47 protein-coding genes (1 of these 47 running past the window's edge) are annotated in these 57,671 nt (G+C 60.1%); 32 read left to right on the top strand and 15 right to left on the bottom strand.

Features of this window, described 5'->3' with window-relative positions; translation table 11 throughout:
* Together ACTG4B_RS04970 and ACTG4B_RS04965 are read left to right on the top strand one after the other, a co-directional pair.
* A protein-coding gene (locus ACTG4B_RS04970) for a beta-ketoacyl-ACP synthase III (RefSeq protein WP_439154579.1) crosses the window boundary here: on the top strand, positions 1–608 show its 3' portion. It extends 511 nt beyond the left edge of the window; 608 of the gene's 1,119 nt are visible here — the last part of the coding sequence; the start codon falls outside the window, past its left edge; it ends in the stop codon at positions 606–608.
* An 87-nt stretch (positions 609–695) separates the two neighbouring features.
* Positions 696–1,286 (top strand): thymidine kinase, encoded by a 591-nt coding sequence (locus tag ACTG4B_RS04965; protein ID WP_439154578.1) that lies wholly within the window; start codon positions 696–698, stop codon positions 1,284–1,286.
* On the opposite strand, the gene ACTG4B_RS04960 is transcribed toward ACTG4B_RS04965, so the two are convergent.
* The gene (locus tag ACTG4B_RS04960; protein WP_439154577.1) at positions 1,287–3,479 is read right to left on the bottom strand and encodes a primosomal protein N'; all 2,193 of its coding nucleotides are present in this window, start codon (positions 3,477–3,479) and stop codon (positions 1,287–1,289) included. It abuts the gene before it with no gap.
* Between the two features lie 84 nt (positions 3,480–3,563).
* Here ACTG4B_RS04960 and fsa point away from each other — a divergent pair, with 84 nt between their 5' ends.
* The 4 genes from fsa (at position 3,564) to ACTG4B_RS04940 (ending at position 6,768) form a co-directional block, all read left to right on the top strand.
* Entirely contained in the window at positions 3,564–4,217 is a 654-nt protein-coding gene (gene fsa / locus ACTG4B_RS04955) for a fructose-6-phosphate aldolase (protein ID WP_439154576.1), read from the top strand.
* 151 nt (positions 4,218–4,368) lie between these two features.
* Positions 4,369–5,064, top strand: a complete 696-nt coding sequence (locus ACTG4B_RS04950; protein ID WP_439154575.1) for a DUF484 family protein — start codon at positions 4,369–4,371, stop codon at positions 5,062–5,064.
* Positions 5,065–5,069: 5 nt separating this feature from the next.
* Entirely contained in the window at positions 5,070–5,984 is a 915-nt protein-coding gene (locus ACTG4B_RS04945) for a tyrosine recombinase XerC (RefSeq protein WP_439154574.1), read from the top strand.
* A gap of 85 nt (positions 5,985–6,069) precedes the next feature.
* Positions 6,070–6,768, top strand: coding sequence for a CDP-alcohol phosphatidyltransferase family protein (locus tag ACTG4B_RS04940; protein WP_439154573.1), 699 nt, complete (start codon positions 6,070–6,072; stop codon positions 6,766–6,768).
* Between the two features lie 10 nt (positions 6,769–6,778).
* On the opposite strand, the gene ACTG4B_RS04935 is transcribed toward ACTG4B_RS04940, so the two are convergent.
* The 7 genes from ACTG4B_RS04935 to hisS form a co-directional block, all read right to left on the bottom strand.
* The gene (locus ACTG4B_RS04935; RefSeq protein ID WP_439154572.1) at positions 6,779–7,213 is read right to left on the bottom strand and encodes a PaaI family thioesterase; all 435 of its coding nucleotides are present in this window, start codon (positions 7,211–7,213) and stop codon (positions 6,779–6,781) included.
* The gene (ileS, locus tag ACTG4B_RS04930; RefSeq protein WP_439154571.1) at positions 7,210–10,200 is read right to left on the bottom strand and encodes an isoleucine--tRNA ligase; all 2,991 of its coding nucleotides are present in this window, start codon (positions 10,198–10,200) and stop codon (positions 7,210–7,212) included. Before ileS ends, ACTG4B_RS04935 begins: the two co-directional genes overlap by 4 nt.
* A 256-nt stretch (positions 10,201–10,456) precedes the next feature.
* On the bottom strand, positions 10,457–11,380 hold the full coding sequence (locus ACTG4B_RS04925; protein WP_439154570.1) for a prephenate/arogenate dehydrogenase family protein: 924 nt from the start codon (positions 11,378–11,380) through the stop codon (positions 10,457–10,459).
* Complete coding sequence (gene hisC, locus ACTG4B_RS04920) at positions 11,380–12,465, bottom strand: histidinol-phosphate transaminase (RefSeq protein WP_439154569.1); 1,086 nt, start codon at positions 12,463–12,465, stop codon at positions 11,380–11,382. The genes ACTG4B_RS04925 and hisC overlap by 1 nt, the downstream gene beginning before the upstream one ends.
* A gap of 255 nt (positions 12,466–12,720) precedes the next feature.
* Entirely contained in the window at positions 12,721–13,410 is a 690-nt protein-coding gene (gene hisG, locus ACTG4B_RS04915; RefSeq protein ID WP_439154568.1) for an ATP phosphoribosyltransferase, read from the bottom strand.
* Positions 13,404–14,486 (bottom strand): ATP phosphoribosyltransferase regulatory subunit, encoded by a 1,083-nt coding sequence (locus tag ACTG4B_RS04910; protein ID WP_439154567.1) that lies wholly within the window; start codon positions 14,484–14,486, stop codon positions 13,404–13,406. The genes hisG and ACTG4B_RS04910 overlap by 7 nt, the downstream gene beginning before the upstream one ends.
* The gene (gene hisS, locus ACTG4B_RS04905; RefSeq protein ID WP_439154566.1) at positions 14,486–16,039 is read right to left on the bottom strand and encodes a histidine--tRNA ligase; all 1,554 of its coding nucleotides are present in this window, start codon (positions 16,037–16,039) and stop codon (positions 14,486–14,488) included. The genes ACTG4B_RS04910 and hisS overlap by 1 nt, the downstream gene beginning before the upstream one ends.
* A 116-nt stretch (positions 16,040–16,155) precedes the next feature.
* On the opposite strand from hisS, the gene ACTG4B_RS04900 reads away from it, so the two are divergent.
* Positions 16,156–16,359: a SlyX family protein gene (locus ACTG4B_RS04900; protein WP_439154565.1), complete on the top strand. Its 204-nt coding sequence runs from the start codon at positions 16,156–16,158 to the stop codon at positions 16,357–16,359.
* A gap of 18 nt (positions 16,360–16,377) precedes the next feature.
* Here ACTG4B_RS04900 and dnaE read toward each other — a convergent pair whose 3' ends face one another.
* Complete coding sequence (gene dnaE, locus ACTG4B_RS04895; RefSeq protein WP_439154564.1) at positions 16,378–19,878, bottom strand: DNA polymerase III subunit alpha; 3,501 nt, start codon at positions 19,876–19,878, stop codon at positions 16,378–16,380.
* A 126-nt stretch (positions 19,879–20,004) separates the two neighbouring features.
* On the opposite strand from dnaE, the gene ACTG4B_RS04890 reads away from it, so the two are divergent.
* The 13 genes from ACTG4B_RS04890 (at position 20,005) to ACTG4B_RS04830 (ending at position 35,008) form a co-directional block, all read left to right on the top strand.
* Positions 20,005–20,337: an ArsR/SmtB family transcription factor gene (locus ACTG4B_RS04890; protein ID WP_439154563.1), complete on the top strand. Its 333-nt coding sequence runs from the start codon at positions 20,005–20,007 to the stop codon at positions 20,335–20,337.
* On the top strand, positions 20,334–20,810 hold the full coding sequence (locus tag ACTG4B_RS04885) for an SRPBCC domain-containing protein (RefSeq protein ID WP_439154562.1): 477 nt from the start codon (positions 20,334–20,336) through the stop codon (positions 20,808–20,810). Before ACTG4B_RS04890 ends, ACTG4B_RS04885 begins: the two co-directional genes overlap by 4 nt.
* Positions 20,811–20,987: 177 nt before the next feature.
* Entirely contained in the window at positions 20,988–22,343 is a 1,356-nt protein-coding gene (locus ACTG4B_RS04880; protein ID WP_439154561.1) for a xanthine dehydrogenase small subunit, read from the top strand.
* Positions 22,340–24,694, top strand: a complete 2,355-nt coding sequence (gene xdhB / locus ACTG4B_RS04875; RefSeq protein ID WP_439154560.1) for a xanthine dehydrogenase molybdopterin binding subunit — start codon at positions 22,340–22,342, stop codon at positions 24,692–24,694. Before ACTG4B_RS04880 ends, xdhB begins: the two co-directional genes overlap by 4 nt.
* Entirely contained in the window at positions 24,691–25,431 is a 741-nt protein-coding gene (gene xdhC, locus ACTG4B_RS04870; RefSeq protein WP_439154559.1) for a xanthine dehydrogenase accessory protein XdhC, read from the top strand. Before xdhB ends, xdhC begins: the two co-directional genes overlap by 4 nt.
* Positions 25,428–26,978, top strand: a complete 1,551-nt coding sequence (locus ACTG4B_RS04865) for an ABC transporter ATP-binding protein (RefSeq protein ID WP_439154558.1) — start codon at positions 25,428–25,430, stop codon at positions 26,976–26,978. The genes xdhC and ACTG4B_RS04865 overlap by 4 nt, the downstream gene beginning before the upstream one ends.
* Before the next feature lie 45 nt (positions 26,979–27,023).
* Positions 27,024–28,103: an ABC transporter permease gene (locus ACTG4B_RS04860; protein ID WP_439154610.1), complete on the top strand. Its 1,080-nt coding sequence runs from the start codon at positions 27,024–27,026 to the stop codon at positions 28,101–28,103.
* Positions 28,103–29,017 carry an ABC transporter permease gene (locus ACTG4B_RS04855; protein ID WP_439154609.1) on the top strand — a complete coding sequence of 305 codons (915 nt, stop codon included), beginning with the start codon at positions 28,103–28,105 and terminating at the stop codon, positions 29,015–29,017. The genes ACTG4B_RS04860 and ACTG4B_RS04855 overlap by 1 nt, the downstream gene beginning before the upstream one ends.
* A gap of 30 nt (positions 29,018–29,047) precedes the next feature.
* Complete coding sequence (locus ACTG4B_RS04850) at positions 29,048–30,121, top strand: BMP family ABC transporter substrate-binding protein (protein ID WP_439154557.1); 1,074 nt, start codon at positions 29,048–29,050, stop codon at positions 30,119–30,121.
* Between the two features lie 81 nt (positions 30,122–30,202).
* Positions 30,203–30,610, top strand: a complete 408-nt coding sequence (locus ACTG4B_RS04845) for a hypothetical protein (RefSeq protein WP_439154556.1) — start codon at positions 30,203–30,205, stop codon at positions 30,608–30,610.
* Positions 30,611–30,760: 150 nt separating this feature from the next.
* Positions 30,761–32,359: a phosphate ABC transporter substrate-binding/OmpA family protein gene (locus ACTG4B_RS04840; protein WP_439154555.1), complete on the top strand. Its 1,599-nt coding sequence runs from the start codon at positions 30,761–30,763 to the stop codon at positions 32,357–32,359.
* Positions 32,360–32,588: 229 nt separating this feature from the next.
* A complete protein-coding gene (locus ACTG4B_RS04835) occupies positions 32,589–34,046 on the top strand; it encodes a type IV pili methyl-accepting chemotaxis transducer N-terminal domain-containing protein (RefSeq protein ID WP_439154554.1) in 1,458 nt (485 codons plus the stop codon).
* A 110-nt stretch (positions 34,047–34,156) separates the two neighbouring features.
* On the top strand, positions 34,157–35,008 hold the full coding sequence (locus tag ACTG4B_RS04830) for an MBL fold metallo-hydrolase (protein WP_439154553.1): 852 nt from the start codon (positions 34,157–34,159) through the stop codon (positions 35,006–35,008).
* A 56-nt stretch (positions 35,009–35,064) separates the two neighbouring features.
* On the opposite strand, the gene ACTG4B_RS04825 is transcribed toward ACTG4B_RS04830, so the two are convergent.
* Together ACTG4B_RS04825 and ACTG4B_RS04820 are read right to left on the bottom strand one after the other, a co-directional pair.
* The gene (locus tag ACTG4B_RS04825) at positions 35,065–36,630 is read right to left on the bottom strand and encodes an alanine/glycine:cation symporter family protein (RefSeq protein ID WP_439154552.1); all 1,566 of its coding nucleotides are present in this window, start codon (positions 36,628–36,630) and stop codon (positions 35,065–35,067) included.
* On the bottom strand, positions 36,627–37,067 hold the full coding sequence (locus ACTG4B_RS04820) for a universal stress protein (RefSeq protein ID WP_439154551.1): 441 nt from the start codon (positions 37,065–37,067) through the stop codon (positions 36,627–36,629). The genes ACTG4B_RS04825 and ACTG4B_RS04820 overlap by 4 nt, the downstream gene beginning before the upstream one ends.
* A gap of 423 nt (positions 37,068–37,490) precedes the next feature.
* Here ACTG4B_RS04820 and ACTG4B_RS04815 point away from each other — a divergent pair, with 423 nt between their 5' ends.
* The 6 genes from ACTG4B_RS04815 (at position 37,491) to ACTG4B_RS04790 (ending at position 44,281) form a co-directional block, all read left to right on the top strand.
* Positions 37,491–39,362, top strand: a complete 1,872-nt coding sequence (locus ACTG4B_RS04815; RefSeq protein ID WP_439154550.1) for a putative bifunctional diguanylate cyclase/phosphodiesterase — start codon at positions 37,491–37,493, stop codon at positions 39,360–39,362.
* A gap of 13 nt (positions 39,363–39,375) precedes the next feature.
* The gene (gene ettA / locus ACTG4B_RS04810; protein WP_439154549.1) at positions 39,376–41,031 is read left to right on the top strand and encodes an energy-dependent translational throttle protein EttA; all 1,656 of its coding nucleotides are present in this window, start codon (positions 39,376–39,378) and stop codon (positions 41,029–41,031) included.
* A gap of 290 nt (positions 41,032–41,321) precedes the next feature.
* The gene (locus ACTG4B_RS04805) at positions 41,322–41,528 is read left to right on the top strand and encodes a cold-shock protein (protein ID WP_296374375.1); all 207 of its coding nucleotides are present in this window, start codon (positions 41,322–41,324) and stop codon (positions 41,526–41,528) included.
* Between the two features lie 238 nt (positions 41,529–41,766).
* Positions 41,767–41,976, top strand: a complete 210-nt coding sequence (locus ACTG4B_RS04800) for a cold-shock protein (RefSeq protein ID WP_055291916.1) — start codon at positions 41,767–41,769, stop codon at positions 41,974–41,976.
* A gap of 122 nt (positions 41,977–42,098) precedes the next feature.
* Positions 42,099–42,761 carry an SDR family NAD(P)-dependent oxidoreductase gene (locus ACTG4B_RS04795; RefSeq protein WP_439154548.1) on the top strand — a complete coding sequence of 221 codons (663 nt, stop codon included), beginning with the start codon at positions 42,099–42,101 and terminating at the stop codon, positions 42,759–42,761.
* The gene (locus ACTG4B_RS04790; protein ID WP_439154547.1) at positions 42,758–44,281 is read left to right on the top strand and encodes a cryptochrome/photolyase family protein; all 1,524 of its coding nucleotides are present in this window, start codon (positions 42,758–42,760) and stop codon (positions 44,279–44,281) included. Before ACTG4B_RS04795 ends, ACTG4B_RS04790 begins: the two co-directional genes overlap by 4 nt.
* A 32-nt stretch (positions 44,282–44,313) precedes the next feature.
* On the opposite strand, the gene ACTG4B_RS04785 is transcribed toward ACTG4B_RS04790, so the two are convergent.
* Positions 44,314–45,729 (bottom strand): 2-isopropylmalate synthase, encoded by a 1,416-nt coding sequence (locus tag ACTG4B_RS04785; RefSeq protein ID WP_439154546.1) that lies wholly within the window; start codon positions 45,727–45,729, stop codon positions 44,314–44,316.
* A 154-nt stretch (positions 45,730–45,883) separates the two neighbouring features.
* Between ACTG4B_RS04785 and ACTG4B_RS04780 the strand changes: the two genes are divergently transcribed.
* The 3 genes from ACTG4B_RS04780 to gltX are packed head-to-tail and all read left to right on the top strand — an operon-like array spanning position 45,884 to position 50,371.
* Entirely contained in the window at positions 45,884–47,545 is a 1,662-nt protein-coding gene (locus ACTG4B_RS04780; protein WP_439154545.1) for an NAD+ synthase, read from the top strand.
* 5 nt (positions 47,546–47,550) lie between these two features.
* Positions 47,551–49,017 (top strand): MFS transporter, encoded by a 1,467-nt coding sequence (locus ACTG4B_RS04775; RefSeq protein ID WP_439154544.1) that lies wholly within the window; start codon positions 47,551–47,553, stop codon positions 49,015–49,017.
* A gap of 28 nt (positions 49,018–49,045) precedes the next feature.
* Positions 49,046–50,371 carry a glutamate--tRNA ligase gene (gene gltX / locus ACTG4B_RS04770; protein ID WP_439154543.1) on the top strand — a complete coding sequence of 442 codons (1,326 nt, stop codon included), beginning with the start codon at positions 49,046–49,048 and terminating at the stop codon, positions 50,369–50,371.
* On the opposite strand, the gene ACTG4B_RS04765 is transcribed toward gltX, so the two are convergent.
* Genes ACTG4B_RS04765 through ACTG4B_RS04755 form a run of 3 tightly spaced genes read right to left on the bottom strand, consistent with a single transcriptional unit; the run spans position 50,368 to position 54,118 of the window.
* Positions 50,368–50,916 (bottom strand): gamma-glutamylcyclotransferase family protein, encoded by a 549-nt coding sequence (locus ACTG4B_RS04765; RefSeq protein WP_439154542.1) that lies wholly within the window; start codon positions 50,914–50,916, stop codon positions 50,368–50,370. The two genes, gltX and ACTG4B_RS04765, sit on opposite strands and share 4 nt — an antisense overlap.
* Positions 50,913–53,429, bottom strand: coding sequence for an ABC transporter permease (locus ACTG4B_RS04760; RefSeq protein WP_439154541.1), 2,517 nt, complete (start codon positions 53,427–53,429; stop codon positions 50,913–50,915). Before ACTG4B_RS04760 ends, ACTG4B_RS04765 begins: the two co-directional genes overlap by 4 nt.
* Complete coding sequence (locus ACTG4B_RS04755) at positions 53,426–54,118, bottom strand: ABC transporter ATP-binding protein (protein ID WP_439154540.1); 693 nt, start codon at positions 54,116–54,118, stop codon at positions 53,426–53,428. The genes ACTG4B_RS04760 and ACTG4B_RS04755 overlap by 4 nt, the downstream gene beginning before the upstream one ends.
* On the opposite strand from ACTG4B_RS04755, the gene ACTG4B_RS04750 reads away from it, so the two are divergent.
* From ACTG4B_RS04750 to ACTG4B_RS04740, 3 genes are all read left to right on the top strand, one after another.
* Positions 54,117–54,806, top strand: a complete 690-nt coding sequence (locus tag ACTG4B_RS04750) for an arylesterase (RefSeq protein ID WP_439154608.1) — start codon at positions 54,117–54,119, stop codon at positions 54,804–54,806. The two genes, ACTG4B_RS04755 and ACTG4B_RS04750, sit on opposite strands and share 2 nt — an antisense overlap.
* A 239-nt stretch (positions 54,807–55,045) precedes the next feature.
* Positions 55,046–56,605 carry a 2-isopropylmalate synthase gene (locus ACTG4B_RS04745; RefSeq protein ID WP_439154539.1) on the top strand — a complete coding sequence of 520 codons (1,560 nt, stop codon included), beginning with the start codon at positions 55,046–55,048 and terminating at the stop codon, positions 56,603–56,605.
* A gap of 305 nt (positions 56,606–56,910) precedes the next feature.
* A partial coding sequence (locus tag ACTG4B_RS04740) for a rod shape-determining protein (protein WP_439154538.1) occupies positions 56,911–57,671 on the top strand: 761 nt, incomplete at its 3' end.

Genomic DNA, 57,671 nt, shown 5'->3' with positions numbered 1-57,671 from the left:
GCACGGGGTCGATAAGGTCAGCCATCGTCGTCAATCCCGAGATTTGCAGCGCTCATCTGGAATGGCGCGACCGCGACTGCCATTTCATCTTTGGCGACGTGGCGACAGCGACCTATCTGGAACGGGACGAAGGGCTGCAACAGCACCACTTCAAGGTGCTGTCGACCCGCTGCGCCACGCAGTTCAGCAACAATATCCGCAACAACAACGGCTATCTGCGCAGGACGCAAGACGCGATGGATGACCGGCGCGACATGCAATTCGTGCAAAACGGGCGCAAGGTTTTCAAAGAGGTGCTGCCACTTGTCAGCGAGCATATTGCGACCCATCTGGCAGACGCCGGCGTTGACGCCACGGACCTGCGTCGCCTGTGGTTGCATCAGGCCAACAAGTCAATGAACGACTATATCGGCAAGAAAGTCCTGGGGCGCGCGCCGGACCCGATGGAACAGCCCAATATCCTTCAGGATTATGCCAATACGTCCTCGGCCGGGTCCATCATTGCCTTTTCAAAGTATTCCAATGACTTGACCAAAGGTGACAAGGGATTAATCTGTTCGTTTGGTGCTGGTTATTCCGTTGGGTCCATCATAGTGGAACGCGGATAACGACGCACAAAAGGTCATGCGCCTGATACAGGCAGACGATTGGCCACAGGCCTTGCAATCGGTGCCGAGCGGGCGCTAATCAGCCGCATGGCAAAGTTATATTTCAACTACTCTACCATGAACGCGGGCAAATCGACCGTGCTCTTGCAGGCGTCGCACAACTATATCGAACGCGGGATGCAGACCTATCTGATGATCGCGCAGCTTGACCATCGCGCCGGTCATGGCCGGATCGGCAGCCGCATCGGGATCAGCGCAGAGGCTGATACATTTGCGCCGGGCGAAGACCTGTTTGCAAAGATCGAAAAACGCATGTCCCAAGGCCCTTGTGCCTGTGTTTTCGTGGACGAGGCGCAGTTTCTGGAACCCGATCAGGTCTGGCAACTGGCCCGTGCCGTCGATGACCTGAACGTGCCGGTGATGGCATTCGGCCTACGGGTTGATTTCTTGGGGCAGCTTTTTCCCGGCTCTGCCGCACTTCTCGCGCTGGCTGACGAAATGCGCGAGGTGCGCACGATTTGTCACTGCGGCAAGAAGGCGACGATGGTTGTCCGCAAAGACGATGCAGGCCGTGTGCTGACCGCCGGTGACCAGATCGCGATTGGCGGCAACGACCGCTATGTATCACTTTGCCGTCGGCACTGGCGCGCGGAAATGGACGCCGCGCGGCAAGGCTGATCAGTAAAAACTTTGCGGATCGATATCGATCGCCAAGCGCAGATTGGCTGGCAGCCGGAACTGCGCCGTCCATTGTGCCAGCGCGGATTGCAGCGGCGCGGCTTTGTCCGCCTTGACCAGCAATCGCACCCGATGCCGCCCGCGCACCCGCGCAATCGGCGCAGGCGCGGGGCCGAAAACCTGTGCCCCGATCCGTCGCAACGGCGCATCCATCCGCGCCATTTCAGCGCCAAGATCAAACACTTCCTGCACGTTCGGGCTGCTCAGGATGATCCCGGCCATTCGCCCATAGGGTGGCACGCCAGCTGCCTTTCGCTCTGCGGCTTCTGCGGCCCAGAAATTTTCTTCGTCACCCGCCAGAATGGCCCGGATCACAGCGTGTTCGGGCTGATAGGTCTGCAAGAGCGCCTCGCCCGGTGTTTCAGCACGGCCCGCCCGCCCCGCAACCTGTCGCATCAGTTGAAACGTGCGTTCGGCCGCGCGCAGGTCGGACCCCTGCAAACCCAGATCGGCGTCGATCACCCCCACCAGCGTCAGCAGCGGAAAGTTGTGCCCCTTGGCAACCAGTTGCGTGCCGATAATGATATCGGTGCCGCCCTCGGCTATTTCCGCGATATGCGCCTTCATCGCCCGGGCAGAGCCATAAAGATCCGATGACAGCACCGCAATCCGCGCGTCGGGGAACAGGGCCGTGACTTCCTCGCCCATGCGTTCCACTCCGGGGCCGACAGCGCTGAGCCGATCCTCTGCCTCGCAATGGGGGCATTTGGTGGGCATCGGCTTCGTCTCGCCGCACTGGTGGCACATCAGGCGTTTCAGAAACCGGTGTTCGACCATCCGCGCGTCGCAATGGTCACAGCCGATCTGATGCCCGCAGGCCCGGCAAAGCGTAATCGGCGCATAGCCGCGGCGGTTGAGGAAGATCAATGATTGTTCGCCCTTGTCCATCCGATCCGCGATGGCCCGCTGCAGGGTCAGCGACACCCATTTGCCGCCCGGCAAATCCTCGGCCCGCATGTCGATCGCGGCCATACTGGGCATGACCGCCGCACCAAACCGCGACCTCAGTTCCAGCCGTTTGTATTTGCCCGCCTCTACATTCGCCCAGCTTTCCAGCGAAGGCGTCGCCGAGGCCAGCACCACCTGCGCGCCATTGATCGCCGCCCGCAGGACGGCCATATCGCGGGCGTTATACAGCACGCCATCTTCCTGCTTGTAGGACGTGTCGTGTTCTTCATCCACGACGATCAGGCCAAGGTTCTGATAGGGTAGAAACAACGCGGACCGGGCACCAACCACCAATTGCGCATCCCCCTGCCCGACCATGCGCCAGCAGCGGCGGCGTTCGGTCATGGTGACACCTGAATGCCACTCGGCGGGCTTCATGCCAAACCGCGCCTCGACCCGGTCGATGAATTCGCCCGATAGCGCGATTTCCGGCAACAGCACCAACGCCTGACGGCCCATGCGCAGACATTCCGCGACGGCCTCCAGATAAACCTCTGTCTTGCCCGACCCGGTGACACCTTTCAGCAGGGTCGTGCCGTAGGTATCGGACCGGACAGCCGCACGCAGGGCACCGGCCCCGGCGGCCTGATCCGCGCTCAGGTCCTTGCCGCCGTAGTCCGGGTCAAGATGCGGATAGGGCGTGTCACGCGGCGCCTCTTCTTCGCGGACGGCACCTTTTTTGGCAAGACCATCGACGACCGACGGCCCGACATCAGCCATTTCAGCCAGTTCACGCTTGGTAAAGGCCAGCCCGCCATAATCACGCAATACGCCCAGCACCTTTTCGCGAGCGGCGGTCATGCGGTCGGGGTCGCAATCACCCAGCCTGTAAATCTTGCGCATCGATTGCGGATCGCCCAAGCCCGGCGCGCGGGTGGCCAGACGCAGCATCGCGGGCATCGGCGTAAGGGTGTAATCAGCGGCACGGGTCAGAAATTCGCGCATCTCGTCGCGCATCGGGGCGACGTCAAGCACGCGCATGACCGAACGGATCTTGGCCCGGTCATAATCGCCCTTGCCCGGGCCCCAGACAACACCCAGGACCTTGCGTGGGCCCAGCGGCACCTCAACAAAGGCGCCCAGATGACAGCCGCCTTCGGGGGCCTTGTAATCCAGCAGCCGGTCAAGGGGCTGGGTCGTCAGCACGCCAACCAGGTCGCCTTCATGGAAATAGCTTTCAGTCATAGCCGCCTTTTGAGGGTTCACGCCTTGCCCGCCATCAGGTAAACGCTGACGCAACAAACACCAACCCATCCCCGGAGGGAAGTTATGAAGTTTTTCGTAGACACCGCAGAGATCGACCAAATCAAGGAACTCAACGATCTTGGCATGGTGGACGGGGTCACAACCAACCCGTCGCTGATTGCCAAATCGGGGCGCAATATCCTCGAAGTGACCAAAGAAATCTGCGACATGGTCAGCGGCCCCGTGTCGGCCGAAGTGGTCGCGCTGGACGCCGAAACCATGCTGGCCGAGGGCCGCAAGCTGGCCAAAATCGCCGATAACATCGCCGTCAAGGTGCCGCTGACATGGGCCGGGCTGCAAACCTGCAAGACGCTGACCGACGAAGGTGTGATGGTCAACGTAACGCTGTGTTTTTCGGCCAATCAGGCGCTGCTGGCGGCCAAGGCAGGGGCGACATTCATCAGCCCCTTTATCGGGCGGCTGGACGACATCAACGTTGATGGCATGGACCTGATCAGCGACATTCGCACCATCTATGACAATTATGGTTTCGAAACCAACATTCTGGCCGCGTCGATCCGGTCGGCCAATCACATGAAGGACGCGGCCCTGATCGGTGCAGATGTGGCGACCGCACCACCAAGCGTCATCAAGGCGATGGCGAACCATATCCTGACTGACAAAGGGCTGGCCGGCTTTATGGCCGATGTCGAAAAGGCCGGTATCAAGATCCTTTGACAAGCGTCTGCGGTGGGTGGGTTTCCACCTGTCCATCGCGGCCGCACCCCGGTCTGCAAAAAGGGCACGATTTACGACCACTTTGAAAATAGGTGGAGAAATTAGCGAAACCCTCTGCTAACGTGGCGCAAAACAACAGCAGAGCAGGCCCATGACTGAAAAACCGATGGCCAATGATCTTCGTGAAAAGATCATCGCAAACCCCGATGTCCTTTTGGAAGACCACGATGTCATGCGTGCACTTGTGGGCGCCAATGACGACCGGATGGGTAAAAACATCGTCGATCTGCGCGCCATAGCCATGGAACGGCTCGAGGCCCGGTTCGACCGGCTGGAAGATACCCACCGCAATGTAATCGCTGCCGCCTATGACAATCTGGCGGGCACCAATCAGGTCCACCGCGCAATCCTGCGGATGATGGATGCCACGACCTTTGATACATTTCTGACTGATCTGGCCGGTGATGTGGCTGACACATTGCGGGTTGACGCGATCCGGCTGGTACTGGAACGCGTCGCGCCGGAGAGCGAAAACACAATGGGCCCCGTCGTGGCGTTCGTCCCCGAAGGCTTTGTCGCAGATTACATCACTCTGGGCCGTAACATGCCCGTGCGGCAGGTTACCCTGCGCCGGTTTCAGGCCGGTCAAGACAGCCTCTATGGTGACCGTACCGCTTATATCCAATCCGAAGCATGCCTGACCCTTGATCTGGGCCCGGGGCATTTACCGGGGATGTTGGTCATGGGCTCCGAGGCCCCCCAGCAGTTTACCGCACAGCAAGGCACCGACCTGCTTGGCTTTTTTGCGGGCGTGTTTGAACGGGTGATGCGCCGCTGGCTGGCTTGAGGCCAATGATATCAGCGGCTCTCACACAGGCGCTCCAACTTTGGCTGGACCATCAGCGCGCGCTTGCAGGTGCCGCTGAAAATACGCTCAAGGCCTATCAGACAGATGTGCTGGGGTTTCTGTCATTCATGACGCAGCATCATGGCGGCACCCAGGGGTTTGGACCAATCGCGGCGGTGACGGTGCGCGACATGCGGTCCTGGATGGCCCATGAACGGGCACGCGGCGTTGGCGCACGGTCGCTGGCACGGTCGCTTTCGGCAGTAAAATCCTTTTACCGATGGCTGGCCGCGCGCGAAGGGTTCGAGCCGACCGCCATACTGTCCACTCGTGCGCCGAAATTCCAACGCAAACTGCCGCGTCCCTTGGCCGAGGAGGCGGCAAGCGCCATGATCGACGCTGTCGATCTGCAGGCCCGTGCGCCTTGGGTGGCGGCACGCGACACCGCTGTCGTGACCTTGCTTTATGGCTGCGGGCTGCGGATATCAGAGGCATTGGGCCTTACCGGGGCAGACGTCCCCCTGCCTGCGGTGCTGCGGATCAGGGGTAAGGGTGACAAGGAACGTATCGTGCCGGTGATCGATGCGGCGCGCGACGCCGTAGATCGCTATCGTGCAATATGCCCCTATCCCGGCACGGCAAATGATCCGCTGTTCCGGGCCGTGCGTGGCGGCCCACTGGCACCACGTGCGGTGCAAAAGGTGATGGAACAGGCACGAATGCAATTGGGCTTGCCGGCCACGGCGACGCCACATGCGTTGCGCCACTCATTCGCGACACATCTTTTGACAGCTGGCGGCGATCTGCGCAGCATCCAGGAATTGCTGGGCCATGCATCGCTGTCCACCACGCAGGCCTACACCGCAGTCGACGCCGCCCGTCTGATGGACGTCTATGACAAGGCCCATCCCAAGGCATGACCTTTCCCCGCTTCGCCGTAGATGTGTTGGTCACCGGTGACGTGGAGCCATTGCACCGCCTGCCATTTTATATCATGAGAACCCGATGACCCTGAATACCAAAGCGCTTCTTGTTCACCTGTTCACCGCAACCGGTGCCGTCTTTGCCATGCTGGCAATGCTGGCGGCAGTAGAGGAAAAATGGGATTTGATGTTCCTGTGGCTGGTTGTCGCCTTCTTTGTCGATGGCATCGACGGGCCGCTTGCGCGCAAATATGACGTCAAGACAAACGCGCCCGCCTTTGACGGTGTCCTGCTGGACCTGATCATCGACTATCTGACCTATGTGTTTGTGCCGGCCTATGCCCTGTTCAAATCCGGTCTGCTGCCCGGCTGGACCGGATGGTTCGCGATCATCTGCATCACATTTGCATCGGCGATGTATTTTGCCGACACACGTATGAAAACCAAAGATAATTCCTTTCAGGGGTTTCCCGGCTGCTGGAACATGCTGGTGCTGGTCATCTTCGCGCTGGAGCCAAATTTCTGGGTGTCTTTGGTGCTTGTCACGATTTTAGCCGTGTCGATGTTTCTGCCGCTGAAATTTGTGCATCCGGTGCGCACAGAACGCTGGCGGGTCGTCACGCTGCCTGTCGCACTGGCATGGACATGTTTTGCCGGCTGGGCGGCATGGGTCGGCTTTCATCCTGAAAGCTGGGCACATTGGGGGCTGGTGGTCACCTCTGTCTATCTGTTGTTTGCCGGTGTGGCCCAACAAATGTCCGAGCCCCGGGTGCTAGGCTGAGGTTTCCGCCTCAGGCTTGGTGACGTACTGCCATCATCGTCGCCGTCAGCGTTGCAACAACCGTTTCGCTTTCACCGTCGCAGGCAATCGCCCGGCCCTGGGTGAACGTCAGCGTCCGGCCAGACTTGATCACTTCACCCTCGATCCGGAACTGCCGACCGCGGGCAGGGGCCATGAAATTGGCCTTGAACTCCACCGTGAGAACCTCGGCATCGGCATCCATAAGGGTGAAGGCTGCGAAACCACAGGCGCTGTCCATCGCTGTCGTAATCGCGCCTGCGTGCATGAACCCGTGATGCTGGGTGAAATCGGGATGGAACGGCATGTCCAACGTCACCCGCCCCGGTGCCACATCGCCCACCGTGATCCCCATTGACGCCATCGCGCCCTGACGGGCGAAATCCGCCCGCATCCGCGCGATAGCATCGGGGTTGCGCAGTTTCACGCGCCCAGTGCCGCATCGCAGCGCGCGCAAACGCCCGCATGCGCATGGGTCCCCACATCGGGCAGGATCTTCCAGCATCGCTGGCATTTCTCGCCTTCGGCGCGGGCAAAGACCACGGCCACATCCGCCACGTCGTCCAGCCGGAACGCATCTGCCGGGGCGGGGTCGGTCGTCACCGTGATACCGGACGTGATGCACAGATCGTCAAAGCTGACGGTTTCCAACACCGCTGCCGCCTCTGGGGTGACATAGACGGTCGGCGCCGCCTCAAGCGAGGCGCCGATCACCTTGGCGGTGCGTTCCACCTCCAGCGCGCCGGTGACAACGCGGCGGACGCGACGGACAGTTGCCCATTTCGCGGACAGCCCGTCATCACGCCAATCGGCGGGTGTTTCGGCAAAGTCCTCCAGATGGACGGAACTGTCGTCGCCGGGGAAGCGTTCCAGCCAGACTTCCTCCATCGTGAAGGTCAGCATCGGAGCAAGCCAGCGGGTTATCCGGTGAAACAGGATATCAAGCACTGTGCGGGCCGCGCGCCGCCGGGCCGTATCGCCATCACAATAAAGAGCATCCTTGCGGATATCGAAGTAGAACGCCGACAAGTCCACGGTTGCGAAGGTAAACACTGCCTGAAACACACCCTGGAAATCGTATTTGGCATAACCGTCGCGCACGGTCTGGTCCAGTTCGGCCAAGCGGTGCAGCACCCAGCGTTCCAGTTCAGGCATGTCGGCAAGGGCCACGCGGTCGCTGTCGCTGAAATCGGCCAACGATCCCAGCATATAGCGCATGGTGTTGCGCAAACGGCGATAGCTGTCTGCGACGCCTTTCAGGATCTCATCGCCGATCCGCAGATCGGCGGTATAATCCGACTGCGCCACCCAAAGCCGGAGGATATCCGCGCCATATTGCTGCACGACCTTTTCGGGCGCGATGGTATTGCCGATGGATTTGGACATCTTCATGCCCTTCTGATCCAGCGTAAAGCCATGTGTCAGCACCCCGCGATAAGGCGCGTGACCCATCGTGCCACAGGCCTGCAACATCGACGAATGGAACCACCCGCGATGCTGGTCAGTACCTTCGAGATACAGATCGGCCATCCCGTCCTCGGACCCGTCGGGCCGGTCGCGCAGCACAAAAGCGTGGGTGGACCCACTGTCGAACCATACGTCCAGAATGTCGAACACCTGGTCGTAATCATCCGCGTTCACGTCCGCGCCCAGGAACCGTCCCTTTGCACCCTCTTTGTACCATGCATCCGCACCTTCCGCCTCAAAGGCGTCCAGGATACGGGCGTTGACGGCTTCATTCTGCAACAGGAACCCCTCATCACCGGGCTTCAGTCCTTTGCGGGTGAAACAGGTCAGCGGCACACCCCATGCGCGCTGGCGCGACAGCACCCAGTCGGGCCGCGCTGCGATCATGGAATAGAGCCGGTTGCGCCCGGTCTTGGGCGTCCATGTAACCAGTTCGTCGATCGAGCGCAGCGCGCGTTCGCGGATCGTCGTGCCATAGTCGTCCTGGCCGTCGCCGACGGGTTTGTCGATGGCGGCGAACCACTGCGGACGGTTCAGCCGGATCACCGGCGCCTTGGACCGCCAGCTATGCGCGTCGGAAATCGTAATCCGCTTGCGCGCAAGCAACGCGCCCACGTCGGTCAGCTTCTCGATCACGGCCTTGTTGGCCCCGCCGGGTTTGCCATTGGGTTTCAGGATGCTTTCCCCACCAAAGAACGGCAGATCCGCCCGGTAAGAACTGTCGTCAAGAATGTTATAGGTCATCGACAGGCCATGCTTGACCCCGATGGCATAGTCGTCGTCACCGTGGCTGGGCGCGGTGTGGACAAAACCGGTGCCTGCATCATCAGTCACGTGATCGCCGGGCAACAGGGGCACGTCGAAATCCCATTCGCCGTTCGCCCCGTCCAGCCCCCGCATCGGATGGGCGCAGATCAGCGATTCGAGTTCATCCTGCTGCACCGTCCGCACGCGCCGGTACATGCCGGCATCCAGCCGCGCCGCAGTCAGCACATCTTCGGCCAGCGCATCGGCCAGCAGATAAGTCTGGCCGACCGCAACCCAGCTTTCCTCTGGCATAGCTGTCACTTCGTACAGACCATAGGAAATACCAGGACCAAAACAGATCGCGCGGTTCTGCGGGATGGTCCAGGGCGTTGTCGTCCAGATCACGACCTTCGCGGCCAGCAGTTGCGCTTCGCGCCCCAACGCGGCTTGCATGATCGCCTTGCGGCCATCGGGCGTTTCTTCTTCATTGGCCAGCGCCGTCATGTTGTCCCGATCGGGCGATGCGGCCGACACGATGGGAAACTTCACCCAGATCGCATCGGTCTGACGGTCGTGGTATTCCACCTCGGCCTCGGCCAGGGCTGTCTTTTCCACGGGCGACCACATCACGGGCTTGGACCCTTGATACAGCGTGCCGTTCATCAGGAATTTCTGAAACTCCTCGGCGATCACGCGTTCGGCATGGAATGCCATCGTCAGATAAGGATCGTCCCAGTTGCCGGTCACACCAAGGCGCTTGAATTCCTCGCGCTGGATATCCACCCAGCCTTCGGCGAACTTGCGGCATTCCTGCCGGAAATCGACCACATCGACAGCATCCTTGTCCTGCCCCTTGGCCCGGTATTTTTCCTCGATCTTCCATTCGATCGGCAGGCCGTGACAATCCCATCCGGGCACATAGCGCGCATCGCGGCCCATCATCTGCTGGCTGCGCACAACCATATCTTTCAGGATCTTGTTCAGCGCGTGCCCGATATGCAGGTGACCGTTCGCATAGGGCGGACCGTCGTGCAGGGTAAAGGGCACGCGCCCCTCTTTTTCACGCAGACGATCATAAACCCCGATCTGCGCCCAGCGCGCCAGCCATTCGGGTTCGCGCTTGGGCAATCCGGCCCGCATGGGAAAATCGGTCCGGGGCAAGTTCAGGGTCTGTTTATAGTCGGGTGTCTCGGCGCACATGGGTGGCGTCCTTTGGGCAATCGTGAAATCTGGAAGGCTGAGGCGCGGTGCGCAATCGCTGACACCTTGGTCCCGGTCGGTTCAGGATATCAAACCGCCGGGCAAATAATGGCTATGGTCATCACATGCATCATGGCAGCGCTTATAGAACCGGGCTCCGCAAGGGTAAAGGCTCCACTTGGCTTCATCTTGACCAAAAGATTCGCGCCCACAGTTCCGGCATTGGCAACACGTGCCCGCCGTGAACCAAAATGATTTACTTGCCTTTCGGCGTCCCCCGGCCAAAGTCGGGCGCATCGGTATCCTGCCCCGCCTCGATGATTGACCGGCGAATAGACCGGGTGCGGGTGAAATATGCATGCAGATGGTCGCCATCCCCCCGCCGGATCGCACGTTGCAGCGCGAACAGTTCCTCGGTGAACCGGCCCAGGATTTCCAACGTCGCTTCCTTGTTGTTGAGGAAAACATCGCGCCACATGGTCGGATCAGAGGCCGCGATCCGGGTGAAATCCCGAAAACCGGCGGCAGAATACTTGATAACTTCGCTATCGGTGACACGACGCAGATCATCGGCCACGCCCACCATTGTATATGCGATCAGATGCGGCGTATGGCTGGTGACGGCCAGCACAAGATCGTGGTGGTCGGCGTCCATCTCATCCACCTGCGCCCCGATGCCACGCCAGAAACCGGCCAGACGTTCCACAGCGGCGCGGTCGGTCTCGGGCATCGGGACCAGAATGCAAAAGCGGTTGTCGAACAACGCGGCAAAGCCCGACCTTGGACCAGAATGCTCGGTCCCTGCCAGCGGGTGGGCAGGAATGAAATGCACACCCTCTGGAATATGCGGGCTGACCGCGTCAATGACCGTCCGCTTGACGGACCCCACATCGCTGACGGTCGCGCCCGGTTTCAGCACCGGTGCGATCTCTTCCGCCACTGCCTCCATTGCGCCCACAGGCACGCAAAGCACCACCAGATCGGCACCTTGCGCCGCCTCGGCGGCGGTATCGCATACCTGATCACACAGGCCGATGTCGCGCGCGATATCGCGCGTTTCAGCCGATTTTGCATAGCCGGCAATTTCGCGCGCCAGTCCGCCGCGCCGGATTGCATGGGCCATGGACGATGCGATCAACCCCAGCCCGATCAGGGCCACCCGGTCATAGATCACGGCCATCAGACGGCCCCTTTGAACTGCGCCACAGCATGGACAACCCTGCGGCAGGCACTTTCGTCGCCGACCGTGATGCGCAGGCAATGGGGCAGCTTGTACCCCGCCACCTGACGCACGATGATCCCCGCACTGCGCAAATGGCCGTCACAAGCCAGCGCCTCGGCCTCATCGGCAAAGCGGGCCAATACGAAATTCGCGGTCGAAGTATCCGATGGCACCCCCAGTTCGGCCAGCGCCGTGGCCATCCATTCGCGCCAGCGGGCGTTCTCGATACGGCATTTTTCCGTATAAGCAGTGTCACGCACAGCCGCCTCTGCAGCCGCCAACGCCGCCGACGACAGGTTGAACGGCCCCCGGATGCGGTTCAGCACGTCAATCACTGCCCGCGGGCCAAAGCCCCAGCCAACCCGCAATCCACCCAGGCCGTAAATCTTGGAAAAGGTGCGGGTCATCACGACATTCTCGCGCCCGATGATCAGGGCCAGTCCCGCATCATACCCTTCGACATATTCCGCATAGGCCCCGTCCAACACCAGCATCGCCTGTGAAGGCAACCCGGCGGCCAGCCGCGCAAGTTCAGCCATGCCAATCATGGTACCGGTGGGATTGTTGGGGTTGGCGATGAACACCAGCTTCGTGCGCTCGTTGCAGGCAGACAATATCGCATCCACATCTGTCACGCGCTCGCGCTCGGGCACCTCGACAGGGGTGCCGCCGGCCGCCAGCGTCGCGATCCGGTAAATCGCGAAACCGTGTTCGGTGTGAATGACCTCATCCCCTTGCCCGACATAGGCCTGACACAGCAAATGCAGGATTTCATCAGATCCGACACCACAGATGACCTGTGCAGGGTCAACATCCCACACATCGCCAATCGCAGCACGCAGGCTGGCGTGTTCTGTCGAAGGGTAACGATGCAAATTGTGGACAGCACGCGAAAACGCCTCTTTCGCCGCGTCGCTTGGCCCCAGCGGATTTTCGTTCGACGACAGCTTGAGCACATTGCTCACCCCGTCAAGATGCGCAACGCCGCCCTGGTAAAGCGCGATGTCCATGATACCGGGTTGCGGTTGAATGCCGTCAGCCATGATAGCTCCGTCCTGTGATTTCGCCCGTTCTAGCGCCCTGCCCGCGCCCTGACCAGAGACAAGAGATCACACGCAACACAATCGCTTCTTCCGAGCGTAAATATCCCCGCCGGAGGCGTCCAAATTTCTGGAAATTTGGACCAAGGCCTTCTGACCTTCAAGCCATCCCATTGGCTCTGACCGATGATGAGACTTTTCTGCCCCGGCAACCCCATCGCCACCAGCCGGACAGCAGGGGCAGATCGTCAATACGCCCTAAAGCCCCAACGTCGCCTCGAGGGTTTTCAGTGTCTGGCGTTGTTCGTCGGTCCAGTCACGCCGCCGCCCCCGGAAAAGGGTCGCCTGTGACGCATGGATCAACCCGTCGTCCAATATCTTCAACCCGTTTGCACGCAGCGTTTCCCCGGTCGAGGTGATATCGGCAATCGCTTCGGCGGTTTCGTTCTTGACCGTGCCTTCGGTCGCACCCTGGCTGTCGACGATCTGGTAGTCGGCAACCCCTTGTTCACGCAGGAATTCGCGCACCAGCCGGTGATACTTTGTGGCAATCCGCAGCCGGAACCCGTGTCTGGCCCGAAACGCGGCCGCCGCTGCGTCCAGATCGTCCAGCGTATCCACATCGACCCAAGCCTGCGGCACCGCGATGATCAGGTCAGCCCCGCCAAACCCCATCGGCGCAAGTTCAGCCACGTGGCTATCCCAGTTCGCCAGCTTTTCGCGCACCAGATCGGACCCCGTGACACCCAGATGAATATTCCCGGCCGCCAGTTCGCGTGGAATTTCCCCCGCTGACAACAGCACCAGTTCGACCCCCTCGATCCCGTCGACGGCCCCGGCATATTCGCGTTCCGACCCGGATTTGCGCAAGGTGACGCCGCGCGCGCCGAACCAGTCAAAGGTCTTTTCCATCAGCCGCCCCTTGGACGGCACGCCAAGTTTCAACATCTGCGCAACGCTTCCAACAGATCGGGGCGGATCACGCCACCCACAGCAGGCACAGCACGCCCTTGCCCCAGCCGCGCGGTCAGTGCGTCATAGCGCCCGCCCGTGGCAATAGGGGGCAAGCCTGCGTTTTCGACCGCATAGAACCCAAAGACAAAGCCGTCGTAATACTCCAGCGACGTGCGGCCATAGCTGCCTTCGAATTCCAGCCGGTCCACATCGACGCCGCGCGCGCCCAGCGCATCCATCCGCGCGGCCATGCGCGTGACCGCAGGCGCAATCGCCGGCATATCCACCGCGATATCGCGCAACGCGCTCAGCACATGGGGCGCCGTCTCGCGCAGCCCCAAGAGCGCATCGATCAACGCCAGTTCCTCGCCCGAGATGGGGGCGGCGGCTGCATCGGCACGCAGGGCGGCGATGCGGGCTGCCACCTCGTCGTGGCTGCGCAACCCGATATCCGGACCGGCATGCGCAAAGGGATCAGCCGCCGCCAGCAAGGCACGGCGCGAGGCAGGCACAGCTGCCTTGCCCGCATAGCGTTGCAGCAGGGCCTTGAACCGGCGCGGCCGCCAGATATGGCGCAACAGCGCATCCTTGCGCGCCTGCGTCGTGCGCAACCCGCTCACGGCGGCCATCAGCAATCCGATATCCCCCGTCGCCGCGCGCACCGGCAGCCCCGCCAAAGCATCGGCAAACAGTGCGAACACTTCGGCATCGGCCTGCGCGGGGGTCTGGCCGTCGAACACCTCGTATCCGACTTGCAGGTATTCATTGGCGCGCGTTTCATCACTGTCCTGCTTACGAAACACCTTGCCTGCATAAGTATAGCGCGCGGGATCGGCGCGGGATTCCATATGCATCTGCACCACCGGCACGGTGAAATCCGGGCGCAGCACCATTTCCCCGCGCAACGGATCCGTCGTCAGATAGGCACGCCCGCGAATATCCTCGCCATACAGATCCAGCAGCGTGTCGGCAGGCAACAGCACATCAGCCTCGACCACCTGCGCGCCCCGTGCGGCAAAGTGATCGCGCAGGCGGTATGCGTCGGCCAATGCAGTCGCCGTGCTGGCCATCAGCCCTGCCCGTTCAGAATTGCGCGGACCTTGGCCAGCATCTGATCGCGCGGCACCTCATATTGGCTGGGCCGGTCCTTCCATTCCTCAAGCGTCGCGTTCTTGGCGATTTCCGCGCCAAGGATCAGGTCCTTGATCTGCACGACACCCTTGTCGAATTCATCCCCCCCCGCGATGATCGCGACGGGTGATGCGCGTTTATCGGCATATTTCAACTGGTTGCCAAAGTTCTTGGGATTGCCCAGATAGACCTCGGCCCGGATGCCCGCGTTGCGCAGATCGGCCACCATCGCCTGATAATCGGCCATGCGGTCGCGGTCCATGACGGTGACAACAACAGGCCCCTGCGCCGCACCACCGACCTGCCCCTTGGCGCGCAACGCCGCCAACAAACGGTCCACCCCGATGGACACGCCGGTCGCAGGCACGGATTGCCCGGTGAACCGCTTGACCAGATCGTCGTAACGCCCCCCGCCCGCGACAGAGCCAAAGTTGCGCGGCCGGCCCTTTTCGTCGGTGATCTCAAAAGTCAGCTCAGCCTCGTAAACAGGGCCGGTGTAATAGCCAAGACCACGCACGACGGAGGGGTCGATGACGATGCGGTCAGGGCCGTAGCCTTGGGCCTCCAGCAGCCCCGCAATCGCCTCCAATTCGGCGACGCCTTCGGCGCCAATAGCAGATTCGCAAACTGCATCGCGGAGGTTTTGTAGGGTCAATGCCGCGTCATCGGACTTTGCCGTCAAGAACTTGAGGACTTGTTCAGCGGCAGCATTTGATAGGCCAACGCCATCGATGAAAGCTCCAGAGTCGTCCAACCGGCCATCTGTCAAGAGTGCGAGAACACCATCTCGCCCGACTTTGTCATATTTGTCGACTTGGCGAAGCACATCGGCCCTCGAAATCTTCTCGATGTTTCGACGCACCATTTCAGCGTAAAGTGCTTCTGCCGCCTCATCAACGGTCATAGGTCGCGGGTTCAATAGAAGGTCTTCTGACAAGCCTATCGACTCCAGCACCCCATTCAACACCTTGCGGTTATTCACCCGGATCACATAGTCGCCCTTGTCAATCCCCACCGCCTCCAGCGTATCGGCCAGCATCGCGCAAATCTCGGCGTCCGCGGCCACGCTTGGCGCGCCGACCGTATCCGCATCGCACTGGTAAAACTGCCGGAACCGCCCCGGACCCGGCTTTTCATTCCGCCACACCGGCCCCATCGCATAGCGGCGATAGGGGCTGGGCAGATCGTTGCGATACTGCGCCGCAACACGGGCCAAGGGGGCTGTCAGATCATAGCGCAGCGCAAGCCAGTCACTATCTTCTTGCCATGCAAAAACACCCTCGTTCGGGCGGTCCACATCGGGCAGGAACTTGCCCAGCGCCTCGACGGTTTCCACGGCGGATGTTTCCAGCGCGTCAAACCCGTAACGATGGTAAACCTCGGCGATCTTGCGCAGCATGTCGTTGCGCGCGGTCACGTCCGCGCCGAAATAATCCTGAAACCCCTTGGGCGTCTGCGCCTTGGGGCGGGGTTGTTTCTTGTCCTTGGCCATCTGGTCCTGCCTTCGCTGGTCTCGGGGCCGTTTAACCCGACACTGTGACAGGGGCAATGCGGTCGTGCCGCGCAAAGGGGCTTTTCGAAACAGGGCGGCGGGTATAGACGGGCCGCATGACCGATATCACCCATCTGGAAGAACAAATCGCCCACCTGACCCGCACGGTCGAGGAACTGTCAGATATCGTTGCACGGCAGGAAACCGAACTGGCCTTGGCGACCCGGCGGCTGGCGATACTGATGGAACGCGAAGCCACCCGCGAACTTGACGGCGGCGGCACCGTGCCAATGGCCGACCAGCGCCCGCCACATTGGTGAACTGGGGGTCACCGCACCCTACGCATCCTCTACCTCGATCACGCCGCCAAGACTGCGCAACGCACCCTTGATCTGCGGGTTCACAGGGAATTCCTGCCCCAGATCCAATTCTACTTCGCCGGGCAGGTCATCACCCATCAGGCAGAAATAGATCGGCCCGCGCCCGGCCCGCACATTATCACGTGCGGCGTTTTCCAGAATACTTGCAACCGACCCGATGGCATCAGGCGTGTCGATGAACACCCGCAGGCCAGCCCCGCCGGCATCGGCCACGACGCTGTCAATCGGGCTGACCGAGCGGCCCAGCAATTTCAACTGGTCGCTTTCCATCGTCGCCACCACCGTCATCACGACCTGTGCGCCGGTTTCCAGAAAATCCCGCGATGCATCCAGCACATCGGAAAACAGCGTCACCTCATACTGGCCGGTCGGGTCCGACAATTGCGCAAAGGCAAAGCGGTTGCCGCGCGCCGACTTGCGTTCCTGCCTGCCTGAAACCGTGCCCGCCATTTTCACAATACATTCACTGCGCTCTGCCTTGGCTGTCACCTCGTCCAGCGTCAGCACCTGCTTGCGTTTCAGCGCGCCCATGTAGTCATCCAACGGATGTCCCGACAGGTAGAACCCGATCGCCTTGAATTCCTCGGCCAGCCTTTCGGCAGGCAGCCAGTCTTCACCACCAGCAAGGCGGGGTTCGGGCAGATCATCGCCTGCTTCGCCGAACAGCGACACCTGGTTGGATGATTTCTGATCGTGGATCGCCGCTGAATACCCGGTCAGCGCATCAAGGCTGTTGAACACGCGTCTGCGGTTCGGATCAAGCACATCGAACGCCCCTGCGCGGGCCAGCATTTCCAGCGGACGCTTGCCGATCCGTTTCAGATCAACCCGGCGGGCAAAATCAAAAAGGTTGACGAACGGCTTTGCCCCCCGCCCCTCAACGATCAGTTTCATCGCCTCGACGCCTACGTTTTTCAACGCCCCCAAGCCGTAAACCAGCTTACCGTCCTTTACATCGAACGTCGCCATTGACCGGTTCACGCAAGGTGGGGTGTAATCCAGCCCCAGCCCCTTTTTCACCTCTTGGAAATAGACACCCAGCTTGTCGGTCAGGTGGATATCGCAGTTCATGACACCCGCCATGAATTCCACCGCGTGGTTCGCCTTGAGCCATGCCGTCTGGTAACTGACCACCGCATAGGCGGCGGCGTGCGATTTGTTGAACCCGTAGTTGGCGAATTTCTCCAGCAGATCGAAAACCTCGGTCGCCTTTTTCTTGTCAACGCCGTTTTCCATCGCCCCCTTTTCGACCTTGGGGCGTTCCTTGGCCATTTCCTCGGCGATTTTCTTACCCATCGCGCGGCGCAACAGGTCGGCACCGCCAAGGCTGTAGCCCGCCATGACCTGCGCGATCTGCATCACCTGTTCCTGATAGACGATGATGCCCTGGGTTTCCTCAAGGATATAATCAATCGACGGATGGATCGATTCCAGCGCCTTTTGCCCGTTCTTCACCTCGCAATATGTCGGGATATTTTCCATCGGGCCGGGACGGTAAAGCGCGACCAACGCCACGATATCCTCGATACAGGTCGGCTTCATGCGTTTCAGCGCATCCATCATGCCGCTGGATTCCACTTGGAACACGGCGACCGTCTTGGCGCTGGCATAAAGCTGATAGGATTTTTCATCGTCCAGCGGGATCGCCCCGATGTCATATTCAAAGCCCTCGGGTGGCTGATAAAGCTCTGTCCCATCGGCAGCAACGTTCAGCGGGCGGCCTGTCTTGCGGATCAGGTCAACAGCGTTCTGGATCACGGTCAGTGTCTTCAGGCCCAGAAAATCGAACTTCACCAGCCCGGCCTGTTCCACCCATTTCATATTGAACTGCGTTGCGGGCATGTCCGAGCGCGGATCCTGATAAAGTGGCACCAGTTCATCAAGTGGGCGGTCCCCAATCACCACACCGGCGGCGTGGGTGGATGCGTTGCGCAGCAACCCTTCAACCTGTTGGGCATAGGTCAGCAAACGGTCCACGACTTCTTCGTTCTTGGCCTCTTCGCGCAGACGCGGTTCATCGGCCAGCGCCTTTTCGATGGACACGGGTTTCACCCCTTCCACCGGGATCATCTTGGACAGACGGTCCACCTGCCCATAGGGCATCTGCAACACGCGGCCCACATCACGCACCGCGGCCTTGGACAACAATGCACCAAAGGTGATGATCTGCCCCACCTTGTCGCGCCCGTATTTGTCTTGGACATAGCGGATCACTTCTTCGCGCCTGTCCATGCAGAAATCGATATCAAAGTCGGGCATCGACACACGTTCGGGGTTCAGAAACCGTTCGAACAGCAGGCTGTAACGCAGCGGGTCCAAATCGGTAATCAGTAGCGCATAGGCCACCAGCGACCCGGCACCAGAGCCCCGCCCCGGCCCAACGGGAATACCATTATCCTTGGACCATTTAATGAAATCAGCAACGATCAGGAAGTAACCGGGAAAGCCCATACCCTCGATGATGCCCAGCTCGAACTCCAGCCGCGCCTCGTAGTCTGCCACCGGCGCTGCATGGGGGATCACGGCCAGCCGCGCCTTCAGGCCTTCCTGCGCCTGACGGCGCAGTTCTGCCACTTCGTCGTCCGCAAACTTCGGCAGGATCGGGTCGCGTTTATAGACTTTGAACGCGCAACGCCGGGCGATTTCGACGGTGTTTTCCAACGCTTCGGGCAGGTCGGCAAACAGTGTCGCCATTTCTTGCGGGGACTTGAAATAGTGCTGCGGCGTCAACCGGCGTCGCGGCTCTTGTTGGTCGACATAGGCCCCATCGGCGATACAGATCAGCGCATCGTGCGCCTCGTACAGCGCGGTTTTGGGGAAATAGACATCATTTGTCGCGACAAGCGGCAGACCTTTGGCATAGGCCATTTCGATATGGCCACGTTCAGACAGGTGTTCCGCCTCTGGCAGCCCGCCATCGCCGGGGTGGCGCTGCAATTCCACATAGATCCGGTCGGGGTAGGTGGCCGCCAGCCGGTCCATCAACGCCGCGGCCTTTGGCCGCTGGCCCTGCCGCAATAGCCGTCCTACAGGGCCGTCAGGCCCCCCGGTCAGACAGATCAGCCCCGCGTTATACTGCGCCAACTCGTCCAGTGTGACCTGCGGCACCTGCCCGTCACCTTTGAGATACGCGCAGGAATTCAGCTTCATCAGGTTCATGTAGCCCGCTTCGGACTGCGCCAGCAGCACGATCGGCGCAGGCGCCTCGGGGCGTTTGCCCGGATCGGCGGCGGTATACGTCAGATCAACCTGACAGCCGATGATCGGTTGCAGCCCTGCCTTCGCGGCGCCTTCTGAAAACTCCAGCGCACAGAACATGTTATTGGTGTCGGTGACAGCCACGGCGGGCATACCCATATCTGCCACCAGACCCGGTAGTTTCTTGACCGGAACAGCCCCTTCCAGCAGGGAATATTCAGTGTGGACGCGCAGGTGAATGAATCGGGGTGCTTTTGCCATGGGTGCAAGGTATCCCATGCAGGCGTCGGCACAAGCCGCCTTTCGCCCATGCTGGTCACTGCTCATTACTTAGCTATATCGCTAACTTTATTGACTTGCGGACCTGCGACGCCAATGATGGCAGGTATGACACAGCAACTTGATTCCTTCTTTGGCGCATTGGCAGACCCGACAAGACGGGCGGTAATCGAACGCCTGGCCAGCGGTCCGGCCACCGTCACCGAACTGCATGCCCCCCATGCGATGGCCTTGCCGACCTTCATGCGCCATCTTGGCGTTCTGGAAAAAACAGGTCTGGTACGGTCGATCAAGAAAGGGCGCGTGCGCACGTGCCATATCGAAGCCGCACCCCTGATCGCCGCCCAGGGCTGGCTGGCTTGGCAACGCCACCTTTGGGAAACCCGGCTTGACCAGCTTGACCAACTCGCCCGGCACCTTGATGAAAGCACACCACAATGATCCCAGACAATACACTCCAAATGTCGCGCCAGATCGCGGCCAGCCCGATGGCTGTCTGGCGCTGCTGGACCGAACCTGCGCTGCTGAAACAGTGGTTTGCGCCCAAGCCCGTCGAAACCCTGATGGCAGAAGTTGATCCGGTTCCCGGCGGCAGGTTCAATTCAACGATGCGGGTGCGAGATCATGGCGACATGACATCCGAGGGTTGCGTACTGGTCGCCCAACCGGGTGCGCGTCTGGTGACGACAAATATGATGCGGGCCGGTTTTGTGCCGGTTCTGATCGGGACAGGTGACTTTGATTTCCCTTTTGTCATCGACCTGACGATGACGGCCCAGGACGGTGGTTGCCGCTATGACGTGCGCATCCTGCATGCCGATGCCGCAGGGGCAGCCAAGCACAATGCCATGGGTTTCGAACAGGGCTGGGGCGTTGCGACAGATCAGCTTGCCGCGCTTGCCCCAATGGTGTGACCGTCAAAGTGCCCTGAAAAAAGGCATCTGCACATTTCAAAAACCTTTTATCGTCACAAGTGACTTGCCAAAACGGCCTGACCCAGCTTTCATGACGACACAACGGAGGCTGATGTCTACGCCGCATCGACATCAGCCAGGCCCCGGATCATCGGTAAGGCGGCAGGTTTTTACATCATGAACGTCACGTTTCTTCTCAACGGGGAAACCGTGCAGGTGGACGCAGAGCCGACCCGCACCTTGCTGGACTGGCTGCGGATCGATTGCGCGCTTTGCGGCACCAAGGAAGGCTGCAACGAAGGCGACTGCGGCGCCTGCACTGTGGTGGTGCAGGATGATACCGGGCCAAAGGCGCTGAATGCCTGCATCCTGTTCCTGCCGCAACTGCACGGCAAATCCGTGCGCACGGTCGAAGGCATCAGTGCCCCGGACGGGGCATTGCATCCCGTACAGCAGGCGATGGTCGATCATCACGGATCGCAGTGCGGCTTTTGCACACCGGGCTTTATCGGCTCGATGGTGGCGGCGCATATGCAGGGCCGCACTGACCATGACGATGTGCTTGCAGGCAATCTGTGCCGCTGCACCGGCTATGCGCCGATCATCCGGGCCGCACAGGCCGCACAGGCCGAACCTGTGCCTGCTTGGCTGGAAGATCCGGCACCAGCGGTTGACGCCCGGACCTATGCCCCCGAAACGCTGGACGATCTGGCGCGCTGGTATGCCGCCAACCCTGATGCGACACTCATCGCAGGGGCGACCGATGTCGGGCTATGGGTGACAAAACAAATGCGGGACTTGCCGCAGGTCGCCTTTCTGAACCGCTGCGCCGATTTGCGCGCGATCACCAAAGCCGGGGACACGATCCATATCGGGGCCGCCGCGACGATGACCGAGGTGCTGGCGGCGATCGGTCAGGATCATCCGTCATACGCGGAGATGATCCGCCGCTATGGGTCGGTGCAGGTCCGCAATGCCGCGACCATCGGCGGCAATATCGCCAACGGCTCGCCCATCGGGGACAACCCGCCTGCACTGATCGCACTGGGCGCCACTTTGCATCTGCGCCAAGGCGACACGACGCGGGATGTGCCGATCGCAGATTTCTTTGTTGCATACGGCCAACAGGACCGCGCACCCGGCGAACTGGTAACAGGAATCACGCTGCCCCGCCATGCGCCCGATCTGCGCTGCTACAAGATTTCCAAGCGGTTCGATCAGGATATTTCGGCGCTGTGTGGCTGTTTCAATGTCACCGTTGCCGATGGTCAGGTCACTGCCGCGCGTATCGCCTTTGGCGGCATGGCAGGCACGCCACATCGGGCAACATCGGTCGAGGCCGCGCTGGTCGGTCAGCCTTGGACAATGGCCACCATCGACACCGCCGCAGCGGCTTTTGCGTCTGATTATACCCCGATGAGCGACATGCGCGCCTCTGCCGGATATCGCCTGCGGACAGCGCAAAATCTGCTGTATCGTTATTTTGCGGACCGCACGGGTCACGCCACATCCGTGTTGGAGGTGACGCCATGAGCGTGGCCAAACCGCTTGCCCATGATGCCGCGCGGCTGCATGTGACCGGGACCGCGCGATATATCGACGATATTCCCGCGCCGGCTGGGACGTTGCACCTGGCGTTCGGGCTGTCGCCGGTTGCCTGCGGCCAGATCACCGCGCTTGATCTGAACGCCGTGCAGGCCGCACCCGGTGTTGTGGCCGTACTGACGGCAGATGATCTGCCATTCGCCAATGACGTGTCACCGTCCATCCATGATGAACCGTTGCTGGCTACAGGTGATATCCATTATCTTGGCCAGCCGGTATTTCTGGTGGTGGCAGACAGTCATCTGGCGGCGCGCAGTGCGGCCCGCCGTGCCGACATCACAACCCAGACCGGCCCCCCGATCCTCACCATCGACGAAGCACTTGCCGCCGACAGCCGGTTCGAGGACGGGCCCCGCATCTGGACCAAGGGCGACGTGGACGCGGGGTTGGCCTGTGCCACCCATCGCCTGCAAGGCACGATCGAAATGGGCGGGCAGGAACATTTCTATCTCGAAGGTCAGGCTGCACTTGCCTTGCCGCAGGAAGGCGGAGATATGGTGGTGCACAGTTCCACCCAGCACCCCACCGAAATCCAGCACAAAGTGGCCGAAGCACTGGGCCTGCCGATGCATGCCGTGCGTTGCGAGGTGCGCCGCATGGGTGGCGGCTTTGGTGGCAAGGAGAGTCAGGGCAATGCGCTGGCTGTGGCCTGCGCGGTTGCGGCACGGCTGACAGGCCGGCCTTGCAGGATGCGCTATGATCGCGACGATGATATGGTGATCACCGGCAAGCGCCATGACTTCCGCATCAGCTATGACGTGGGATTTGATGCAAACGGGCAGGTTGCGGCAGTGGATTTCGTGCAGATGACGCGCTGCGGATGGGCGCTTGATCTGTCAATCCCGGTGGCTGACCGGGCCATGCTGCATGCCGACAATGCGTATCACTTGCCCGCCGCACGGATCACGTCGCACCGTCTGCGGACCAACACACAATCCGCCACCGCCTTTCGCGGGTTCGGTGGCCCGCAGGGAGTGCTGGGGATCGAACGGGTCATGGACCATATCGCCGCGCATCTGGGGCAGGACCCGGTCGCAATTCGCCAGCGGAATTACTATGGGGCGATGGACAGAGGGGGGCCTTCTGCCCCCCGCGCTGCGCGCCCCCCCGAAGGTATTTCTGAACAGAAGAAGGCGGATGGGGCCGTTATACAGACAACGCCTTATCACATGCCGGTCACGGATTTCATCCTGCACGAGATCACAGATGCTCTCTTGCTGACGTCCGACTATCATTGCCGGCGCGCCGCAATTGCCGACTGGAATGCGGCCAATCCGATCCTGAAGAAAGGCATCGCGTTTTCCCCGGTAAAATTCGGGATTTCGTTTACGCTGTCGCATCTCAATCAGGCCGGGGCGCTAGTACATGTCTATCAGGACGGGTCGGTGCATATGAACCATGGCGGCACCGAAATGGGTCAGGGCCTGTTTCAGAAGATCGCGCAGGTCGCGGCAGCACGCTTTGGGATCGACGTAGGTGCAGTCAAGATTACCGCCACGGATACAGGCAAAGTCCCCAATACATCTGCCACCGCCGCATCGTCGGGGTCGGATCTGAACGGGATGGCCGTGGCCAATGCCTGTGATACGATCCGCGATCGCATCGCGGCCTGTCTGGCAGAGCTGCACCAGGCGCGAGCCGAAGATGTCTGCTTTGCTGACGGTCAGGTACATGTTGGCGCGCAGGTAATGACATTCGCTACGGCTGCGATGACCGCCTATCAGAACCGGGTCAGCCTGTCGTCCACCGGTTTCTACAAGACACCCGGACTGTCGTGGGACCGGATCAGGGGCACCGGCACGCCGTTCTTCTACTTTGCGCAAGGGGCCGCCGTGAGCGAGGTGGTGATCGACACACTTACCGGTGAAAACCGCATCCTGCGCACCGACGTTTTGCATGACGCAGGTGCATCCCTGAACCCTGCGCTGGATATCGGCCAGATTGAGGGCGGCTATGTGCAGGGCGCGGGCTGGCTGACGACAGAGGAGCTTGTCTGGGACGATCAGGGTCGGCTACGGACCCATGCGCCGTCCACCTACAAGATCCCCGCCTGTTCGGACCGGCCCGATGTCTTCAACGTGGCATTGTGGGATGCGCCCAATCCGGCGCAGACGATCTATCGGTCCAAGGCGGTGGGAGAGCCGCCGTTCATGCTGGGGATTTCGGCATTTCTCGCGCTTTCGGATGCTGTGCGGGCCTGTGGGCCATACTACCCTGAACTGCAAGCGCCGGCGACCGCCGAAGAGGTCTTGGCCGCCGTGCAAAGGGCGCGCGGATGAGCGATTTCATCCGTATCACCGTGACGAAAACCGCCGGATCGGTGCCGCGTGGGCCAGGCACGCAGATGTGCGTCTGGGCGGACAGGACGTCAGGCACCATCGGCGGCGGCGCGCTGGAATGGCAGGCGATGGCCGACGCCCGCGCAATGCTGGACAAGGGTCACACGCAAAAGACACGCACGATCCCGTTGGGGCCATCGCTTGGGCAATGCTGCGGCGGGTCGGTCACGTTGGAACTGGCGCGCAACTTGCCTATGGCGGAACCTGTGCGGCGCCCGCTCTGGATTTACGGGGCGGGCCACGTGGGGCGCGCCATTGTCAACATCATGTCCCCCCTGCCCGACTTTGCGATCACGTGGGTCGACACCCACGCCGACAGGTTTCCCCAGACGGATGTGCAGGCATTGGTCGCGGCCGACCCCGCAGAGGCCGTGAAACATGCACCCGGCGACGCCGCCCATCTGATCCTGACCTATAGCCACGAGATTGACCTTGCGCTGTGCCACGCCATCCTGCGCCGCGATTTTCACACCACGGGATTGATCGGGTCGGCGACGAAATGGGCGCGGTTCAAGGCACGGCTTGCCGCATTGGGGCATGACCCTGCACAAATCACGCGCATTGCATGCCCGATTGGTGACCCAGCCCTTGGAAAACATCCCGCAGCGATTGCACTTGGCGTCGCAACCGCCATGATGGCGGACCAGAACAACCGGGCAAGGAACCGTACTGCATGACCGAACCATTGTTGCGCCTGTCCGGCCTGACCAAAGCCTATCCCGGGGTCGTTGCCAATCGCGATGTGTCCTTTGACATCTCACGCGGAGAGATCCATGCACTGCTTGGTGAAAACGGTGCCGGCAAATCCACGCTGGTGAAGACAATCTACGGTCTGGTGAAACCAGACAGCGGAACGATGACGCTGGAAGGCAAACCCTTTGCCCCCGCTGACCCCCATGCAGCGCGCGGGGCGGGGGTGGCGATGGTGTTTCAGCATTTTTCTCTGTTCGATGCGATGAATGTGGCCGAAAATATCGCCCTTGGCATGGAAGCCCCCCCCCCCCCGCGCGAAATTGCAGCACAGGTGCGTAAGGTTTCCGATCAATATGGGCTGCCGCTGGACCCGACCCGGATCGTGGGCGAGTTATCTGCCGGTGAACGCCAGCGGGTCGAGATCATCCGCTGCCTGCTGCAAGATCCCAAATTGCTGATCATGGATGAACCCACGTCGGTGCTGACCCCGCAAGAAGTGACGATCTTGTTCGAAACCCTGCGCCGCTTGCGCGCGGAAGGCACTGCGATCCTGTATATTTCGCACAAGCTGGAGGAAATCCGCGCGCTTTGCGAAAATGCAACCGTGTTGCGGTTGGGTGAGGTTGTCGGCACCTGCGATCCGCGCGCGACATCGGCAAGGGACATGGCGGAACTGATGGTCGGGAGCGCGCTGCAAGTCCCGCAAAAACCTGACCGGCCCGCCGGCGACATGGTCCTGACGCTGAAAAACCTCAGCGCCAAGGCACCACATCGCTTCGGCACCGCGCTGAAAGATATCAACCTTGAGGTCCGCCGGGGCGAGGTTTTGGGAATTGGCGGTGTTGCGGGCAACGGGCAGGATGAATTGGTTGCCGTTCTGTCGGGCGAGATGCGCACACAGGCGGGGATGATCATGTATCAGGGTCAGCAGATTGGCCAGATGCCCCCCAATGCCCGCCGGCACATCGGGTTGCTGACCGCGCCCGAAGAACGCATGGGTCATGCCGCAGCCCCGGATATGTCGCTGACCGAAAACGCGGTGATGACTGCCGCGACCCGGCAAGCGTTGGCCAAACACGGGTTTGTACACTGGGGCCGCGCGCGCGCCTTTGCCCAGGATGTAATCAAAACCTTTGACGTGCGCACTCCGGGGCCCGGCAATGCGGCACGGTCGCTGTCTGGGGGAAATTTGCAGAAATTCGTTATTGGCCGCGAAATCATGCAGGACCCGGATGTTCTGGTGGTCAATCAGCCCACATGGGGTGTCGATGCATCGGCCGCCGCCGCGATCCGGCAGGCACTACTGGATCTGGCGGCGAAGGGGGCAGCGGTGATCTGCATTTCGCAGGATCTGGATGAATTGATGGAAATTTCCGACCGTTTTGCGGCACTGAACGAAGGCCGCCTGTCGTCGCCGCGCCCTGCGAAAGGGCTGACGGTGGAACAGATCGGCCTGATGCTGGGCGGCGCGCATGACATGGAGGTCGCGCGGGACGCGCACAATTCAGGGGGCTTGCATGTTGCTGGGTAAAGATGTCTCCGGCGGGCGTACGTGGATCAACGCGAGGATGACGGGATGATCGTATTGGAAAAACGGCCCCAGCCATCGCGCGTCTGGACATTTGCAACCCCGCTGCTGGCGGTCGTTTTGACAATGATCTGCGGCGGGCTGTTATTTGCCGCCCTTGGCAAAAATCCGTTCGAGACGATCCGCACGATTTTCCTTGATCCGTTGTTTTCGGAATTCGCGTGGTATTATCGCCCGCAACTTTTGATCAAGGGCGCGCCTTTGGTGCTGATCGCCATTGGGCTGTCGTTCGGGTTTAGGGCAGGCATCTGGAACATCGGGGCCGAGGGGCAATATATCGTCGGTGCGATTTGCGGGGCGGCGGTCGGATTGGCATTTTATCCGGCTGAGTCGGTTTTGATCCTGCCACTGATGGTGCTTGCAGGTGCGCTTGGCGGGATACTCTGGGCGATGATCCCCGGCGTGTTGCGGGTGAAATTCGGCACCAATGAAATCCTCGTGTCGCTGATGCTGGTTTATGTGGCCGAACAGTTACTTGCAGCCATGGCCTTGGGCCGGATGCGCAACCCTGAAGGCATGGGGTTTCCCGGCAGCCGGAACCTTGCCCAATATCCCAGTGCGACAAGCTGGATCAATGAAGGTGCGGGGATGCACTGGGGTGTCGTCGCGGCATTCGTCGCGGTCATTTTCGCCTATGTCACGCTGTCCCGCCACATCTTTGGCTTTCAGGTGCGCCTGTCAGGGCAAAGCCCGCGGGCCGCTAAATTCGCCGGGGTGAACCCTGGCCTGCTGGTTTTGATCTGCATGGGCATTTCAGGCGGGCTGGCGGGCCTTGCCGGATTGTTTGAGGTCGCCGGGCCTGCAGGCCAGGTCAGCATCGATTTCAACGTGGGCTATGGGTTCACTGCGATTATCGTGGCGTTTCTGGGTCGGTTGCACCCTGTGGGGATATTACTGGCCGGCGGGCTGATGGCGCTGACCTATATCGGTGGCGAGATTGCACAGTCCAATCTTGGGCTGCCGGGGGCGGCGATCCAGTTGTTGCAGGGAATGCTGTTGTTCTTTTTGCTGGCGGTGGATGTCCTGACAAACTACCGCGTCCGGCTGCGCAAGAGAGAGGTCGCATGATGGATCTGTCGTCAATCAATCCGATCCTGTTGTTTGCGTCACTGATGGTCGCGGCGACACCCATTTTGCTGGCGGCCATCGGCGAGTTGGTGGTGGAACGCGCGGGCGTTCTGAACCTGGGCGTCGAAGGCATGATGATAACCGGGGCCGTCTGCGGCTTTATCGTGGCTGTGAACACCGGGTCACCATGGCTGGGGTTCCTCGGGGCGGCGCTTGGGGGGGCGATATTGTCGCTGGTGTTCGGGGTGCTGACCCAGCTTTTCCTGTCAAACCAAGTGGCGACGGGGCTGGCGCTGACATTGTTCGGGCTGGGCCTGTCGGCGCTGATGGGGCAAGGTTATATCGGGATCAAGGCCCCTGATTTCCCTGATTGGCACATCCCTTTGCTGGGCGATCTTCCCTTTATCGGGCCGATCATGTTTCAGCACGATCCGATGGTCTATGTCGGGCTGGGGATCGTCGCAGCCGTCTGGGCGTTCCTGACCTACAGTCGCGCCGGGCTGATCCTGCGGGCGGTCGGCGAAAATCACGAGGCCGCGCATGCGCTGGGTTACCACGTGATACGTGTGCGTCTGCTGGCAATCATGTTCGGCGGGGCCTGCGCGGGTCTGGGCGGGGCATATTTGTCGCTGGTGCGGGTGCCGCAATGGACCGAAGGCATGACCGCCGGTGCTGGCTGGATCGCGCTGGCCATCGTCGTATTTGCAAGCTGGCGGCCATGGCGGCTTTTGCTGGGGGCCTATTTGTTTGGCGGCGTCACCGTTTTACAGCTTAATCTGCAAGCGGCAGGCGTGGCCGTGCCGGTCGAATATCTTTCCATGTCGCCCTATCTGGCCACCATCGCCGTTCTGGTTATTATGCGGGCGGGACGGGCGCCAGGATCACTGGGCCAATCTTTCCATGCCTCACGTTGAGGCGAAACCAAGTCCACCAAGGGGATAAGTATGACGATAAAAACACTTCTGACCGGGGCGACGCTTGCATTAGGTCTGACCACCGGCAGCTTTGCACAAGACACGACCAAGGTCGGCTTTGTCTACGTGGGCCCCGTCGGCGACGGCGGATGGACCTATGAACACAACCAGGGTCGTCTGGCCGTCGAGGAGCATTTCGGCGATGCGGTGGAAACCGTATTCGTGGAAAGCGTGCCCGAAGGTCCTGACGCCGAACGGGTCATGACGCAAATGGCGCTGCAAGGGGCCGACCTGATCTTTACCACATCGTTTGGTTACATGGACCCGACAATGAACGTCGCGGCCAAGTTTCCGGATGTGAAATTCGAACATGCGACCGGCTTCAAGCGGGCTGACAACGTGTCCACCTATTCCGCACGTTTCTATGAAGGCCGCGCCGTGCAGGGCCACATCGCGGGCCATATGACCGAAAGCAACATCATCGGCTACATCGGGTCCTTCCCGATCCCCGAAGTGATCCGCGGCATCAACGCGGCCTATATCCACGCCAGCGAAGTGAACCCTGACGTCGAATTCAAGATCGTGTGGGCCTACACCTGGTTCGATCCCGCGAAAGAGGCCGAAGCCGCCACCGTGCTGATTGAACAGGGCGCTGACGTGATCCTGCAACACACCGATTCAACCGCACCGCAGGCCGCCGCACAGGCCGCCGGCAATGTTGTGACATTCGGTCAGGCATCCGACATGGCCGAATTCGCGCCCTTCCCGCGCGTGTCTTCCATCATCGACAACTGGGCACCCTACTACATCGCCCGGACCCAGGCCGTGATCGACGGCACATGGGAAAGCACCGACACATGGGATGGGATCGGGCCAGGCATGGTCGGCATCGGTGAAATCACCGACGCGGTTCCAGCCGACGTCAAGGCATCCGCCGAGGCGCTGCGCGACAGCATCGCATCGGGCGAATATCACCCCTTCACCGGCCCGCTGAACAAGCAGGACGGCTCTGCATGGCTGGCCGAAGGTGAAACGGCCGATGACGGCACACTTGCCGGTATGAACTTTTATGTCGAAGGGCTGACCGGCGAAATTCCGCAGTAAGCTACACACAGCATATTCAAATCAGACCCCGCTTTGGCGGGGTCTTTTTTGTTGGTCACAAGGCCGAAAACGCGTTTGGGCGTGATCCATTTACAGGCGTTTCAAGCGGGCGCCGCCGCCGATCACGGCACAACCAGTGGCTGCAATACGATTCGTCGCGAACCAGTCATGCGCGGGCAGATTGCAATTATGGCAAAGCGCACCGAAACAGACCGTATTTACGCGCCCGCGCCCAACCAAAACAACAGCAGTCCAACAGCACTCGAGACGCCAAAAACCAAACGTGCGCAGCTGATTGTGCAGAACATACACGCCGTGCGCACGCACCTCATACACGGATTTGTGAATATTTTTCATTGTTTAAGTGTGGCGTCACCATGGCCGTCTTTCAATTCCCGCAGCCGCACAGACCGGCCATCGTACTCTTCCGAGCAGCCAGAAAGTCCGCCCGCGACCAAGGTGAACAAAACGCAACAATCGCAGAATTAGGCACGGTTTCGCCCCAATTTACGCACAAATGTCGCGCAACTTGACAGAGATCGGTCACAGTTTTGCTGAGCGACAAAACAACAGCGCCGCCTTGTCTTCGCGATTGGTTCAGGGGCGAGCAGAGCATGAATTGCAAGTATGGAGAACAGGATGGACCTTAGAATCCGCAATACAAGACGCAGGTTTCTGGCGGCCTTGACGATGTCAACGGCGATGCTGGCACCGGCGGCCGCATTGTCGCAAAGTCAAGAAGTCACGCTAAAGTCGGCAGACGGCACCGTGAACCTTGTCGGGGATTTTGTTGAATTTGCAGATAATAACTATGTGATCCGGACCGGATTGGGCGATCTGCGGATTTCTGCCGCCCGCGTCAGCTGCGAAGGCACTGCCTGCCCCAGCTTTGGCACGACCGAGGCCGATGTGGCCATCGTTGGTGCCGACGGGGTTGCAATCGGCGTGATGCCGCTTTTGCTGTCCGGGTATGCCGCCAACCTTGGCGCCGAAGCGACCGTGACATCGACGGCCCAGGACGGCCAGATCGTTGCTGAACTGGTGGGCGAAGAGGGCTTTGGCGATCCGATCGGCAGCTATCTGGTTACATCGTCGAGTTCTTCCGACGGGTTCAGTGCGTTGCTGGACAAGTCAGCCAAGATCGCCATGGCCTCGCGGCGCATCCTGCCAGCAGAGGCCCGCGCCCTGCGTGATGCGGGCGGCGGAAACATGATTGACCCAAATCAGGAACATATCATCGCGCTGGACAGCCTGATCGTGATCACAAACCCGGACAACGAAGTAAATCAACTGACAACGGCACAGTTGCGCGGTATCTTTTCCGGCCAGATCACCAACTGGTCACAGGTCGGCGGCCAGGACGCGCCGATCATGGTTGTGGATCGCCCCAAGAGTTCGGGCACCGGCACGGTCTTTCATGATCGGGTGCTTGGCGAAGATGTCGCCGAAGCTCTGGCCAGTGCCACTATTATCGAAACCAACAACGAAACAGCCGCTTTCGTCAACAGCAATCCGAATGCCATCGGCTATGTCGGCTATGCGTTCCAGCGTGGCGCACAGCCGGTTACGCTGGTCAACGAATGCGGTCTGGCAGTGACGCCCGACACGTTCTCGGCCCGGACCGAAGAATACGAGCTTCAGCGCTTCCTGTATCTGTACAACCGTGCTGATACATCCGACGCAGCCACCACTGCCTTGCTTGACTACGCGACCTCTGACGCGGCCGACGAAGTGATTGCCAAGGCTGGCTTCATCGACCTTGGTGTCGGTCGCCGCGCGCAAACCATGAACGGGGACCGGGCACGCCAGCTGCTTGATACGAACGCGGATACTTATGAATCAGGTCTCATGCAGCAAATGTTGTCAGAGATGGTCGCATATGACCGCCTTTCGACGACCTTCCGCTTTCGGACCGGTTCCGCCTCACTTGATCCGCGCGGCCTGCTGAACATGCAGCGCCTTGCCGACTATCTCGCAGACCAGCCAGAGGGCAGCAATGTGCTCTTCGTGGGGTTCACCGACGATGTGGGTGCCTTCGATAGCAACCGCGACTTGTCCGTCGGGCGTGCGCAACAGGTTCTGGACACCATGCGCGACTTTGCCGGTGACCGCCTGGGCAATGTTCAGATGTCCGCAACGGGTTTCGGTGAAGTCGCGCCAACAGCGTGCAACAATTCCGAAAACGGCCGCCGGATCAACCGCCGGGTCGAGGTGTGGATCACGACGAACCAAAGCTGAAAGAAAGACCGGCACCGGGCGGCAAACGATCGCCCGGTGCGAAGTTCATGAACGGGGCCAGCCGGGCTTCTGATCGCGCCGACCTCATCTTGGCCAGACACTGATCACGTGACCGCAGAGGCTGTTTTACCGTTCTGAAAATCGTCTCAAAGGCATTTCGGCTGATGTCGTACCCGACATTGGCAGGCACCTCTGCCAGCCCCGGCAGAACGGAAGAGTAGGAAATCAAATGACCGCTATCACGAAAGTCGAAACATCACAGGCCGCAGCCGGTGTGTGGTTTGCGCGAACGCTCCGATTGTTCGGCATGGCCGCGCTGTTGACCACAGTCATCACGCCTGCGACCTCGTTTGCGCAGGTCGAGCAGGCCGACACCTATTCGGGCGGCAAATCGCGAGTCAACAATTCCGCCAAGCTGCGCGCCTTGACCGAAGGTATCGCGGCTGTCAGCTGCCAGTTGTCGGGCGGAATCGCAAGCGACACCGCAACCACAGCGCTTGCCCGGATGCAGGGCAACTTCAACACGATCCTTGCGGGTCTTGAAAACGGCAACCCTGCATTGGGGATGCCCGGTGCGGAACGGTCATCTGTCGTCAAACGGTCCATCGGCACCGTCAGGAACGGCTGGGAACCCATGAATGCCGCCGTCACCGCAATGTTGGATGGTGCAGCAAGTCAGGCAAACGTCGTCAGCACCGGCCGCGCCACGCTTTTTGACGCCTCGGTGATCCTTGCTTCGGATGTGTCGGGGCAATACTCCGACCCGCAGGAATTGCTGCAATCGGACGCCATTACCTTTAATTTTATCGGACGTCAGCGCGAACTGGCCAACAGCATGTCACGTATGATCTGCGAATTGGCAACCGGTACGGGTAGCGGCGCGACCCGCGAAGAACTTCAGCAGGCCGTCTCCCTTTTCGAAGCGTCGCTCAATGCATTGCGGGAGGGCTTTCCCAATGCAGGCATCAGCCCGCCGCCAAATGACGCCGTCAGCGGCAGCCTGGACCAGATGCTCGCACTCTGGACCGAGGGGAAGCCAGTCTTTGATGCGGTCCTTGGCGGGGCCACCGCGACAGAAAATGATGTGACGCGCGTTACCGATCTGGTCGCTGATCTGTCCGTGGTGATCAACAATACCGTCACGCTTTACCTGATCTCCAGCCCCGGCCAGTCAGGCGTTTATCGGGTGCCGCTTACCGCATATACGCGCGATGAACTTGCAACCTGGTTGGTGGATCCCGATCTGATCGCGGCAGTGAAAGCACAAAATCTGGGGCACGCCGACCTGACCGAAGACGCGGTCATCGCACTGGACCAAGACTGGCGCGCACAGGCCAAAGCAGGGGGTGGCCCACTGATCGACAAGCTGATCAATGAACCTGTATCGCAGTGGTTGCTGGCAAGACAAAACGCAACGGCCGGTTTCGTGACCGAAGTTTTCGTGATGGATAACAAGGGTCTGAACGTCGCGCAAAGTGCTGTCACCTCTGACTACTGGCAGGGCGACGAAGCGAAGTGGCAGGAAACCTACAACGTCGGCCCCGATGCACTGCATATCTCGGATGTGGAATTTGACGACAGCACAGGATTTTACCAGTCGCAGGCATCGCTTCCGATCACGGATCCGGAAACGGGCGACATCATTGGCGCTGTCACCTTTGGCGTGAACGTCCAAAGCCTGATGTAGAACGGGCGCACATCATCAACCGACCAGCCGTGCAGGCGCGTTTCGTTTGCACGGCTTTTTCTTGTGACCTGGCTGGAAATAAGGTCACACTGATCGAAAAGGACAGAACCATGACCAATTCCGTGGCGCTGATGGGTGTCAAGGGCGGTCCGGCGATTCGCCCCGGCTCGCATATGCCTACTGCAATCCTGCTGCGACTTGCCGGCAAGACGGTGCTTGTCGATGCCGGTCTGGGTGTGACGCGTGGTATCTGTGATCAGGGGGTGCCCCTGACGGGGATCGACATGATCTTTATCACGCATCTGCATTCCGACCATTACCTTGAACTTGGCCCCTTGCTGCACACCGCATGGACAGCCGGGTTGAACCGGCCCGTTCCCGTAATCGGCCCTGCCGGGCTTGCGGCCTACTGGGCGGGGTTCGGGCAATCCATGGATTTCGACATCGCGCTGCGGGTCCGCGACGAGGGGCGCTGCGATTTCGCGCCCCTTGCGCAGATCAGTGCACTTGCCGAAGGTGTCACCGATTACGGCGGTATCACCGTCACGGCCATGCGCAACCATCATCCGCCGATTACCGACAGCTATGCATTGCGCTTTGATGCCATGGGCAAGTCTGTCGTCCTGTCAGGCGACACGGCCTATCTGCCGCAGATGGCCGATTTTGCCAGCGGGGCGGATCTGCTGGTCCACGAGGCAATGCTGCGCGAGGGTGTCGAAGCGCTCTGCGCGCGGATGACGAATGGTGATGAACGCTTGCGCCAGCATATCCTGAACAGCCACACTGACGCTGCAGATGTGGGCCGCATCGCCGCCGACGCGGGGGTCAGGCAGTTAGCGCTGAACCATTTCGTACCCGACGGCGACCCCGATTTCACCGATGCCCATTGGACGGCAGAGGTGCGCAAACACTGGTCAGGGCCGCTTTTTCTGGGCAAAGACGGTATGGTAATCTCCCTTTGAAATAGAAAAAGGGCGCGTCGGTGTCCCAACGCGCCCCCTTTGTCATGTCAACATGATCAATGCTTGTGCTTGACGATCTCGCCCGACTTCAGGCGGCGGACATAGCTGTTCAGCTCGCGCTTGACGATCGGCATCAGGAAATACAGCGCGATGATGTTCACGATTGCCATTGAAAACAGCATGGCGTCGGAAAAATCGATCACGGGGCCAAGGCTTGCCGCCGCGCCGATCACGATGAACACACAGAAAATGATCTTGAAGATCAACTCCTTCACAGCACCTTCGCCGAACAGGTAGGTCCAGGCCTTTAGCCCATAGTAGGACCAGCTGATCATGGTCGAAAAGGCAAAGAGCACGACCGCGATCATCAGCAAAACGGGGAACCACGAAAACGCCTGTGCATAGGCCGCCGATGTCAGCGCAACGCCGCCCACATCGCCATCAGTCGCAATCCGGCCCAATTCGGCGTTCCAGATATAAAGCCCGGTTTCAGGATCAAAGTTCAGCACACCGCTGATCACGATCACCAGCGCTGTCATCGTGCAGATCACCACCGTGTCGATGAACGGCTCCAACAGGGCCACATAGCCCTCGGTTACGGGTTCCTTGGTCCGCACGGCCGAGTGGGCAATCGCCGCCGACCCGATCCCTGCTTCGTTGGAAAACGCCGCACGCCGGAACCCCTGAATCAGCGCACCGGTAAAGCCACCGACGACGCCAAGCCCGGTAAAGGCCCCCAGAAAGATCTGCCCGAACGCCCATGCGATCTGGTCATAGTTGATGATCAGGATCAGGATCGACACAAGAACATAGAAAATCCCCATGAACGGCACGACCTTTTCCGTCACGCGCGCAATGGATTTCAGACCGCCCGCGATCACGGCGAATGTTACCAACGCCAGCACGACACCGGTGATCCAGCCCGGGAAATCCCCAAATACGCCGGCAATCTGTGCATGGGCCTGATTGGCCTGAAACATGTTGCCGCCGCCCAGCGCACCAAGAATGGTAAAGATGGAAAACAGAACCGCCATGAACCCGCCCAGCGGCAGCCCCTGTTCCTTGAACCCTTTGGTGATGTAATACATCGGCCCGCCGGACACGCTGCCGTCAGGGTATTCATTGCGGTATTTCACACCCAACGTGCATTCGGTGAACTTGGTCGCCATCCCGAACAGGCCTGCAACCACCATCCAGAAGGTCGCGCCCGGCCCCCCGATACTGACTGCAACCGCGACGCCCGCGATATTTCCCAACCCGACAGTCCCCGACAGCGCGGTGGCAAGCGCCTGAAAGTGGCTGACCTCGCCTGCATCGTTGGGATCGGAATAATCACCTTTGACCAGCCGGATCGAATGGACAAAACCCTTGAACTGGATCGCCCCGAAATAGACGGTAAACACCAGCGCACCAATCACCAGCCAAAGCGCGATCCAGGAAAATGTCGTGCCAGGCAAAGGCGCAAAGATAAACGATACATACCAGCCGGTATAATCTGCGAAAATGGTGTTGATCCGCTCGTCAAGGCCCACGGCCTCTTGTGCGGCGGCCATACCGGGAAGCAGAAAAGCAATCAGCCCGGTCATGAAGATATGGAATTTGGACATGATTTTACCTCTCATGGAATGATCGTGACCGGCACCGAGGCCGAAGCCACCAGTCGACCAGTGACGCCACCGAAAATGCGTTCCTTCAGACCCCGGGTGCCGACGCGCCCGATGATGATCTGCTTGGCGCCATGTTCACCGGCCAGCGCATCCAGGATCTCGGCGGCATCCCCGTGCCGGACAATCCCCACTGCGTCAAAACCTTCGGTCTTGGCCTGCGTCAATGCAGGGTCCAACACCCGTTCATGCGCCATCGCGATTTCCTCTTCGCGGCGTTTGTGGCGTTGCTCATTCTCTTCGGGTGTCTGAAAACTGAAAGGCGACCATTCGATCACATAACAAATCACGATCCGGCAGTCCCCGACAGCCTTGGCGCGGTCCTTGGCAAAGGCAAGCGCCCGCGCCCCCGCATCAGACCCATCAAGACCGACGACAAATGTTGTCTTACTCATGGCAATGTCCCTGTGTTTATATTGTTGCGTATCATTGAACGGGGTCTATTGACCCGATGCAGACAGCAGGTTCTTTCGCCTGCCTGTCCGACATCCTATGCGATCAAGTGCATTTTGCGAAAAAAACTTATCATTTGCCAAAATTACAGTCCAAAATGACGCCAGAACTGACCCAGACATGTCTTTTTTGCCCAAAAATTACCTGCCATCAGGCCAGTTTCCTGCCTGCCAGAAACCATAATCTCTTGATCCCTGCGGTCGGGGGACCTTTTTCTCGCCTCTGGCAGCGGTCGCCGATCTCAGGCTCCACGACCGTGGCAGATCGCATTTATGGAAAATCCAAATTGCTTGGGCAGTGACATTAACCTGCCCTACAGCATTTGAGGTGCACAAGGATTTGACCCAAAAGTGACAAGTCAGCCCATGTTGATCGCACCCACCTTGATTATTCTCTGCGGCCTTTGCCTGATTGCATCGCTTGTGTTCGGCTGGCGACAACACCGGCGATACCGCAATGTGCATGCAACCCTTGCAAGGGAACGGCGCGAAGCGCGGTATCACCGGATGTCTTCGGAAAATGCGGATGCCGGGCTTCTTGTCCAAACCATGGACGGCGTCACGCTTTGGGCGAATGATGCATACTACAATATCACCAAACGGACCGAAGACGAGGTGATTGGGCGCAACCCGCTGTCATTCGTCATGCCCCCTGATCGCACCCCCAGTGAGGCGGAAATCAAGGCATTTCGTCACGACCCCGATGATCTGGCAGCCGAAAACGTCACTTTGCGTGAAAACATTCGCGGGGATGGAAAACTGATCTGGGTCGAGGTCAGCACCTCTTACCATGAAGAGGGCGAGGGCGAAAAACGCGCCATTCTGGTATGCCGCGATGTGACCAGCAGCATCGAGAAGGAACGACAGCTTCAGGCGACAAGCGAAAAACTCGCCCATACGGCGGCGCATGATACCCTGACGGGCGCGGCCAACCGGGCCGAGTTCCTGCGTTTCGTTGAACTGGAACTGGCCAGAACACATCAGGACAGCCGCATCGGCATCCTGCATATTGATCTAGACAGCTTCAAGCAGATCAATGACACGCATGGCCACTCTGCCGGGGATGCCGTTCTGGTCACGATTGCGGCGCGCATCAACAACTGCCTGCGCGACACCGATCTGGTCGCACGCGTCGGCGGCGACGAATTTATCGCTGTTTGCACCGGTTTGCGCAGGCTGGATCAGCTTGAACAGATTGGTGAAACGCTCATTGATGCCGTGAAACGGCCGATCATCTGGGACAACCGTGCGCTGCACTGCGGCATCAGCATCGGGGCCGCGATATCCAGCGATCAGATCAAGACAGCGGACGAACTGCTCCTGCGATCCGATTTCGCGCTTTACGACGTCAAACAGCGCGGACGGGGTCGCGTCGCTGCCTATAACAGACGTCTTTACGCCAGGCAGGTGCGTGAAACACAGATCGCCGCAGAACTGCACCAAGCGGTGCAATCGCGCAGCCTGCGTTTTCTGTTCCAACCCACTGTCAGCATGGCGTCCGGCGAGATCCGCAGTTTCGAGACGCTGGCCCGGCTGGAAAATCCGCAAAACGGGCTGCTTGGACCGGTGGAATTTCTCCATGTTGCACAATCGCTTGGCATCATGCCCGATATTGATTTTCTCGCGATGCAGGCCGCGCTTGATCTCAAGGTCCGGCTGAATGCCATGTCCATTCAATCCGTGAATATCAGCTTCAACGTTTCTCCGGCGGCGCTCGCCCACCCGGATTTCATGGCAAACCTTGACTGCGGACTGACCACACGCGGGTTACAGCCACAAGATATCACGGTCGAACTGCTCGAGGCTGTCGTTCCCGGTGCGCGACATCGCAAAACACCCGCCGGCCCCCTGACGGCCGCATTGGGAAAGGCGGGCATCGCGACAATCCTGGACGATTTTGGCGGTGGCAACGCCGGCCTGCGCCACTTGGGCAAACTCGCGATCAACGGGATCAAACTCGACCGCGCGCTGACCGATGACATCCTTGACAACCACACCAACCGAACGATCCTGCGCGCGATATGCACAATGTGCCGTGATCTTGATCTGGACGTTGTCGCCAAAGGCGTCGAAAGCGCCGAACATGCGGCCCTTATCGCCAAACTCGGCGGCGATGTCGTGCAGGGTTATTGCGTGGCCCGGCCAATGCCCGAAACAGAGGTGATTGCATGGCTAATGACCAACACCGATTGCCCCCAAGGGATACCGTCGCTATCTAAGGGGCAACTCATAGCATAGCGGAGCGTGCCAAATGGCCAGCAACCAATTCGTCTATTTCATGGACGGCGTATCAAAGACCTACCCCGGCGGGAAAAAAGTATTCGAAAACATCCGCCTGAATTTTCTGCCCGGCGTCAAGATCGGCGTCGTCGGTGTGAACGGAACCGGGAAATCCACCTTGATGCGGATCATGGCGGGACAAGACAAGGAATTCGCAGGCGAGGCGTGGGCCGCCGAGGGCGCACGCGTGGGCTATCTGCCACAGGAGCCCGAGCTGGACGCGAGCCTGAGCGTGCGCGAAAACGTCATGCTGGGCGTCGCCGACAAAAAGGCGATCCTTGACCGCTATAACGAAGTCGCGATGAACTATTCCGAAGAAACCGCCGATGAAATGGCGCAGCTTCAGGATGAGATCGACAGCCAGAACCTATGGGATCTCGACGCGCAGATCGACATATCAATGGAGGCATTACGCTGCCCCCCGGACGACGCCGATGTCACCACGTTGTCAGGCGGTGAAAAGCGCCGGGTCGCGCTGTGCAAACTGCTTTTGGATGCGCCAGACATGCTACTGCTCGACGAACCGACCAACCATCTGGACGCCGAGACAATCGCATGGCTGCAACAGCACCTGATTGATTACAAAGGCACGATCCTGATCGTCACCCACGACCGTTATTTCCTGGATGCAATCACCGGCTGGATTCTGGAACTTGACCGCGGTTCGGGCATTCCGCACGAAGGAAACTATTCCAGCTGGCTCGAGGCCAAGGCCAAGCGTCTGGAGCGCGAAGCCAAGGACGACAAATCAAAACAGCGCACATTGCAGCGCGAATTGGAATGGATGCGTCAAGGCGCCAAGGCACGGCAGGCCAAATCCAAGGCCCGGATCAGCGCCTACAACGATTTGGCGGGACAGTCCGAGCGTGAAAAGATGGGCCGCGCCCAGATCATCATCCCCAATGGGCCCCGCCTTGGGTCCAAGGTTATTGCCGTTGACGGGTTGAAAAAGGCGATGGGTGACAAGCTCTTGGTGGAAAACCTGTCGTTCGATCTGCCGCCGGGCGGCATTGTCGGCGTGATCGGGCCGAACGGCGCGGGTAAATCCACGCTGTTTTCCATGCTGACAGGGCAGGCCGAACCGGACGCAGGCACCGTAGAATATGGCGAAACCGTCAAGCTGTCCTATGTGGATCAGTCGCGCGATGCGCTAAGCGGCGACAGCACCGTGTGGGAAGAAATCACCGGTGGCGCGGAAATCATCGAACTGGGCGATGCCTCCATGAACTCTCGCGCATATTGTTCAGCCTTCAACTTCAAAGGCGGCGACCAGCAGAAAAAGGTCGGCTTGTTGTCGGGCGGCGAACGCAACCGCGTGCATATGGCCAAGTTGCTGAAATCCGGCGGCAACGTGTTGTTGCTTGACGAACCGACCAACGATCTGGACGTCGAAACGCTGCGCGCGCTTGAAGACGCGCTTGTCGATTTCGCCGGCTGCGCCGTAGTCATTTCCCACGACCGTTTCTTCCTCGACCGGATCTGCACCCACATCCTTGCGTTCGAGGGTGACGCCCATGTCGAATGGTTCCAAGGCGGGTTCACAGATTACGAAGAGGATAAAAAGGCCCGGCTGGGCGCCGACGCACTGGAACCCAAGCGGATGAAACACAAGAAATTCGTGCGTTGATTACAGCCCGTCAAACAGACAAAAGGGTGCGTGACCGACGGACCCTTTTGGTTTTCGGTCTTCATTTTTCACTCGGATGTCGGCGCAGGCCTGCCCTGAATACAAGCCCGACGCGATGCTGTCACACGAAATTCACTTGCATTTTGTAATGCAAAGCCCCATGTGGGGAGTGCAGACGTTATTCAACTCGACCACTGTTTTCCCTTTCGGCTACAGTCTATCGATTTTGCACTGACTACGCCGGGCTGTCGCAATCATGTGGGCAGCATTGATACTAAAGGAAAAACACGATGGCTACTGGCACCGTGAAATGGTTCAACGCAACTAAAGGCTTCGGCTTTATCGCTCCCGATGGTGGCTCCAAGGACGTTTTCGTCCACATCTCCGCTGTTGAGCGTTCCGGCCTGACCGGCCTGAAAGACGACCAAAAGGTCACTTTCGACGTCGAATCTGGCCGTGATGGTCGCGAATCCGCGATCAACCTCGCACTGGCTTAAGTCTTGCGTTAAAAAATTCGGGTGCGCGTAGACATGCGCGCCCGTTCGTCGGCGCATGGTTGCTGACACAACAACAATCCCCCAAAAATCTTGATTTTTTCGCTGATTCTGGCATGATGAATCGTGCGACGTTGACCTATCGACCACTGACCCTTCACGGCCCAGTCATGCGATCCGAGTTTGACCGAGCCAGTCCGCTGCAATTTCGCGAGTGGAGAACATGAAGGAAGGCAAAGACATGGCATCAGGCACTGTCAAATGGTTTAATACAACAAAAGGTTACGGTTTTATCGCGCCCGATGGCGGATCAAAGGATGTATTTGTACATATCTCAGCTGTTGAGCGGTCCGGTCTCACCGGGCTCAAGGATGATCAGAAAGTGAATTTTGATATCGAAGCAGGGCGTGATGGACGCGAAAGCGCCGTAAACCTCACTTTGGCTGATTAATCAGCCCGTTTATGCCGCGAAAAGGGCGCCCCGTTCGGGCGCCCTTTTGCGTGGGTTTCCGACGGCACGCAGCCTTGCCATATGCACCCCACGCCCCACCTTCTGCGTCAAAGGAGAGTGACATGCGCGCATTGGTGATCGGGGCAAGTGGCGGAATAGGCGCCGAGATTTCCCGCCAGTTGGAGACCAGCGGCTGGGATGTGACACGGCTGTCGCGACGACTGGATGGGTTGGATGTGACCGACCCCGCATCGGTTGACCGCCATTTGGGGCAGCTCACGGGTGTTTTCGAGCTGGTTTTCGTGTCCGTTGGCATTCTGGCGCCCTCCGGTTCCGGACCGGAAAAAGCGCTTGGCGCAATCACGGCAGGCGACATGGCACAGGTCATGGCCGTCAACGCCATTGGTCCGGCACTTGTTCTTTCCCACATTCCACGGCTTTTACCAAAAGAGCGCCGCAGTGTGGTTGCCGTACTGTCAGCGCGCGTGGGTTCCATCGGCGACAATCAAATCGGCGGTTGGTATTCCTATCGCGCTTCCAAGGCCGCGTTGAACCAGATCGTGCATGGTGCCGCCATCGAACTGGGACGGTCGCACAAGGGTTCTGTCTGTGTCGCGTTACACCCCGGCACCGTGAAAACGCCTTTTACCGTTGATTACGCGACCCGGCATAAGACCGTCCCGGCAAGTACCGCGGCAAACAATCTGCTGTCGGTGCTGGATGGGCTGACACCCGAAAAATCAGGCGGCTTTTATGACTATGCGGGCAAGGAAATCCCTTGGTGAGGCTGGTCCTGGTTCTGGGTGATCAGCTTTCGGCTGATCTGTCGGCACTGCGCAAGGCCGACAAGGAAACGGACGTCGTCGTCATGGCCGAAGTGGCAGACGAGGCATCTTATGTGCCGCATCACCCCAAAAAAATCGCCTTTACCCTTGCTGCCATGCGCAAATTTGCCGCCAGCTTGCGCAAAGACGGCTGGCAAGTCGCCTATACCAAACTGGACGATCCCGAAAATTGCGGGACGATCACCGGCGAATTGATCCGCCGCGCAGCGGAACATGACGCGGCGGGTGTCATTCACACCGAACCGGGCGAATGGCGGCTGATCACTGCGCTGGGTGACATGCCGCTGAAAACGCATTGTCTGCCCGATGATCGTTTTATCGCCTGTCATCAGGAATTTGATGACTGGGCAAACGGGCGCAAGGCGCTGCGCATGGAATATTTCTATCGCGACATGCGCCGCAAAACCGGCCTTTTGATGGATGGTGGCAGCCCCGAAGGCGGCAAGTGGAATTATGACCACGACAACCGCAAGCCGGCCCCCGATGACGTGGAATATGGCGGCCCGATGCGGTTTGCACCGGATGACACCGTGGAGCAGGTGCTTGATCTGGTGCAGGCGCGCTTTGGCGACAATTTCGGCACCTTGCGCCCGTTCTGGTTTGCCACCGACAGCGCGCAGGCCCAACAGCATTTGGCGCATTGGATCAAGGGTGGGTTGCCCAGGTTTGGCGACTTTCAGGATGCGATGCTGAATGATAACCGGTTCTTGTATCACGCAGTCGTCGGGCTTTATGTCAACGCGGGTCTTCTTGATCCTCTGGCTGTCTGCCGCGCCGTCGAACAGGCCTATCGCGATGGTGCTGCACCGCTGAACGCGGTCGAAGGGTTCATTCGGCAGATCATCGGCTGGCGCGAATATGTGCGCGGAATCTATTTCCGCGAAGGGCCTGATTATGTCACCCGCAATGCGCTGGGGCATAGCCGTGATTTGCCTGCGATGTTCTGGGGCGCAGATACAGCCATGAACTGCATTGCCAAATCTGTGGCCCAAACCGGGTCAGAGGCTTATGCTCACCATATTCAACGTCTGATGGTCACGGGGAATTTTGCCCTGCTGGCAGGGGTTGACCCCGCGCAGGTGCATGAATGGTATCTGGCCGTCTATGCCGATGCCTATGAATGGGTCGAGGCCCCCAACGTCATCGGCATGAGCCAATTTGCCGATGGCGGGATCATCGCGTCAAAACCCTATATTTCGTCGGGAAATTATATTCACAAGATGTCGGATTACTGCGGCAACTGTGCCTACCGCGTGCAGGACAAGACCGGCGACAAGGCCTGCCCGTTCAACCTGCTTTACTGGCATTTTCTGGATCGGCATCGCGATCGGTTTGCAGGCAACCCGCGGATGGGCAACATGTATCGGGTCTGGGACCGGATGGATGAAGACCGGCGCAAGACCATCCGGCAAGAGGCGGATGACTGGCTGCGCCGGCTAAACAAGGGCGAGGCGGTCTAGATCAATCGATGAACAGACCGCCGACGCGCCTGTCAGTTTCCGCCATTTGTTTCAGAGACAAGCGCACCATCTGACCAGACGCCCGTGCTTTCCTGCCCGGTAGCCAAATACCGCATGGTGCCATCGCCTTCGCGACGGCCGCGCACAAAGCCGCCCTCATAGACATCGCCATTGGCATAGGTGGCCACACCGGTCCCGTTGATCTCACCATCGGCCCATTCACCGACATACGTGAAGCCGTCAGGCAAAGTAATCTCACCCTGACCATGACGCTGGCCGTTCAGGAATTCACCCACATAAACGGTGCCATCCGCATAGGTCGCGGTGCCGGTGCCGTTGCGCTGGCCACCGGCCCATTCTCCTTCGTAAACATAACCGTCGGCATAGCTCATCTTGCCCTGGCCGTGGTTGCGCGCATTCAGGAATTCGCCTTCATAAACCAACCCGTTGGGATAGGTGGCAACACCAACCCCGTTGATCACGCCGTTTTCCCACGCGCCTTCATAGCTCGACCCATCGGGATACGTGATTTTCCCCTGACCATCAGCAAGATCCGCTGTAAATGTGCCTTGGTAAACCGACCCGTCAGGATACGTCACTTCGCCCGTGCCTTCGATCTGGCCGTTCACCCATTCGCCGACATAGACATACCCATCGGTGCCGCGGAATGTGCCCGTGCCATGGCGGCGGTCATCCTGAAAAGTTCCTTCATACACGTCACCATTGGCATAGGTCACCTTGCCGGTGCCCTCGCGCTGACCACCGGAAAGTTCGCCTTCGTAGACGTCACCGTTCGTTTGGGTCAGGGTGCCGGTGCCTTCGATCTGGCCATCGACCCAATCACCGCTGTAGATCAGGCCGTCGGCCATGGTCATCGTGCCAACCCCGTCCCGTTCGCCAGCGCGCAGCATGCCTTCATAGACTGCACCATCGGAATATGTCACCCGACCTTCGCCTTCCTTGACGCCATTGATCCATGGGCCTTCGTAGATATATCCATCAGGGCTGGTCATTGTGCCGGTACCGTGATGCATCGCATTGCGGAATTCACCTTCGTAGATCACGCCGTTGGCATATTCGGCGCGGCCCTGCCCGGTGATGTTGCCATCGACCCATGACCCTTCAAATGTGCCACCGTCGGCAAAAGTGATTCGCCCCTGACCTTCGGGCTTGCCGCCCGCAAACGTGCCTTCGTAAACAGATCCGTTGGGAAAGCGCGCGACACCCTGACCACGGATCTCGCCCTGCGCCCAGTCACCTGTATACTGATAGCCGTTTGGCAGGGTGTAAGTGCCGGTGCCATCCTGTTTTCCATCAACAAAGGTGCCTTCGTAAACGCCGCCATCGTCGTATTTTTTTGTCTGAACCTCCTGCGCGTGTGCCGCACTGGCCAGCCCTGCGGCCAGCAACGCCACAGCCATCCTCGTGTTCAATCCAAACAGTGTCATCCAACTCTCCGATCCATCCCTGACGGGGGCGAGCCTAGAACAGGGGCCCGAACCTGACAACGTCAAAGGGCTGACGCTTCAGACAATCCGGGCCTTCTGGCTTTCCACGCCGTCTTAATCTGCTACATGCATCGCAAGGCATTGGGACAAAACTATGACAAAATCATTTCGCCTGACGATGGCGCAGTTGAACCCGACGGTGGGCGATATTTCCGGCAACGCAGCCCTGGCACGCGACGCTTGGGAACAGGCCCGTGCAGCGAGGGCTGACATGGTCGCATTTCCCGAAATGTTCCTGACGGGCTATCAGACGCAAGACCTGGTCCGCAGGCCCGCCTTTGTCGCGGACGCAATGCGCCGGTTGCGGCTGCTGGCACTGGATTGCGCCGATGGCCCTGCCATCGCCATTGGTGGCCCGCTTTATGAACAAGACCGGTTGTATAACGCTTATTTTGTGCTGAAAGGTGGCGCGATCACGGCCACGATGCGCAAACATTTTCTGCCCAACTTCAACGTCTTTGACGAGGTGCGCCTGTTTAAAAGCGCCGATATCTCAGGCCCCTACACGATAGGTGACGGCCCGCGCATCGGCAGCCCGATCTGCGAGGACGCATGGAATCCCGACGTGTCCGAAGCCATGGTCGAAAGTGGAGCCGAGATCTTGATCGTGCCGAACGGGTCACCGTATTTTAGGGGAAAATTCCCGATCCGGCTGAACAACATGGTCGCACGCGTCATCGAAAACGACGTGCCGTTGGTCTATCTGAACCTTGTTGGCGGGCAGGATGACCAAGTGTTTGACGGTGGATCATTTGTGCTGAACCGCGGCGCGAAACTGGCCATGCAGATGCCGGTTTTCGAAACCGGCGTCGCCCATGTCGATTTCCACCAGACCGATGAAGGCTGGGTGGCGCAGTTGGGCAAAAAAGCAACACTGCCCGACGATATCGCACAGGACTATCGCGTGATGGTCGAGAGTCTGCGCGATTACATGCGCAAGACGGGGTTCAGAAAGGTTCTGCTGGGACTATCAGGGGGAATCGACAGCGCAATTGTCGCGGCCATCGCGGTGGATGCGCTGGGCGCTGATAATGTGCGCTGTGTAATGCTGCCCTCCGAATATACCAGTCAGGGATCGCTGGATGATGCAGCAGCGGCGGCCAAGGCGTTGGGCTGCACCTATGACACCATCAACATCGCAGGCCCCCGCGCCGCCGTGACGGATGCGCTTGCGCCCTTGTTCGGCGATCTTCCACCCGACCTGACCGAGGAAAACATCCAATCGCGCATCCGTGGCCTTTTGCTGATGGCGCAATCCAACAAATTCGGCGAGATGCTGCTGACCACCGGCAACAAATCCGAGGTCGCAGTGGGATACGCCACGATCTATGGCGACATGGCAGGCGGCTATAACCCCATCAAGGACTTGTATAAGACCCGCGTCTTTGACACCGCGCGGTGGCGCAATGCCAACCACCACGACTGGATGCATGGTCCGGCGGGCGAGGTGATCCCCGCCGCGATCATCGACAAACCCCCGTCGGCCGAACTGCGCCCCGATCAAAAGGACGAAGACAGCCTGCCGCCCTATGACATTCTGGACGGGATACTGGACATGCTGGTGGACCGCGAGGCATCCGTCGCCGACTGCGTCGCCGCCGGCTATGACCGCGAGACAGTCAAGCGGGTCGAGCACCTGATCTACATCAGCGAGTACAAACGCTTTCAATCCGCGCCCGGGCCACGCCTGTCGAACCGGGCGTTCTGGCTTGATCGGCGCTATCCGATCGTGAACCGCTGGCGGGATGAAAGCTGATAAATATGACCCAGGATGATGCATCAACGCCGCTGCCGGGGCGCTGGTTTGCCATGGCGGCCCTGTTGATGGCGAATTTCATCAATCTGATCGACGTGACCATCGTCAATGTCGCCCTGCCCAGCATGCAGGATGCGTTCGGCGCGACAGACAGCCAGATCGAATGGGTCGTGGCGGTCTATATCCTGACTTTTGCGTTGCTCTTGCTGCCCATGGGGCGGTTGGGCGATGTGGTGGGACGCAGGCGGATGTTCCTGCTGGGCGTTGGCGTGTTCACGCTGGGATCGACGTTATGCGGGTTTGCTCCGGGCATCGGCAGCCTTGTTGCAGCGCGTGTGGTGCAGGGGATCGGCGGGGCGATGATGATCCCGCAGACGCTGGCGATCGTGCCCGCGCTCTTTGCGCCCAAAGAGCGCGGTCTGGCATTTGCCCTGTTCGGACTGGCGGCAGGCCTAGCGGCGGTGACGGGGCCGGTTCTCGGCGGGCTTTTGATTGCGGGGGATTTCTGGGGGCTGGACTGGCGGCCGATCTTTCTGGTGAACATCCCCGTTGGCGCCATCGCCGTAGCCGCCACGCTGCGGTATGTGCCGTCATTGCCCGGCGACGCCGATCTGCGGCTGGATTTCATCGGTGTCGGGATCGCCGGGCTGGCGTTGCTGATGGTGTTGTTTCCGCTGATCGAAGGGCGCCAGCTGGGCTGGCCGGTGTGGTGCTGGTTGCTGATGCTGGGGGCAATCCCGGTGACTGCCGCTTTCGTGATCTGGCAAAAGGCGCAGGCCCGCCGCAATGCGCCACAACTGGTGCCCGCGCGCCTTTTTGACAATCGTGAATACATGATCGGCACCGGGCTGGTGATGATGATCTTTGCGGGTATTCCGGGGTTTTTCCTTGTGCTGGCGATCCTGTTGCAGGTCGGTAACGGGCTGACGCCGTTGCAATCCGGCCTGACGACCGTGCCGTTTTCGGCGGGCGTACTAGTTGCGTCGATCCTGTCGGGCAAGCTGGGGGTGCGCTGGCCCCGCGCAAGGATCGCCGCCGGCGCTGCCTGCCTTGCCGCTGGCATGATCGGGCTGCGTTTTGCCCTGCCCGGCGCGGGCGAAGACCTGTCACGCACCCTGCTTGGTCTGCCGCTGACGGTGGCGGGGATAGGGCTGGGAAGCGCCATTTCACCCCTGTTCCAGACCGTGCTTGCCAATGTCAAAGGCCACGATACGGGGGCGGCGTCTGGGGCGTTGCAGGCGTTTCAGCAGGTGGGCGCAGCATTGGGCCTTGCCGTAATGGGCGAACTGTTCTTTTCGACGCTGAAAACCCGCCTGCCCGGTGCGGCTGATCCGGTCGCTGTCTATTCCGATGCACTGGCGCTTGCGGTGACGTTTTCGACGGTGTCCTTTGTCCTGATTGCGCTGCTTGTATGGCGCCTGCCTGCGCCTGCCGATCCGACCGCCACGGTGGACAATCCCCCCGCAGTGTGAGACAGGCAAGCCCAACAGGAGATACCCCATGACCACCACCAGATTTGCCCCATCACCGACCGGCTGGATCCACATCGGCAACCTGCGCGCCGCCTTGTTCAACTATGCCATCGCGCGCCAGAACGGCGGCACCTTCATTCTGCGGATCGACGACACCGATAGTGAAAGATCCAAGGAAGAATACGTCGAAGGTGTGAAGGAAGACCTGACATGGCTGGGCATCACCTGGGACCGCGTGGAACGACAGTCACTGCGCCTTGACCGTTATGCTGCCGCCAAGGATCGCCTGATCGAGATGGGCCGACTGTATGAATGTTTCGAGACGCCGACCGAACTCGACCTCAAGCGCAAGAAGCAACTGAACATGGGCAAGCCGCCGGTCTATGACCGCGCGGCGCTGGATCTGACAGAGGCCCAGAAAGACGCATATCGCGCCGAAGGCCGGCAAGGGCACTGGCGGTTCAAGCTGGACCTGGAACGGATCGAATGGCACGACGGGATCATCGGCGATATTTCGATCGACGCGGCATCGGTCAGCGATCCGGTGCTGATCAAGGGCGATGGGCAGATCCTTTATACCTTTGCATCGCCTGTGGATGACGTGGAAATGGAGATCACCGATATCGTGCGCGGGTCCGACCACGTGACCAATACCGCAACGCAAATCCAGATCATTCAGGCGCTGGGCGGCACCGTACCGAATTTCGCGCACCATTCCTTGCTGACAGGCCGACAGGGCGAGGCACTGTCGAAACGCCTGGGCACGCTGGCGCTGCGTGATCTGCGCAAGCAGGGCATCGCGCCGCAGGCGGTGCTGTCGCTGATGGCGCGGCTTGGGTCATCCGAACCGGTCGAGCTGCGCGCCGATATTGACGAGGTGATCGCCAATTTCGATCTGTCGAAGTTTGGATCGGCACCGACGAAATTCGATGCCGCCGACCTGATCCCGCTGACCGCGCGCTATCTTTCGACGCTGGATCACACCGATGTGGCCGATACAATCCGCGATGCAGGCGTGCCCGATGAACTGGCGCCGCTGTTCTGGAAGGTCGTGCGTGAAAATATCGAAAAGCTGGATGATGTTGCCGCATGGTGGGCACTGTTCCGTGACGGGGGCACCGCGCTTGTCGCGGAAGAAGACCGCACATTCGTCGAAAAGGCGTTCTTCATGCTGGAAAACCCGCCTTATACGGCCGACACTTGGGCGAACTGGACGACAATCGTGAAAGACGAAACCGGGCGCAAGGGCAAGGCGCTGTTCATGCCGCTACGCAAAGCCGTGACAGGTATGGAACGCGGCCCGGAAATGGCTGATGTCATGCAACTATTGCAGAAAAAGCCCACGCTGACCTAGGCGATGACCTGTGCCAGATGGCGATCGACAAGCGCCGTTTCAGCCTGAGTCAGCCTTTGGTGGCGCGGATAGGCAGGGTTTGACCGGTCATCATGTATCGGCGTGTCCCAGCCCGATGTCGTCGCGAAAAAATGGGCCACACCCTGGGGCCCATACATCCGCAGATAGCCTTGCACGACCACATCAAGATAGCTGCGCAGGATCGGGTTGTCGCCGCTGGGCGCTATGACATGGTGCGGGCTGACCTGATAGACCGCCGTGCGCGCATTCGGGCCTTCATGAATCACCGCATGGCTGACATCATGCCGGTCATATGCGGCTTCGCGCGCGTCCAGCGCAAGCCAGTCGGCCCCCGGCACGCGGGCGACAACGCCGTCGATCACGCTGGCGGGATCAGGTTCAACCGACAGAAATGTGACCTCTCGCAGTCGTGTGTGCCGCCAGACCCGCCGCCAGCCCTGCAAGCGCGCCGGGCGCGGATCGTCATAGCCATGGGTCGCCAGATTGACCAAGCTGCCATAGCCGAAGAACGCCGGATCGCTCATTCGCGCGCCCGCAGCACTTGGGCTGGCTTCACCGCCAACGGACGCCAAGCAAAGCCAAGTCCCGCCAGAAGTGACGCAAGCACCCCGCCGCCAATGATCAGCAGCGCGTTCGCCCAGATCACGGTGTAATCGCTTTCCATGATAAACGTGGAAACGGCCCAGCCCCCCAGAATACCAGCCCCCAACGCAACGATCCCCGCCGCCAATCCCAACAGCGCAGCGCGCAGCGCGAAACTGGCCATGATCCGCGCGCGGCTGGCCCCAAGGGTCTTCAGCACCGCCGCCTCAAAGGTGCGGGCCTGTTCGCCGGCCGCCGCAGCCCCGATCAGCACCAGAAATCCGGTGACCAGCGTGATCAGCGCGCCATAGCGCGTGGCGGCCGAAATCCCACCGATCAGTTCCACCACCTGATCAATCGCATCACGAATACGGATCGCGGTGATATTGGGATAGGCGCCGGCAAGGTCGCGCAGAATCGCGGCCTCGGCCTCTTGCTCTGCGTAGACCGTGGAAATCCAGCTATGCGGCGCGCCTGCCAGTGCGGATTGGTTCATCGCCAGCACAAAACCGATCCCCGCATCTTCCCAGCTGACATTGCGAAAACTGGTGACGGTGCCGGTGATGTCGCGGCCAAGGATGTTGACAGTCATCGTATCGCCCAGTTGCAGGCCAATCTCGGCGGCTTCTTCGGCGGCAAAGCTGATTTGCGGTGACCCGTCATAGCCTTCGGGCCACCATGCGCCTGCCGTCACCTCGGTGCCTTGCGGCTGGGCATCGGCATAGGTCACGCCACGGTCACCACGCACAACCCAATGCCCGTCGGCAAATTCTTCGGCCGGTTGCCCGTTGATCCGGGTGATGATGCCACGCAGCATCGGCGCGCTGTCCACGCGACTGACGGCGGGATCGGTCGTCAGCCGTTCGCGGAACCCCTCGATCTGGTCAGGCTGGATATCCACAAAGAAATAGCTTGGCGCAACCTGCGGCAGATCGCCTGCCAGCGACTGGCGAAGGTTGCCATCAATCTGGCCCACCGATGCGAGCACCGCCAATCCCAGACCCAGAGAAAGCACGACAGAGGTGCTCTCGCCGCCGCGCGCGCCGATCGCCCCCAAAGCCAGCCGCAGCGCAGGCCGCCCCCGTGCAGGCAGGCGGAAACGCCGTGCAATCCAACGGATCATCACGGCGGCAATCACCAGAATGACCAATGCGCCGGAAATGCCCCCCGCCGTCCAGAGCGTCAGAAAGGCGGTGCCGGAAAACCAGATCGCCGCACCGATCAACAGCGCAAGCAAGAACGCAGTCGCGACCAGATACCGTTTAGCAGGCAGATTTCGCGACGATGCGAACGCATCACGAAACAGGGTGGCGGCGCGGATATCCTCGGTCTTGGCCAGCGGCCAGAGGGTAAAGATCAGCGCGGCCAGAACCCCGTAAATCGCCGCCTCGATCAAGGGCGCGGGATACAGCGCGAAAACGGCAGGGATGGGCAGTTGCGCCGTGATGACCGGCGCCATGATCAGCGGTAGCCCCGCACCAATGACCAACCCGATCAGCACACCCAACAAGGTCAGTGCCGCGATCTGAATGAAATAGGTCTGAAAGATCGTGGCACGCGTCGCACCCAGCGTCTTCAGCGTGGCGATCACCCCGGTCTTGCCCGCAAGATAGGCGCGCACAGCCGCCGAAACACCAACACCCCCAACAGCAAGCCCCGACAACCCCACAAGGATCAGGAACGCGCCGATCCGATCTACGAATTGCGCCGCGCCGCCTGCCCCGCGCCGCGCATCACGCCAGCGCAGGCCGCTGTCACGGAATTGCGCCTCGGCTGAATCCTCCAGCGCCTGCAAGTCGGCACCGGGCGGCAGATCAAGCCGGTATTGCGTGGAAAACAGCGTGCCCTCGGCAATCAGCCCGCTATCGGCCAGCGCATCGGTCAACACGATCGTGCGCGGCCCAAGGCCAAAACCGCCAGCCGCATTATCGGGGTAGCGGTCCAGAACGGCGCGCAGGGTGAACGCCTGCATGCCAAGGTTAAAGCGGTCGCCAGGCACCAGCCCCAGCCTGTCGGCCAGCACCCGTTCCATAACACCGCCATAATCGGCCAAGGCTGCATCAAGCGGGATATCGGGGCTCAGCTCCACCGCGCCGATCAGCGGATAGGCATCATCGACCGCGCGCACCTGCGTCAGCGCGCGTTCGGTGTCATCGCCTCGGTCCACAACGATCATCGACCGGAAATCGACCGTTTCGGAAATGTCATCGGCGATGGATTGCAGCCATGCCAGCTCCTGATCACGGGCAAACCGATAGGTAAACTCCACCTCGGCATCACCGCCCAGCAGGGCGGCCCCGTCGCGTTTCAACCCTGCCTCGATACTGGATCGCACGGTGCCGACGGCGGCAATGGCCGCCACGCCCAGCGCAAGACAGGCCAGAAACACGCGAAAGCCGCGCAAACCGCCGCGCAATTCGCGCGCGGCCAGACGTGACGCGATGCGCAAGCTCATTCTGCGGCCTTTGCCATGCCGCCATCAATGCGCCCGTCGCGCAAGCGCACCACCCGGTCACAGCGATTGGCCAGTTCAAGCGAATGGGTCACCATGATCAACGTAGCCCCGTGCCGGTCGCGCAGATCGAACAACAGATCAATGATCGCCTGCCCGTTTGTTTCATCCAGATTGCCGGTCGGTTCATCCGCCAGCAAGATGCGCGGGCGCGGTGCGGATGCGCGCGCCAAAGCGACCCGCTGTTGTTCGCCGCCCGACATCTGGCTGGGGTAATGGTTCATCCGGTCCGCCAGACCCACAGCGCGCAATTCCGCCTCTGCCCGGTCAAACGCATCACGCTTGCCTGCCAGTTCCAGCGGGGTTGCGACATTTTCCAAAGCGGTCATTGTCGGGATCAGGTGGAAAGACTGGAACACCACCCCCATATTATCCCTGCGAAAGCGGGCCAGCTGGTCTTCGTTCATCGCGGTCAGATCCTGCCCCAGCGCCATGATCCGCCCCGATGACGCCTGTTCCAGCCCGCCCATCAGCATAAGGAGCGACGACTTGCCCGACCCACTTGGCCCGACAAGGCCCAATGTTTCCCCCGCCGCCACCGACAGCGTGATGTCGTGCAGGATATCGACGCGGCCTGCGTTGCCTTCCAGCGACAGGTTGGTGTCTGTGATCGTCAAAACGGGTTCGGTCATCCGGGCGGCCTTTGGTCGTGTCATATCCTCTGGATATGGGGCAGTTTCAGGTCTGCGCAACCTGACAGTTGCGGTTTTGCTGACAGCTGGCGCAGCACACGCCGAAACAGTGACCATCGCCGCGTTGGGCGATAGCCTGACCGCGGGCTACGGCCTGGCACAAGGCGAAGGTTTCGTGCCCCAGCTGGAAAGCTGGCTGCAGGAACAAGGCGCGGATGTCACGATCATCAATGCGGGCGTATCCGGCGATACCACCGCAGGCGGGCTGGCTCGCGCGGGTTGGACGCTGACGCCACAGGTAGACGCGATGATCATCGCATTGGGCGGTAACGACTATCTGCGCGGGCTGGACCCGGCTGTCAGTCGGGCCAACCTTGACGGCATCCTGTCCGCCGGCCGGGACGCAGGGGTGGAAATGCTGTTGGTGGGGCTGCGGGCGGGCGGAAATTATGGCCCTGCCTACAAGGCCGCATTCGACAGCATCTACATCGATCTGGCGGCGCACTATGACGTGCCGCTTTATGGCGGGTTCTTTGACGGCTTGCGCGCGGCAACTGACACGCAGGACGGAATGGCCGCATATATGCAACCCGATGGCATCCACCCGAACAAACAGGGGATCGCACTGATCGTTGCCGCCATCGGGCCGGCGGTTCTTGATCTGGTCAAGGCGGCAAGCACGCCCTGACAGGCAGTATGTCATCGCGACGAAATACTCTCTCCTCGGGGGCATTTGACACTTTTCAACGCGGCAAACCGTAGTATAACTGCCGCCATGATGACGCGCGCACATATCACCCGCTTTGCCCTGCCTGGGCTGCTTTCGCGCGACATCCTACTCCTTAGCAACGTCTGAGCGTGCCTTTCGGCGCGAACGCTCGGACTGGTGCAGCGCCGTGACATGTTAAGGACAAGAGGAATAACAAAATGACAAAAGACAAAGTGTTGATTTTCGACACCACCTTGCGCGACGGCGAACAGTCACCGGGCGCAACGATGACCCATGCCGAAAAGCTGGAAATCGCCGAATTGCTGGACGAAATGGGCGTCGATATCATCGAGGCCGGTTTTCCAATCGCATCCGAAGGTGATTTTCGCGCTGTCAGCGAAATCGCCCAACGGGCCAAGGGCGCGACGATCTGCGGGCTGGCGCGTGCCAACTACAAGGATATCGACCGCTGCTGGGAGGCCGTGAAGGCTGCGAAATCCCCCCGCATCCACACGTTCATCGGCACCTCGCCGCTGCACCGCGCCATTCCGAACCTGAACATGGATGAAATGGCGGAACGCATCCACGACACCGTGACCCACGCCCGCAATCTGTGCGACAACGTGCAATGGTCGCCCATGGATGCGACCCGCACCGAAGAGGATTACCTGTGCCGCACAGTTGAAATTGCCATCAAGGCCGGTGCGACGACAATCAACATTCCCGACACGGTCGGCTATACCGCCCCGGTTGAAAGTGCGGACCTGATCCGCATGCTGATCAACCGTGTGCCCGGTGCGGACAATGTGATTTTCGCCACCCATTGCCACAACGATCTGGGCATGGCGACCGCCAACAGCCTTGCCGCTGTCGAAGGTGGCGCACGCCAGATCGAATGCACCATCAACGGGTTGGGCGAACGCGCGGGCAACACCGCGCTGGAAGAGGTGGTGATGGCACTGAAAGTGCGGGGCGACATCATGCCGTATGAGACCCGCATCGACACCACCAAGATCATGCATATCTCGCGCCGGGTTGCGACGGTGTCGGGTTTTCCGGTGCAGTTCAACAAGGCCATCGTCGGCAAGAACGCCTTTGCCCATGAAAGCGGCATTCATCAGGACGGTATGCTGAAAAACGCAGAAACGTTCGAGATCATGCGCCCAGCTGATGTGGGTCTGGCGGGCACATCGCTGCCGTTGGGCAAACATTCGGGCCGGGCCGCGCTGCGGGCGAAATTGGGTGCCTTGGGGTATGATGATCTGGCGGATAACCAGTTGCAGGATGTCTTTGTCCGCTTCAAGGAATTGGCAGACCGCAAAAAGGAAGTGTTCGACGACGATCTGCTGGCCCTGATGCAGCAGAATGACGGGGCAGAGGATCGGCTGAAGCTGAAATCCCTGCGGGTTGTTTGCGGCACCCAAGGACCGCAGCAGGCAGACATGGTGCTGGAAATCGACGGGGCCGACGCAAGCACGACGGCCACCGGCGACGGCCCGGTCGACGCCACCTTCAATGCAGTCAAGGCGCTGTTTCCGCATGGCGCGCGCTTGCAGCTTTATCAGGTCAACGCCGTGACCGAAGGCACCGATGCCCAAGCCACCGTATCTGTCCGGCTGGAAGAAGAGGGCCGCATCGCGACAGGCCAATCCGCCGATACCGATACGGTCGTGGCCAGCGCCAAGGCCTATATCAACGCGCTGAACCGGCTGTTGGTGCGGCGCGAGAAATCCGCGCCCGGCTATGACGTCAAGGGCGTCAGCTACAAAGACAACTGAGCGGCAGACTCGGTCAGCTATCTGGCGGGCGATCCGGAAATCCGGGTCGCCCGTTTTTCGTTCCGTGCGCCTGAACATTTCGGCAGACTTTTTCAGATCAAACGCCTGATATTGGAAAAGTCTCTTTTCAGGGGAAAATATTTGCCATTGGCAACCTAAAAAATTGCAAAAGTGATACTGGCGACATGCCGCCGCCCTGCAAAAAACAAGGGGTTCTCTCTACCGGCGGTGCCGTTTATAACAGCGCAAACCGCAACGATGGGACAATGCGGTCAAATCACTTTTATGCATGGGAAGGCCACAGCATGGCAGGCTTCGGCGGGTTGTTTTCATCTGACATGGCGATTGATCTGGGCACCGCGAACACGCTGGTCTACGTCAAGGGCCGCGGCATCGTTCTGTCCGAACCTTCGGTGGTGGCCTATCACATCAAGGATGGCGTCAAAAAGGTGCTGGCCGTTGGCGAAGACGCCAAACTGATGCTGGGCCGCACCCCCGGCAGCATCGAGGCGATCCGCCCGATGCGCGATGGCGTCATTGCCGATTTCGACACCGCCGAGGAAATGATCAAGCACTTCATTCGCAAGGTGCATCGCCGGTCCACATTTTCCAAACCCAAGATCATCGTTTGCGTGCCACATGGCGCGACCCCGGTTGAAAAACGCGCCATCCGCCAGTCGGTCCTGTCGGCAGGTGCACGGCGCGCAGGCCTGATTGCCGAACCGATCGCCGCAGCGATTGGCGCGGGCATGCCAATCACCGACCCGACCGGCAACATGGTTGTCGACATCGGTGGAGGAACAACCGAGGTCGCGGTGCTGTCACTAGGCGATATCGTGTATGCGCGGTCCGTGCGCGTCGGCGGCGACCGCATGGACGAGGCGATCATCAACTATCTGCGTCGCCAGCATAACCTGCTGATCGGGGAAAGCACCGCCGAACGGATCAAGACATCCATCGGCACCGCCCGCATGCCCGACGACGGGCGCGGCCAGTCGATGCATATCCGTGGTCGCGACCTGCTGAACGGCGTGCCCAAAGAAACCGAGATCAGCCAGGCCCAGGT

This window comes from Yoonia sp., from assembly GCF_965660735.1.
In the GTDB taxonomy this organism is placed as follows: Bacteria; Pseudomonadota; Alphaproteobacteria; order Rhodobacterales; family Rhodobacteraceae; genus Yoonia.
This window is presented reverse-complemented; position numbering and strand designations above follow the sequence as displayed.

Coding starts and splice junctions, on each gene's coding strand:
- ACTG4B_RS04965 (WP_439154578.1), top strand. CDS start 696: ATGGCAAAGTTATATTTCAACTACTCTACCATGAACGCGGGCAAATCG.
- ACTG4B_RS04960 (WP_439154577.1), bottom strand. CDS start 3,479: ATGACTGAAAGCTATTTCCATGAAGGCGACCTGGTTGGCGTGCTGACG.
- fsa (WP_439154576.1), top strand. CDS start 3,564: ATGAAGTTTTTCGTAGACACCGCAGAGATCGACCAAATCAAGGAACTC.
- ACTG4B_RS04950 (WP_439154575.1), top strand. CDS start 4,369: ATGACTGAAAAACCGATGGCCAATGATCTTCGTGAAAAGATCATCGCA.
- ACTG4B_RS04945 (WP_439154574.1), top strand. CDS start 5,070: ATGATATCAGCGGCTCTCACACAGGCGCTCCAACTTTGGCTGGACCAT.
- ACTG4B_RS04940 (WP_439154573.1), top strand. CDS start 6,070: ATGACCCTGAATACCAAAGCGCTTCTTGTTCACCTGTTCACCGCAACC.
- ileS (WP_439154571.1), bottom strand. CDS start 10,200: ATGTGCGCCGAGACACCCGACTATAAACAGACCCTGAACTTGCCCCGG.
- ACTG4B_RS04925 (WP_439154570.1), bottom strand. CDS start 11,380: ATGGCCGTGATCTATGACCGGGTGGCCCTGATCGGGCTGGGGTTGATC.
- hisC (WP_439154569.1), bottom strand. CDS start 12,465: ATGGCTGACGGCATTCAACCGCAACCCGGTATCATGGACATCGCGCTT.
- hisG (WP_439154568.1), bottom strand. CDS start 13,410: ATGTTGAAACTTGGCGTGCCGTCCAAGGGGCGGCTGATGGAAAAGACC.
- ACTG4B_RS04910 (WP_439154567.1), bottom strand. CDS start 14,486: ATGGCCAGCACGGCGACTGCATTGGCCGACGCATACCGCCTGCGCGAT.
- hisS (WP_439154566.1), bottom strand. CDS start 16,039: ATGGCCAAGGACAAGAAACAACCCCGCCCCAAGGCGCAGACGCCCAAG.
- ACTG4B_RS04900 (WP_439154565.1), top strand. CDS start 16,156: ATGACCGATATCACCCATCTGGAAGAACAAATCGCCCACCTGACCCGC.
- dnaE (WP_439154564.1), bottom strand. CDS start 19,878: ATGGCAAAAGCACCCCGATTCATTCACCTGCGCGTCCACACTGAATAT.
- ACTG4B_RS04890 (WP_439154563.1), top strand. CDS start 20,005: ATGACACAGCAACTTGATTCCTTCTTTGGCGCATTGGCAGACCCGACA.
- ACTG4B_RS04885 (WP_439154562.1), top strand. CDS start 20,334: ATGATCCCAGACAATACACTCCAAATGTCGCGCCAGATCGCGGCCAGC.
- ACTG4B_RS04880 (WP_439154561.1), top strand. CDS start 20,988: ATGAACGTCACGTTTCTTCTCAACGGGGAAACCGTGCAGGTGGACGCA.
- xdhB (WP_439154560.1), top strand. CDS start 22,340: ATGAGCGTGGCCAAACCGCTTGCCCATGATGCCGCGCGGCTGCATGTG.
- xdhC (WP_439154559.1), top strand. CDS start 24,691: ATGAGCGATTTCATCCGTATCACCGTGACGAAAACCGCCGGATCGGTG.
- ACTG4B_RS04865 (WP_439154558.1), top strand. CDS start 25,428: ATGACCGAACCATTGTTGCGCCTGTCCGGCCTGACCAAAGCCTATCCC.
- ACTG4B_RS04860 (WP_439154610.1), top strand. CDS start 27,024: ATGATCGTATTGGAAAAACGGCCCCAGCCATCGCGCGTCTGGACATTT.
- ACTG4B_RS04855 (WP_439154609.1), top strand. CDS start 28,103: ATGGATCTGTCGTCAATCAATCCGATCCTGTTGTTTGCGTCACTGATG.
- ACTG4B_RS04850 (WP_439154557.1), top strand. CDS start 29,048: ATGACGATAAAAACACTTCTGACCGGGGCGACGCTTGCATTAGGTCTG.
- ACTG4B_RS04840 (WP_439154555.1), top strand. CDS start 30,761: ATGGACCTTAGAATCCGCAATACAAGACGCAGGTTTCTGGCGGCCTTG.
- ACTG4B_RS04835 (WP_439154554.1), top strand. CDS start 32,589: ATGACCGCTATCACGAAAGTCGAAACATCACAGGCCGCAGCCGGTGTG.
- ACTG4B_RS04830 (WP_439154553.1), top strand. CDS start 34,157: ATGACCAATTCCGTGGCGCTGATGGGTGTCAAGGGCGGTCCGGCGATT.
- ACTG4B_RS04825 (WP_439154552.1), bottom strand. CDS start 36,630: ATGAGAGGTAAAATCATGTCCAAATTCCATATCTTCATGACCGGGCTG.
- ACTG4B_RS04820 (WP_439154551.1), bottom strand. CDS start 37,067: ATGAGTAAGACAACATTTGTCGTCGGTCTTGATGGGTCTGATGCGGGG.
- ACTG4B_RS04815 (WP_439154550.1), top strand. CDS start 37,491: ATGTTGATCGCACCCACCTTGATTATTCTCTGCGGCCTTTGCCTGATT.
- ettA (WP_439154549.1), top strand. CDS start 39,376: ATGGCCAGCAACCAATTCGTCTATTTCATGGACGGCGTATCAAAGACC.
- ACTG4B_RS04805 (WP_296374375.1), top strand. CDS start 41,322: ATGGCTACTGGCACCGTGAAATGGTTCAACGCAACTAAAGGCTTCGGC.
- ACTG4B_RS04800 (WP_055291916.1), top strand. CDS start 41,767: ATGGCATCAGGCACTGTCAAATGGTTTAATACAACAAAAGGTTACGGT.
- ACTG4B_RS04795 (WP_439154548.1), top strand. CDS start 42,099: ATGCGCGCATTGGTGATCGGGGCAAGTGGCGGAATAGGCGCCGAGATT.
- ACTG4B_RS04785 (WP_439154546.1), bottom strand. CDS start 45,729: ATGACACTGTTTGGATTGAACACGAGGATGGCTGTGGCGTTGCTGGCC.
- ACTG4B_RS04780 (WP_439154545.1), top strand. CDS start 45,884: ATGACAAAATCATTTCGCCTGACGATGGCGCAGTTGAACCCGACGGTG.
- ACTG4B_RS04775 (WP_439154544.1), top strand. CDS start 47,551: ATGACCCAGGATGATGCATCAACGCCGCTGCCGGGGCGCTGGTTTGCC.
- gltX (WP_439154543.1), top strand. CDS start 49,046: ATGACCACCACCAGATTTGCCCCATCACCGACCGGCTGGATCCACATC.
- ACTG4B_RS04765 (WP_439154542.1), bottom strand. CDS start 50,916: ATGAGCGATCCGGCGTTCTTCGGCTATGGCAGCTTGGTCAATCTGGCG.
- ACTG4B_RS04760 (WP_439154541.1), bottom strand. CDS start 53,429: ATGAGCTTGCGCATCGCGTCACGTCTGGCCGCGCGCGAATTGCGCGGC.
- ACTG4B_RS04755 (WP_439154540.1), bottom strand. CDS start 54,118: ATGACCGAACCCGTTTTGACGATCACAGACACCAACCTGTCGCTGGAA.
- ACTG4B_RS04745 (WP_439154539.1), top strand. CDS start 55,046: ATGACAAAAGACAAAGTGTTGATTTTCGACACCACCTTGCGCGACGGC.